The 55,997-nt window shown below is 69.9% G+C and carries 55 protein-coding genes and 1 pseudogene (2 of these 56 cut by a window edge); 24 read left to right on the forward strand and 32 right to left on the reverse strand.

What is annotated here, in order from left to right:
* The 5 genes and pseudogenes from BN1193_RS03240 to BN1193_RS03260 form a co-directional block, all read left to right on the forward strand.
* On the forward strand, positions 1-252 hold the 3' end of the coding sequence (locus BN1193_RS03240; RefSeq protein WP_040164066.1) for an ABC transporter permease. 1,041 nt of this gene lie to the left of the window's left edge; only the last 252 of its 1,293 coding nucleotides appear in the window; its start codon lies beyond the left edge, outside the window; it ends in the stop codon at positions 250-252.
* 82 nt (positions 253-334) lie between these two features.
* Positions 335-1,899: pseudogene (locus BN1193_RS03245) on the forward strand (long-chain-fatty-acid--CoA ligase); the annotation flags it as partial.
* A gap of 106 nt (positions 1,900-2,005) precedes the next feature.
* Positions 2,006-2,938 carry an RNA polymerase subunit sigma-70 gene (locus tag BN1193_RS03250; RefSeq protein WP_230206397.1) on the forward strand — a complete coding sequence of 311 codons (933 nt, stop codon included), beginning with the start codon at positions 2,006-2,008 and terminating at the stop codon, positions 2,936-2,938.
* Between the two features lie 109 nt (positions 2,939-3,047).
* On the forward strand, positions 3,048-3,611 hold the full coding sequence (locus BN1193_RS03255) for a dihydrofolate reductase family protein (protein WP_040164068.1): 564 nt from the start codon (positions 3,048-3,050) through the stop codon (positions 3,609-3,611).
* Positions 3,612-3,836: 225 nt separating this feature from the next.
* Complete coding sequence (locus tag BN1193_RS03260) at positions 3,837-4,118, forward strand: DUF1905 domain-containing protein (protein WP_040164070.1); 282 nt, start codon at positions 3,837-3,839, stop codon at positions 4,116-4,118.
* Here BN1193_RS03260 and BN1193_RS03265 read toward each other — a convergent pair.
* From BN1193_RS03265 to BN1193_RS03280, 4 genes are all read right to left on the reverse strand, one after another.
* Positions 4,102-4,737 (reverse strand): NAD(P)-dependent oxidoreductase, encoded by a 636-nt coding sequence (locus tag BN1193_RS03265; protein WP_052460386.1) that lies wholly within the window; start codon positions 4,735-4,737, stop codon positions 4,102-4,104. The two genes, BN1193_RS03260 and BN1193_RS03265, sit on opposite strands and share 17 nt — an antisense overlap.
* A 79-nt stretch (positions 4,738-4,816) precedes the next feature.
* Complete coding sequence (locus BN1193_RS03270) at positions 4,817-6,217, reverse strand: MFS transporter (protein WP_052460387.1); 1,401 nt, start codon at positions 6,215-6,217, stop codon at positions 4,817-4,819.
* Between the two features lie 114 nt (positions 6,218-6,331).
* Positions 6,332-7,144 carry an IclR family transcriptional regulator gene (locus BN1193_RS03275; protein ID WP_040164073.1) on the reverse strand — a complete coding sequence of 271 codons (813 nt, stop codon included), beginning with the start codon at positions 7,142-7,144 and terminating at the stop codon, positions 6,332-6,334.
* Between the two features lie 123 nt (positions 7,145-7,267).
* Positions 7,268-8,230, reverse strand: coding sequence for a helix-turn-helix transcriptional regulator (locus BN1193_RS03280; RefSeq protein WP_040164074.1), 963 nt, complete (start codon positions 8,228-8,230; stop codon positions 7,268-7,270).
* 98 nt (positions 8,231-8,328) lie between these two features.
* Between BN1193_RS03280 and BN1193_RS03285 the strand changes: the two genes are divergently transcribed.
* Complete coding sequence (locus BN1193_RS03285; protein ID WP_040164075.1) at positions 8,329-8,796, forward strand: VOC family protein; 468 nt, start codon at positions 8,329-8,331, stop codon at positions 8,794-8,796.
* A 67-nt stretch (positions 8,797-8,863) separates the two neighbouring features.
* On the opposite strand, the gene BN1193_RS03290 is transcribed toward BN1193_RS03285, so the two are convergent.
* From BN1193_RS03290 to BN1193_RS03305, 4 genes are all read right to left on the reverse strand, one after another.
* Positions 8,864-9,580, reverse strand: a complete 717-nt coding sequence (locus tag BN1193_RS03290; RefSeq protein ID WP_052460388.1) for a class I SAM-dependent methyltransferase — start codon at positions 9,578-9,580, stop codon at positions 8,864-8,866.
* A 10-nt stretch (positions 9,581-9,590) separates the two neighbouring features.
* Positions 9,591-9,977 carry an MmcQ/YjbR family DNA-binding protein gene (locus tag BN1193_RS03295; RefSeq protein ID WP_040164076.1) on the reverse strand — a complete coding sequence of 129 codons (387 nt, stop codon included), beginning with the start codon at positions 9,975-9,977 and terminating at the stop codon, positions 9,591-9,593.
* Positions 9,977-10,996: an NAD(P)H-dependent flavin oxidoreductase gene (locus tag BN1193_RS03300; RefSeq protein WP_040164078.1), complete on the reverse strand. Its 1,020-nt coding sequence runs from the start codon at positions 10,994-10,996 to the stop codon at positions 9,977-9,979. The genes BN1193_RS03295 and BN1193_RS03300 overlap by 1 nt, the downstream gene beginning before the upstream one ends.
* A 112-nt stretch (positions 10,997-11,108) precedes the next feature.
* On the reverse strand, positions 11,109-11,312 hold the full coding sequence (locus tag BN1193_RS03305; RefSeq protein WP_040164080.1) for a cold-shock protein: 204 nt from the start codon (positions 11,310-11,312) through the stop codon (positions 11,109-11,111).
* Positions 11,313-11,429: 117 nt separating this feature from the next.
* Between BN1193_RS03305 and BN1193_RS03310 the strand changes: the two genes are divergently transcribed.
* Positions 11,430-11,792: a hypothetical protein gene (locus BN1193_RS03310; RefSeq protein ID WP_040164082.1), complete on the forward strand. Its 363-nt coding sequence runs from the start codon at positions 11,430-11,432 to the stop codon at positions 11,790-11,792.
* Positions 11,793-11,915: 123 nt separating this feature from the next.
* Here the strand turns inward: BN1193_RS03310 and BN1193_RS03315 are convergent, their stop codons facing one another.
* The 6 genes from BN1193_RS03315 to aceA all read right to left on the reverse strand — a co-directional run bounded on the left by BN1193_RS03315 (position 11,916) and on the right by aceA (position 17,037).
* Positions 11,916-12,434, reverse strand: coding sequence for a lipocalin family protein (locus tag BN1193_RS03315; protein ID WP_040164083.1), 519 nt, complete (start codon positions 12,432-12,434; stop codon positions 11,916-11,918).
* A gap of 78 nt (positions 12,435-12,512) precedes the next feature.
* Positions 12,513-12,776, reverse strand: coding sequence for a GlsB/YeaQ/YmgE family stress response membrane protein (locus BN1193_RS03320; protein ID WP_040164084.1), 264 nt, complete (start codon positions 12,774-12,776; stop codon positions 12,513-12,515).
* Between the two features lie 86 nt (positions 12,777-12,862).
* Positions 12,863-13,045, reverse strand: a complete 183-nt coding sequence (locus tag BN1193_RS03325) for a CsbD family protein (RefSeq protein WP_040164086.1) — start codon at positions 13,043-13,045, stop codon at positions 12,863-12,865.
* A gap of 168 nt (positions 13,046-13,213) precedes the next feature.
* Positions 13,214-13,882, reverse strand: a complete 669-nt coding sequence (locus BN1193_RS03330) for an NUDIX hydrolase (protein ID WP_040164594.1) — start codon at positions 13,880-13,882, stop codon at positions 13,214-13,216.
* Positions 13,883-13,961: 79 nt separating this feature from the next.
* A complete protein-coding gene (gene aceB, locus BN1193_RS03335) occupies positions 13,962-15,689 on the reverse strand; it encodes a malate synthase A (RefSeq protein WP_094770252.1) in 1,728 nt (575 codons plus the stop codon).
* Between the two features lie 31 nt (positions 15,690-15,720).
* Complete coding sequence (gene aceA, locus BN1193_RS03340; protein WP_040164088.1) at positions 15,721-17,037, reverse strand: isocitrate lyase; 1,317 nt, start codon at positions 17,035-17,037, stop codon at positions 15,721-15,723.
* Between the two features lie 160 nt (positions 17,038-17,197).
* Between aceA and BN1193_RS03345 the strand changes: the two genes are divergently transcribed.
* The 4 genes from BN1193_RS03345 to BN1193_RS03360 all read left to right on the forward strand — a co-directional run bounded on the left by BN1193_RS03345 (position 17,198) and on the right by BN1193_RS03360 (position 21,074).
* Positions 17,198-18,667 carry a helix-turn-helix transcriptional regulator gene (locus tag BN1193_RS03345; protein ID WP_040164090.1) on the forward strand — a complete coding sequence of 490 codons (1,470 nt, stop codon included), beginning with the start codon at positions 17,198-17,200 and terminating at the stop codon, positions 18,665-18,667.
* Positions 18,668-18,769: 102 nt separating this feature from the next.
* Entirely contained in the window at positions 18,770-19,297 is a 528-nt protein-coding gene (locus tag BN1193_RS03350) for a hypothetical protein (protein WP_040164092.1), read from the forward strand.
* On the forward strand, positions 19,294-20,430 hold the full coding sequence (locus tag BN1193_RS03355; protein WP_040164093.1) for a sensor histidine kinase: 1,137 nt from the start codon (positions 19,294-19,296) through the stop codon (positions 20,428-20,430). Before BN1193_RS03350 ends, BN1193_RS03355 begins: the two co-directional genes overlap by 4 nt.
* Positions 20,427-21,074, forward strand: coding sequence for a response regulator transcription factor (locus tag BN1193_RS03360; RefSeq protein ID WP_040164094.1), 648 nt, complete (start codon positions 20,427-20,429; stop codon positions 21,072-21,074). Before BN1193_RS03355 ends, BN1193_RS03360 begins: the two co-directional genes overlap by 4 nt.
* A 328-nt stretch (positions 21,075-21,402) precedes the next feature.
* On the opposite strand, the gene BN1193_RS03365 is transcribed toward BN1193_RS03360, so the two are convergent.
* The 15 genes from BN1193_RS03365 to BN1193_RS03435 form a co-directional block, all read right to left on the reverse strand.
* Positions 21,403-22,893 (reverse strand): HNH endonuclease signature motif containing protein, encoded by a 1,491-nt coding sequence (locus BN1193_RS03365; RefSeq protein WP_094770253.1) that lies wholly within the window; start codon positions 22,891-22,893, stop codon positions 21,403-21,405.
* 279 nt (positions 22,894-23,172) lie between these two features.
* The gene (locus BN1193_RS03370) at positions 23,173-24,060 is read right to left on the reverse strand and encodes an aldo/keto reductase (protein WP_040164096.1); all 888 of its coding nucleotides are present in this window, start codon (positions 24,058-24,060) and stop codon (positions 23,173-23,175) included.
* Entirely contained in the window at positions 24,057-24,725 is a 669-nt protein-coding gene (locus tag BN1193_RS03375; protein WP_040164097.1) for a DNA alkylation repair protein, read from the reverse strand. Before BN1193_RS03375 ends, BN1193_RS03370 begins: the two co-directional genes overlap by 4 nt.
* A 29-nt stretch (positions 24,726-24,754) precedes the next feature.
* Positions 24,755-25,948 (reverse strand): enterochelin esterase domain-containing protein, encoded by a 1,194-nt coding sequence (locus tag BN1193_RS03380; protein ID WP_052460389.1) that lies wholly within the window; start codon positions 25,946-25,948, stop codon positions 24,755-24,757.
* The gene (locus tag BN1193_RS03385) at positions 25,945-26,751 is read right to left on the reverse strand and encodes an ABC transporter ATP-binding protein (RefSeq protein ID WP_040164099.1); all 807 of its coding nucleotides are present in this window, start codon (positions 26,749-26,751) and stop codon (positions 25,945-25,947) included. The genes BN1193_RS03380 and BN1193_RS03385 overlap by 4 nt, the downstream gene beginning before the upstream one ends.
* A 16-nt stretch (positions 26,752-26,767) precedes the next feature.
* Positions 26,768-27,808, reverse strand: coding sequence for a FecCD family ABC transporter permease (locus BN1193_RS03390; RefSeq protein ID WP_040164100.1), 1,041 nt, complete (start codon positions 27,806-27,808; stop codon positions 26,768-26,770).
* On the reverse strand, positions 27,805-28,824 hold the full coding sequence (locus BN1193_RS03395; protein WP_094770254.1) for a FecCD family ABC transporter permease: 1,020 nt from the start codon (positions 28,822-28,824) through the stop codon (positions 27,805-27,807). Before BN1193_RS03395 ends, BN1193_RS03390 begins: the two co-directional genes overlap by 4 nt.
* A 43-nt stretch (positions 28,825-28,867) precedes the next feature.
* Positions 28,868-29,857 (reverse strand): Fe2+-enterobactin ABC transporter substrate-binding protein, encoded by a 990-nt coding sequence (gene fepB / locus BN1193_RS03400; RefSeq protein ID WP_230206398.1) that lies wholly within the window; start codon positions 29,855-29,857, stop codon positions 28,868-28,870.
* A 200-nt stretch (positions 29,858-30,057) separates the two neighbouring features.
* Complete coding sequence (locus tag BN1193_RS03405) at positions 30,058-31,380, reverse strand: FtsX-like permease family protein (RefSeq protein ID WP_040164599.1); 1,323 nt, start codon at positions 31,378-31,380, stop codon at positions 30,058-30,060.
* Complete coding sequence (locus BN1193_RS03410; protein ID WP_052460465.1) at positions 31,377-32,099, reverse strand: ABC transporter ATP-binding protein; 723 nt, start codon at positions 32,097-32,099, stop codon at positions 31,377-31,379. The genes BN1193_RS03405 and BN1193_RS03410 overlap by 4 nt, the downstream gene beginning before the upstream one ends.
* Before the next feature lie 104 nt (positions 32,100-32,203).
* A complete protein-coding gene (locus tag BN1193_RS03415; protein ID WP_052460391.1) occupies positions 32,204-32,977 on the reverse strand; it encodes a DUF998 domain-containing protein in 774 nt (257 codons plus the stop codon).
* 18 nt (positions 32,978-32,995) lie between these two features.
* The gene (locus tag BN1193_RS03420) at positions 32,996-36,388 is read right to left on the reverse strand and encodes an error-prone DNA polymerase (protein WP_040164101.1); all 3,393 of its coding nucleotides are present in this window, start codon (positions 36,386-36,388) and stop codon (positions 32,996-32,998) included.
* The gene (locus tag BN1193_RS03425; RefSeq protein ID WP_040164103.1) at positions 36,388-37,938 is read right to left on the reverse strand and encodes a DNA polymerase Y family protein; all 1,551 of its coding nucleotides are present in this window, start codon (positions 37,936-37,938) and stop codon (positions 36,388-36,390) included. Before BN1193_RS03425 ends, BN1193_RS03420 begins: the two co-directional genes overlap by 1 nt.
* Positions 37,938-38,681 carry a hypothetical protein gene (locus tag BN1193_RS03430; protein WP_094770255.1) on the reverse strand — a complete coding sequence of 248 codons (744 nt, stop codon included), beginning with the start codon at positions 38,679-38,681 and terminating at the stop codon, positions 37,938-37,940. Before BN1193_RS03430 ends, BN1193_RS03425 begins: the two co-directional genes overlap by 1 nt.
* A gap of 85 nt (positions 38,682-38,766) precedes the next feature.
* Complete coding sequence (locus BN1193_RS03435; protein WP_040164104.1) at positions 38,767-39,912, reverse strand: serine hydrolase domain-containing protein; 1,146 nt, start codon at positions 39,910-39,912, stop codon at positions 38,767-38,769.
* Positions 39,913-40,308: 396 nt separating this feature from the next.
* Between BN1193_RS03435 and BN1193_RS03440 the strand changes: the two genes are divergently transcribed.
* The 5 genes from BN1193_RS03440 to BN1193_RS03460 all read left to right on the forward strand — a co-directional run bounded on the left by BN1193_RS03440 (position 40,309) and on the right by BN1193_RS03460 (position 42,923).
* Positions 40,309-40,683, forward strand: coding sequence for a hypothetical protein (locus BN1193_RS03440; RefSeq protein WP_040164106.1), 375 nt, complete (start codon positions 40,309-40,311; stop codon positions 40,681-40,683).
* A gap of 105 nt (positions 40,684-40,788) precedes the next feature.
* Complete coding sequence (locus tag BN1193_RS03445) at positions 40,789-41,364, forward strand: prepilin peptidase (protein ID WP_052460392.1); 576 nt, start codon at positions 40,789-40,791, stop codon at positions 41,362-41,364.
* A 9-nt stretch (positions 41,365-41,373) separates the two neighbouring features.
* A complete protein-coding gene (locus BN1193_RS03450) occupies positions 41,374-42,072 on the forward strand; it encodes an NAD(P)H-hydrate epimerase (protein WP_040164108.1) in 699 nt (232 codons plus the stop codon).
* A gap of 28 nt (positions 42,073-42,100) precedes the next feature.
* Positions 42,101-42,316: a hypothetical protein gene (locus BN1193_RS03455; protein ID WP_040164110.1), complete on the forward strand. Its 216-nt coding sequence runs from the start codon at positions 42,101-42,103 to the stop codon at positions 42,314-42,316.
* Positions 42,309-42,923 carry a CYTH domain-containing protein gene (locus BN1193_RS03460; protein WP_040164112.1) on the forward strand — a complete coding sequence of 205 codons (615 nt, stop codon included), beginning with the start codon at positions 42,309-42,311 and terminating at the stop codon, positions 42,921-42,923. The genes BN1193_RS03455 and BN1193_RS03460 overlap by 8 nt, the downstream gene beginning before the upstream one ends.
* An 83-nt stretch (positions 42,924-43,006) precedes the next feature.
* On the opposite strand, the gene lpdA is transcribed toward BN1193_RS03460, so the two are convergent.
* Positions 43,007-44,404, reverse strand: a complete 1,398-nt coding sequence (gene lpdA / locus BN1193_RS03465; RefSeq protein WP_040164114.1) for a dihydrolipoyl dehydrogenase — start codon at positions 44,402-44,404, stop codon at positions 43,007-43,009.
* 91 nt (positions 44,405-44,495) lie between these two features.
* Here lpdA and BN1193_RS03470 point away from each other — a divergent pair, with 91 nt between their 5' ends.
* The 5 genes from BN1193_RS03470 (at position 44,496) to BN1193_RS03490 (ending at position 47,768) form a co-directional block, all read left to right on the forward strand.
* Entirely contained in the window at positions 44,496-44,987 is a 492-nt protein-coding gene (locus BN1193_RS03470; RefSeq protein ID WP_040164116.1) for an FHA domain-containing protein, read from the forward strand.
* The gene (gene ftsR / locus BN1193_RS03475) at positions 44,984-45,664 is read left to right on the forward strand and encodes a transcriptional regulator FtsR (RefSeq protein ID WP_040164118.1); all 681 of its coding nucleotides are present in this window, start codon (positions 44,984-44,986) and stop codon (positions 45,662-45,664) included. The genes BN1193_RS03470 and ftsR overlap by 4 nt, the downstream gene beginning before the upstream one ends.
* Positions 45,665-45,765: 101 nt before the next feature.
* Positions 45,766-46,308 carry a MerR family transcriptional regulator gene (locus tag BN1193_RS03480; RefSeq protein ID WP_040164120.1) on the forward strand — a complete coding sequence of 181 codons (543 nt, stop codon included), beginning with the start codon at positions 45,766-45,768 and terminating at the stop codon, positions 46,306-46,308.
* Positions 46,309-46,318: 10 nt separating this feature from the next.
* Positions 46,319-46,708 carry a VOC family protein gene (locus BN1193_RS03485; RefSeq protein ID WP_040164122.1) on the forward strand — a complete coding sequence of 130 codons (390 nt, stop codon included), beginning with the start codon at positions 46,319-46,321 and terminating at the stop codon, positions 46,706-46,708.
* 19 nt (positions 46,709-46,727) lie between these two features.
* Complete coding sequence (locus BN1193_RS03490; protein WP_052460393.1) at positions 46,728-47,768, forward strand: hypothetical protein; 1,041 nt, start codon at positions 46,728-46,730, stop codon at positions 47,766-47,768.
* 63 nt (positions 47,769-47,831) lie between these two features.
* Here BN1193_RS03490 and BN1193_RS03495 read toward each other — a convergent pair whose 3' ends face one another.
* Complete coding sequence (locus tag BN1193_RS03495) at positions 47,832-48,656, reverse strand: ParA family protein (protein ID WP_040164609.1); 825 nt, start codon at positions 48,654-48,656, stop codon at positions 47,832-47,834.
* A gap of 72 nt (positions 48,657-48,728) precedes the next feature.
* On the opposite strand from BN1193_RS03495, the gene BN1193_RS03500 reads away from it, so the two are divergent.
* The 3 genes from BN1193_RS03500 to def all read left to right on the forward strand — a co-directional run bounded on the left by BN1193_RS03500 (position 48,729) and on the right by def (position 54,932).
* On the forward strand, positions 48,729-52,136 hold the full coding sequence (locus BN1193_RS03500) for a pyruvate carboxylase (protein WP_040164123.1): 3,408 nt from the start codon (positions 48,729-48,731) through the stop codon (positions 52,134-52,136).
* 80 nt (positions 52,137-52,216) lie between these two features.
* Positions 52,217-54,439 carry a MinD/ParA family ATP-binding protein gene (locus BN1193_RS18120; RefSeq protein ID WP_230206399.1) on the forward strand — a complete coding sequence of 741 codons (2,223 nt, stop codon included), beginning with the start codon at positions 52,217-52,219 and terminating at the stop codon, positions 54,437-54,439.
* A gap of 1 nt (position 54,440) precedes the next feature.
* A complete protein-coding gene (gene def / locus BN1193_RS03510; RefSeq protein ID WP_040164124.1) occupies positions 54,441-54,932 on the forward strand; it encodes a peptide deformylase in 492 nt (163 codons plus the stop codon).
* 56 nt (positions 54,933-54,988) lie between these two features.
* Here the strand turns inward: def and BN1193_RS03515 are convergent, their stop codons facing one another.
* Positions 54,989-55,997 carry the 3' portion of an AMP-dependent synthetase/ligase gene (locus tag BN1193_RS03515; RefSeq protein ID WP_040164126.1) on the reverse strand. 824 nt of this gene lie beyond the right edge of the window, so only the last 1,009 of its 1,833 coding nucleotides appear in the window; the start codon falls outside the window, past its right edge — the gene reads right to left on this strand; its stop codon occupies positions 54,989-54,991.

Consider the following 55,997-nt stretch of genomic DNA (forward strand, 5'->3'; position numbering starts at 1 on the left):
GAGGCGGTCTTCATCGGCTTCCTCGGCAGCGCGATCGGCGCGGCAGCCGCGATTGGCCTCGGCACGCTCGTGAGCACCCGGCTCTCCGCGACGCTACTGTCCGATCTGCCCGGGCTGCACCTGCTCCAGTTCGCAGTGCCCTCGGTGGCGACGATCATCCTCGTCGTCATGGCGATCAGTTTCGTCGCCGGCACCCTTCCCGCACGCCGCGCCGCACGGCTCGACCCCATCGAGGCGCTCCGCTACGAGTGATCACGTCGATGCCGGCCACCAGGCGGCGTTCCCGGGCCGGGGCCCGCGTGGCGATTTCGGTCCGGTCAGGCCCGGGGAGACGGCCCTGGAATTCTTCGGTGCGCGGACGTCGTACGCCCAGCTGGGTGATCAGGTGAGCCACGTCGCCGGAGGGCTCCGCAGAGCCGGGGTACGGGCCGGAGATCGCGTGGCGCTCGTCCTGCCGAACTGTCCGCAACACGTCGTCGCGTTCTACGCCGTCCTTCGGCTCGGCGCGATCGTGGTGGAGCACAATCCGCTCTACACCGAGCATGAGCTGTGCCACCAGTTCGCGGATCACGGCGCGAAAGTGGCCATCGTGTGGGACAAGGTCGCCGACACCGTCGCCGCATTCCCGGACGAGGTGCGCCCCCGCCGGGTCTTCAGCGTGAACATGACGACCGCGATGCCGCGGGGCAAGCAACTGGCGTTGCGCCTGCCGATCGCGAAGGCGAGGCAGGCCCGCGCGAAGCTCACGGCGCGGCCACACCACCGCGGCATCACCCCGTTCACGCCGCTGCTGCGCGGGCGTCCGGTGTCACGGCGGGTGCCGGGACCGGCGCTGGATGACATCGCGCTGCTGCAGTACACCAGCGGCACCACGGGAGATCCCAAGGGGGCGATGCTCAGCCACCGCAATCTGCTCTCCAACGCGATGCAGGGACGCGCGTGGGTTCCCGGATTGCTCGAGGGGAAGGAGACGTCCTATGCGGTCCTGCCCCTGTTCCACGCGTACGGCATGACCCTGTGCCTGACGACGGCCATGAGCCTCGGGGCGAAGGTGGTCCTGTTCCCGACCTTCGAAGTGGGCCTCGTGGCCGACGCGGTGAAGCAGAGTCCGCCGACGTTCCTGCCGGCGGTCCCGCCGATCTACGACCGCTTGACCCTGGCGACCGTCAATGACGGCCTCGATCTGTCAGCCATCCGCTTCTCGATCTCCGGAGCGATGAGCCTTCCGATGGCGACGGTGGAGCGCTGGGAGGAGGCCACCGGTGGTCTCCTGGTGGAGGGTTACGGGATGACCGAGGCGTCTCCGATCGCGCTCGGCAATCCCATGGGCCCGACCCGTCGCCCCGGCACGGTGGGGGTGCCGTTCCCGAGCACGACGATCCGTGTCGTCGATCCCGACGATGTGAGCCGGGACGTGGAGGCGGGGGAGCGCGGTGAACTGCTCGTTCGTGGTCCGCAGGTGTTCTCCGGCTACTGGAACCGGCCGGAGGAGACCGCCGCGGTGCTGCTGCCGGGAGGGTGGCTGAGGACCGGTGACATCGTCACGATCTCGGCGACGGATTCGTCACGGTCGTGGACCGGCGCAAAGAGCTGATCATCACGGGCGGATTCAACGTCTCCCCGACGGAGGTGGAGGAGGTGCTGCGCGGTCATCCCGATGTCGAGGACGCTGCGGTCGTGTCCCTCCCGCGCAGCGACGGCTCGGAGATGGTCGCCGCCGCCGTCGTGATGACGGACGGGGCGACCTTCTCGGCGGAGGCCCTGCGGGACTACTGCCGTACCCGCCTGGCCGCGTACAAGGTTCCGCGTCGCATCGACGTCGTCCCGGAGCTGCCGCGGTCGCTGATCGGCAAGGTGCTGCGCAAAGACTTGCGCGAGCAGCTGCTGAAAAGCGCGTAGCCGCCGATCACGCCGGGTCCACCACCGCGAGCTCGAGCTCCTCGATCGGAGCGTGCGGCTTGTTCTTCCGTGGTCAGAGCGTGGAAGGCGACGTACGCTGGCCTCCGTGGACGCGTCCGACCTCGCCGCCCTCCGGGGCGGCCTGCTCGCATTCTGCTATCAGATGCTGGGCTCACCCTTCGATGCGGAGGACGCCGTTCAGGATGCGCTCGAGCGGGCGTGGCGCGGCCGGGCGTCGTACGACCCCGCCCGGGCTGCGCTGTCGACGTGGGTGTATCGAATCGCGCGCAACGTGTGCGTGGACCGGCTCCGGGACGCTCCGCGACGCCCGCTGCCACGAGACCTCTCCGATCCGGGCATCGAGGTCGGCGCACCGCTCGAGCCGGCTCTCGACGTGCCGTGGATACTGCCTGCGCCGACCAGCTGGTGGGCCGACTCCGAGCCCGAGCGAGCGGTCTCGGAGGCGTCCGGAGTGCGGCTCGCCGTGACGCTCGTGCTGCAGGCCCTCCCGCCGCGGCAGCGCGGGGTTTTCATCCTGCGCGAGGTGCTCGGGCACTCTGCGGCCGAGACCGCGGAGATCCTGGACACGAGCGTGCCGGCCGTGAATTCGGCGCTGCAGCGCGCGAAGGGCGCCGTGGCCGAACGCGCAACACGCCCCGCGCCGCTGCGCCGCGAGACGGTCGAGCGCTACGCGCGGGCCATCGAGCGGGCGGATGTCCGGGCTCTCGCCGCGCTCGTCGCGGACGATGTGCTGTTCGAGATGCCGCCGGTGCCGCGCTGGTCGATCGGACGCGAGACGTATGCGGCGTTCATGGCGGCGCTGTTCGAGCGGCAGGGCAGCGGGTGGCTGACGAGGCCGATCTCCGCAAACGGACAGCACGGCATCCTGCTGCTGAAGGTCGCGGACGGCGGACCGGAGCCGCACACGGTGCAGCTGTTCGCGGCCGACGCGACCGGCGCAGCGATCGGGCACGTGCTGGTCTACCGGGACGAGGCGCTGTTCACGCTTTTCGAGCGTGAGGGCATCGTCCCCACCTGACCACCGGCCATGGATGTTCCCGTGACCGATGAGTTCTGCCCCGTTCGCCCGTAGACCATTGTGAAGCCCCTCCGCGGCACGCGCACCGGGGCACCACAGGGAGCACGACATGGCACGCATCATCGTGGCGCAGTTCATCACCCTCGACGGGGTTGTGGAGGACCCGGACGGCTCGGGCGGCACGCCGTTCGGCGGCTGGTGCTTCCGGCATGGGCCGGAGGCGATCGCGGGGGACAAGTTCCACTACGGCCCGATTCTGGAGACCGGCGTCTTCCTCTTCGGACGGCGTACGTGGGAGGCGTTCGCGGCGATGTGGCCGCCGCGCGATGCGACGGATCCCTTCGCCCGTGCTCTGAACGCGGCGGACAAGGCGGTCGTCACGGGAGGCGACATCGATCTCGAACGCTGGCAGAACTCGCGGCAGGTCGCGGCGGATCCGTTGGGCTGGGCGCGGGAGACCGCGGCCGCGCGCGACGTCATCGTGATCGGCAGCGGTTCCCTCGTCGAGGAGTTCGTCCGCGCCGGAGCGGTGGACGAATACCGCCTGCGGGTCTTCCCGACCGCCACCGGCGCCGGTCGGCGGCTGTTCCCGGACGGCGCAGCCCTCGACCTCGTCAGCGTCGAGCAGGTGGGGCCGACGAGCCTCGTGATCGCAACACCGTCCCGGTCGTGATCGCGCGTTCGCGGCCTCGACGGGGAAGGACGCGCCCTCGTCGACGACCGTGCTCGGGCAGAGGGGGGCACGACCGACGTCGGTGCCTCCCGCCACGGGGATCGGGCCGGTGCGCTGCTTTGGCAGGACGGCGATGCCGTCGTGGCTGCATGAGGCCACAGCGGCGCCACCACGATCCGGAGCCGCCGGGGCGGACCGCAGCTGCCGACTCGGTAGTGTCACAGGATGGGACCGGATACCGAAGCGATCGAGTTCGACGCCACGATCGGCGTCGACGTCAAGGGTGAGATGTGGAACTGCGTCGAGATCCCCGACTCCGCCGTCCGCTTCGGCACGGGCAGGTCCGTGCGCGTGGACGCGCGCATTGACGAGGTCAGCCTGGAGAACGTGAGCGCCATGCCGACCGGCACCGGGGGACACATGGTCTCTCTGAACGCGAAGGTGCGGAAGGCTCTCGGTAAGGGCATCGGTGACGATGTCCACGTCCGCATCACCCGGCGCGCGTAGCCGGCTCCTTCTTGCGGCCGAGGGTGACGGCGTGGCCTTCGTAGGTCGGTTCGGTGGCCGCCTTGAGCAGGAAGTCCGCGACGGACGCGCGGGAGATGGCGTTGGCGCCGACGGTGTTGGGCGCGTCAATAGCCTCGACATAGGGCGCGAGCGGCCCGTCCTTCAGCGCGCCCGGGCGGGCGACCGTGAGCGGAACCCCGGACGTGCGCAGCGCGGCGATCGCGGCACGGTGATCCGCCAGGGTTTTGGCGAGGAGCTTCATCACGATCTTGCCGGACAGCCCCGGCATCTCGCCGTCGACGCCGGCGGACGCGCACCACACGACCCGCTGCACGCCGCTCGCGGGCAACGCGGCGGCGAGGTTCGTGGCCATCCGGCGCAGCGACGTGTCCTTGTCCGGACCGGCGGTGGACCCGAGCGCGGAGATCACGACGTCGTGTCCGGCCAGGGCTCGAACGTCGTCGGCGTCGAACGCATCACCCTGCACGATCTCCACGTCGGGCGTCGTCACCTTCGCGGGAGTGCGGACGAAGGCGGTCACCTCGTGGCCGGCCGCGACGGCCTGCTCGAGGACGTGGGTTCCGACGCCGCCGGTGGCCCCGAACACGATGATCTTCATGTCCCGAGCCTAGAGCGCCCGGCCACCGTCGATCGACGGTGGCCGGGCGCAGATGGTGCCGGTTCGCAGGCCGCGTGACTCAGCGGACTCCGACGGTGGGAAGGGCGGCGTCCGGAACGCGCGATCCGCGGAATCGCTGCGGCTCGCCTTCGAGCGTGTTGCCCTCGCGCATGAGCAGGAGGTTCACGATCGCGGCCACGATGATGCCGACCCAGATGATCGTCAGCGGCAGAGTGCTGCCGTCGGACACGGCCATCAGCCACGTCGCGAAGAACGGGGCCGGGGCCGCGAAGAACAGTGTCGAGCCGGTGAGGCTGAGCGCGGACGCGGTGTAGCGCTGGCGTGTCGGGAACGCCTCGGCGAACAGTGTGCCGGTGCTGGCGTTGCCGAATTGGGCGAGCATCAGGATGAGCGAGACGACGATGAGGATCGCCCAGAAGTTGCCGGTGTCCGCGACGGGGAAGAACACGAACGCGCCGACGAGGCAGCCGATCCCACCGATGAGGAGGATCCGGATGCGGCCGTAGGAATCGGCGAAGCGTCCACCGAGGGCGATCGCACCGACCGAGAGCAGGTTCGAGACCATGATGATCGTGAACGCCTGGTTGTCGGTCAGACCGACGCGCGTGGTGAGGTAGTTGATGCCGAACACGGAGATGACGTAGAAGGTGACCACGATCGGCGCGTACGCGAGGATCATGCGGAGGATCGTGGCCCACTGGTCGCGCAGCACCGTGAGGGTGCGCGCCTGCGCCTCGGCGCCCGCGACGGCGCCGACCTCGGCTTCGGCGTCGAGCTCTTCGGCGAAGATCGGGCTCTCCTCGACCTTGATGCGGATGTAGATGCCGACCATGACCAGCAGCACGCTGAGCAGGAACGGCAGACGCCACCCCCACGAGTAGAACTGGTCATGCGTGAGCACCGCGGTGAGCAGAGCCAGCACGCCGTTGGCGAGCACCTGGCTGGCGGGGGATCCGAGGGACATCAGCGAGGCGTAGAACGCGCGCCGGTCGCCCGGAGCGTGCTCCATGGTCATCAGCTGCGCGCCGGTCGCCTCGCCACCGAGCGCGAAGCCCTGCAGGCAGCGCATCACGACGAGCAGGAGCGGCGCGACGAAGCCGATGTTCGCGTATCCCGGCAGCAGGCCGATCACGATCGAGGACGCGCCCATCATCAGGAAGGTGGTCAGCAGCACCGTCCGGCGGCCGATCCGGTCGCCGAAGTAGCCGAAGATCACCGCGCCGAGGGGGCGTGCGAAAATGCCGACGCCGAACGTCGCGAACGACAGCAGCGTGGCGACGGCCGGGTCCTGGTCGCTGAAGAAGATGATCGGGAAGACGGTGGCCGACATCGCGCCGTACACGGCGAAATCGAACCACTCCAGGACGGACCCGGCGGCGCCGCTGCCGAGGGCGCGTTTCGCGGCCGGAGTCGCCGGCGTACGCCGGGAGAACGGTCCGGGAGGGATGGTGATCGACATGGGCTCACTCCTTCGTGATGGCCGCGCGCTGCTGTGCGGACAGCTCAAGCTACGGTCGTCACGGGCCGCCGCCGCGGGTTTTTCCGGAGGAGGGAAACGTTCGTCCCCCGGCGCTCAGCCGCGTGCGGTTCCGGTCGCGGCGTCGAACTCGTGCCGCGCCAGCTCGGCGTCCATCTCGCCGCGGGTCTCCCGGATGAGCTCCAGGAAGCGTTCGTCGTCGAACAGAGCCGCGCGGGTGGTCGGGAAGGACACGGTGAAGGCGGCGACCGCGCGGCCGCGCACGTCGTGCAGCGCGCAGCCGACGGCGCAGACGCCCGCCTCGGTGGCTTCCCGGTTCTCCGAGTGGCCGCGCGCCCTGATCTGCTCCAGCTCCCGCAGCAGGGCGGTGAAGCGGGTCGTGTCCAGGTGGTCGCCGGCGATCGCGGCCGCGCGGCTGCGGTACAGCCGTTCCAGTTCGGACCGCTCCAGCTCCGCCAGGATCGCCTTGCCGCCGGACGCCTGATGCGCCTCCAGCACCGCGCCGGTGCGATCCGAGACCCGCAGCAGGTTGGCCGATTCCTCGCTCGCCAGGAACCGCACGTTGCCGCCGACGCGGACCATCAGGTTCACGGTCTCACCGACGCGGCCGGACAGCAGCTCCATGTGCGGCACGAGCAGGTCGCGCAGGGCGCGCGCCCACGGCAACTGCGACGGTGCGGCGCCGAGCGCGGGTCCGGGAGCATAACCGCGGTCGTCGTCCTGAACCGCGAACCCGCGGTAGACCAGCATCGACAGCAACCGGTGCGCCGTTGAAGCCGCCACCCCGAGCTCGCGAGCGGCATCGGACACCCGTAGCCCGCCCGTGTCGCGGAGCAGCTGGATCAGCCGCAGGGCATGATCGACGGACGTCATCACATAGGCGGGCCGGTGAATGGTCGGGCGGGCCATGCTCATTCCCGGATGCCGGAGGAGGGACGGGACGTCGGTGGGTGCACACGCTGAGCCTACGGCGTGGGCACCCCCGTGACGGACCTCAGCAGGGGCCGCCGACCGACGAAAGAACGCCTGGAATCACCGTGCGCCGTCCGCCGCCGCCACGGAGGCCGCGAGCCGGGCCGTGACCCCGGGAACCGCCGCGACGAATTCCGGGGGACCGAGGACGGTGAACGCGGAATCGAATCGCAGGATCCAGGACAGCAGAGCGGACCAGGACCAGGACCCGATGCGAATCCGGCATGACGTGTCGGACACCCGTTCCATCTCGCCGTCGCCGAGCCACGGCGCGACCTCTGCCACCGGCAGGTCCAGGAGGAATTCACCGGAACAGGGCCACCCGTCGCCGGTGTCGGACCCGGTGAACCGTGCCGCGAGGAAGGTGCGCGCGTCGCCGGTCGGAATCGCGCGCGGAGTGAACGGCGCGCCACCGGGGAACTTCATGACCATCCGGTCGAGGCGGAAGATCCGCCAGTCCGCCGCGTCGAGGTCCCAACCGACGACGTACCACCGGCCGGTCCGCGCGACGATCGCATGGGGCTCCACACGCCGGGGTGGGCGATCGCGTGCCTCGCCGTAGTCGAACCGCACCGTGCGCCGGTCACGGGCCGCGACGCTGACCGCTTCGAGGGTGTGCGGATCAACGCGCGGGGACGACCCGACGTCGGTGAATCGCACCGCATCGAGCCGGTGTCGCAGGCGGGAGGGCATCACCTGACGCACGGTGGTCACCGCGCGTGCCGCGGCTTCGTCGAGATCGACGCCGGTGGACGGCATGCTCTGCAGCGCGACGGCGATCGCGAGGGCCTGCTCGTCGTCGAACAGCAGGGGTGGCAACTCGCTCCCCGCCGCCAGCCGATAACCGCCGTCCGGTCCCTTCATCGCCGTGATCGCGTAGCCGAGTCCGCGCAGGCGATCGATGTCCCGGCGCACCGTTCGCGTGGTCACGTGCAGTCGTTCCGCGAGCTCCCCGCCGGACCACTCCCGCCGGGACTGCAGCAACGACAGCAGCGTGAGCATCCGGGAGGACGATCCTGACATGGATCCACCTTCGCAGAAATAGAGGACCGAAACCGTCCTCTTCGGGCGGCATTCTCGTATCTGCGGCCGAAGCCGCAGCCCGGAACGAAGGAGAAGTCATGAGCATCATCACCACCACCCACCTGAACCTCCCCGGTACCGCCCGAGCGGCCCTGGAGTTCTACCGATCCGTCTTCGGCGGGACGGTCACGCTCACCTCCTACGGCGACGTCGGCATGCCGCAGGACGCACCGGGCGCCGACCGGATCGTCTTCGGGCAGGTCGACAACGCGGACGGGTTCCGCGTCATGGCCTACGACGTCCCCGGTCAGGACGCGACGGACGCGGCGGCGACCGCGGGCCACACGCGCCGGGAGAACGGCGCCACCATCACGGACCGGACGTTCTTCCAGTCCCTGCGGGGCACCTCCTTGGACGAGGTGATGCCGATCTGGAACGAGCTCGGTGCGGGAGGGACCATCATCGAACCCCTCGCGGCGTCGCCGTGGAGTCCCGGTTTCGGGATGCTGACGGACCGCTTCGGTGTCACCTGGGTGATCGACGTGCAGGCGCCGGTGACGGCCTGACATCGCCCCCGGCGACGCGCGGAGAACCTCGAGTCGCCGGGGCTTCGTGGGGCCGCACTCGCACGTCTCAACGTCGACGGGGCATCGTCGGTCGCAGGATCAATCCGATCAGGAACCCGTCCGGGCTCTCCACGACGTGTTCGATCTCGCCGAAGGCGTCCAACTCGTCTCGGAGCGACTCGCGCGTGAACCAGTGGACGTACCCGCGACCGTCGGCGAACGTGTCGAGCGGTTCGAGTCCGGGAAAATCGCGTGCGGCCGCACGATGCGCCGGGTCAGCGCTCAGCTCTGCGGCGGCGTCGTCGGGCGACGGCACGACGTGGCTGATCAGAAGGAGCCGTCCGTCCGGATGCAGCGCTCGAGCGATCCGACGAAGGAGCTCTTGGCGCAGATCGCGGCCAGGGATATAGCAGTAGTGCTTCACCGACAGCACCAGATCGAACGAATGATCCGGCGCGGGAAGGTCGACGCCGACCGTCAGCGCGAACGTCGCGGCATCCGCGCCGGCGTGAGCGGCGGACGCCCGCGCCGCTTCGATCAGCGGGGTGCTGACATCGGTGCCGATGACGCGATGCCCGCGCAACGCCAGGGCGATCGAGAGCCGTCCGGCACCGCACCCGAGATCCAGAATCGTCCGGGGTCGGTCGCTGAGGTGAGACAGCAGCTCCGTCTCCAGCGGAGTGAGGCCATCGGCCGACTGGTGCGCGTACAGCGTCACCTGCTCGGGGTCCTCGAACCACTCCCGTGTCCGGCTCAGGAGCGCATCCTCCTCGCTCGATTCCACGGACCCCAGGCTAGCCGGACGGCAGGTCAGCGAGGCCGAACGTCTCCGGGTCGACGGGCCGGATCGCGCGGGGGAGTCCGGCGACGACGAGGCGGTAGGACTCGGTGACCAGCTCGACGACGAGATCGCGCTCCAGGGCACCGGGATTCAGGGTGATCCAGTGCCGCTTGTTCATGTGATACCCGGGCGTGATCTCGGGAAACGTGGCGCGCAGGGCCTCGCTCTCCGTGGGCCGGCATTTCAGCACCACGATTCCGGACCCGTGCCGCACGACGTGGAACATGAACAGCTTGTCCCGGACGGCGAACACGTCCGTCTCGGGCCCGAACGGGTGTCGCAACTCGCTACCGGGCAGCTCCTCGGCGCGAGCGGCGGTCCAGGCGTGCAGATCGCTCATCACAGCCCGGCCACGAGGGCGGCGAACACCGCGGACGCCGGACCGTCGGTCGCGCGCCGGAATCCCGTTCCGGCCCAAAGATGCACACGCTGCGGATCGTTCGCCGCGGCCGCGGCCTGCCGAATCGGACGAGTGAGGTGATGCAGCGCCGGATACGCGAACGGGGCCGAGGCGTCGTACCGATCGATGAAGTCGTTGCGCAGCGCCCGCGCCGGTCGCCCCGTGAACGCGTGCGTCTGCACGGTCTCCGTGAACGACGGATCGGCGAGGGCGGCGCGATGGGTGGCGCTCGTTCCGGCCTCATCCGTACGCAGCAACAGGGTGCCGACCGCCACGGCCTCCGCGCCGATGGCGAGAAGTTCGGCCACGGCGGCGGACCCGTCGACGCCGCCGGCGGCGATCAGCGGCAGGGGCACGGCGGCGCGCACGGAACGCACCACATCACTGGTCCGCGCCGGACGAATTGTGCGGGTGGGCGTGAACGTCCCGCTGTGACCGCCGGCTTCGGGGCCCTGCACGATCAGGCCGTCCACTCCGGCTTCGTGCGCGGCGCGTGCTTCATCCACCGTCGTGACGGTGGCCAGGACCCGCGAACCCGCACGGCGCAGCGCCGCGATCTCGGCGGTACTCGGCAGACCGAACGTGAACGACACCACCGGCACCGGATCCCGACGCAGCAGGTCGATCTTGGCGGCCCAGTGGTCGTCGTCTGTGCGCGGGACGGGGTCCAGAGTCAGCCCGAAGCGCTCGGCCTCCGGACGAAGGCGATCCACGAAGGTCCGGAACGCGGCGTCCTCGGGTGGGGTCGCCGTGGCGGCGAAGACGTTCACCCCGAACGGTGCGCCGTGCGCCCGCGTCAACCGGATGTCGTCGGCGAGCGCGTCCGGGGTCCGATAACCGGCGGGAAGGAAGGGGAACGCGCCGGCGGTGATGGTCGCGCGCACGAGGGCGGGGGAGGTGGGACCACCCGCCATCGGTGCCGCGACGATCGGTGACGGTGAGTCCAGCAACGGTGTCATCCGGTCCCTCCTGGTCGCAGGTTCGCGTCCCCAGGCTAACGCGGCATGCGCGGCCGGTGAAAACGCCGACGGCCCCCGCATCGAGGATGCGGGGGCCGTCAGTTAGGGGGTGTCAGATCACGCGGATGTTCGCGGCCTGCATGCCCTTCTGGCCCTGCTCGGCGTCGAACTCGACGCGCTGGTTCTCCTCGAGCGAGCGGTAGCCGCCGCTCTGGATGGCGGAGAAGTGGGCGAACAGGTCGGCGCCGCCGTCATCCGGGGAGATGAAGCCGAAGCCCTTGTCGGAGTTGAACCATTTGACGGTGCCGGTGGCCATAACGTCATTCCTCTTGTTTCGTGGGCCACGAATGTGGCCGCTGTGTCGGCGAACGCGCCGCCGTCGGTGAGGCGTCACGCGGGGTGCGCGAGCGCCACGTTCAGTGCTTGATGGGTCGTGCTCGGCCAGAAGGCGGCGGGCGTCATCAAGGGAGTCCGCGACGAACAGCGCCGTCGCGAATCGGTCATGGAGAGTGAAACCGTCGTCATCGACGGTCACGTAACCGGCGAATTCGCCGTTCCGAGTGGCCGTGTGGACGTCATGGTCCGCCTGATTCCAGACGAGCTCGACCGACGCCCGCGGGAGGGGTGTGGAGGTGGTGATGTGTTGCCGATCCTGTGGGGCGGTGCGATCCGTGATCGCGAGATCCGCCGGGTGAAATCTCACGGCTGCGGCGTCTGTGCCGACGGCCTTCCGGAGAGGCCGGTCGTGCCAGCCGTTCGCGCATTCGTTCGCGCGATGATCAATGGTACCGCATAAGAAGCGATTTTCCCTGAACAGCGCTCAGAACGGCCTCCGCACATCCACGTCGACCCGGCCGGAGCCGTCGTGCCGATCAGCGCCGCGGAGTCATCGCAGCGGCGCTGATCGCCCGACCCGGGATCATTTCTTCAGGAGGTCGTCCGTCACGCGGGCGCCGGTCTGCACCGGTGTGATCCAGTTGGCGAGATCGAAGCGCTGACGCGTCGCCTCGGCGAGGTACTCCGCCTTCAGTCCGTCATCGATCTCCGGCTCCCGGTGCAGGAGCCAGAGGTTCTTGCGGTCGGGCGAACCGACCAGGGCGGTGGTGTAATCCGGTTCGATCTTCAGGACCCAGTAGTCACCCTCGGTGAAGGGGACCCAGCGCAGGAACTCGGGCAGGAACGACACCCGCAGCTTGCCGGTGACGCCGTCCACCGGGCGCGCGTGCCCGATCGACTGCGTGGGCTTCTTGTCGTCACCAAAGCAACGGTTGTCCACGGTGATGGTGCCGTCATCGGCCGGTGTGTACTCGGCGGTGATGTTCGTCGCCTTCGCGTCCTCCCACTTCATGGGGAGGCGACCGAGCTCGTACCAGAGTCCGCTGTAGCGAGCCAGATCGATGGCATCGACGGCCGTGACGGCGGGGAGATCTTCAGACATGTCTTTTCTTTTCTTATCGACGGGGGGAAGGGTGACGGCGGGTGCCCCGGCTTCCGGGACACCCGCCGTCGGGGCGTGTCAGGCCTTCTTGCGTCCGACGACCAACCCGTAGATCAGCAGCACGATGATCGAGCCGACGATCGCCACGATCCAGGTCTGCAGGCTGAAGAAATTCTCGAGCCCCTTGCCGAACAACAGGCCTCCGAGCCAGCCGCCCAGCAGGGCGCCGACAACACCGAGCAGAAGCGTGACGAACCAGCCGCCGCCCTGTTTGCCGGGGATGATCAGCTTGGCGATGGCGCCGGCGATCAGGCCGAGGAGGAGGAATCCGAAGAAGCCCATAGCGAGTCCGTTCTGTCAAAGGGTCCGGTCAACGGGTGTGGACCGGCGGGCCGGCGGGTCGCCAGCGGCGGCGACCCGCTTGCCGCTCAGTTCTTGATGTCGTTGATGGTGTCCTTGACGCCGTCCTTGACCTTGTCCGCCTTGGCGGTGGCCTGGTCGACGATTCCCTGGGCTTCCATCTTCTCGTTGTTCAGAGCGTCGCCCAGGCCTTCCTTCGCCTTGCCGACGGCTTCCTTCGCGTTGTTCGCGATGTCATCTCCGATACCCATGACGGGCCTCCTTCGGTTGATGGATGTGGTCCCCACGACCACAGTGCCGACGTTAGGGGCTTCTCACAGACCACGGCAAGGGGGGTAGACGCCCTCTGTGTCAAGTGATAGCCGTACGAGCCGTCACGAAATGACGTAGCGCCGTGAGCCGCCCCGCGGGCAGTCGCGTCAGAGCTGGACGGCGTTGTCGACATCCCACGGGATCGTCCATCCGGCGGCGTCGAACAGTCCGTTGAGGATGAGGGCGGTGAAGCCCCAGATGAACAGGTCATCGATCTGCCATCCTGGTCCGCGGAACTCGCCGACCGGGCGCCGCAGCACCGTGGTGAACCGCGTCGCGGGGTCCAGCAGACGTCGGACCGGAACGCGGTGGACGGAGGCCGTCTCGGCCTGGTCCACGGCCACCAGCGTCACATCGCGCGTGCGCCACGCGAGCACCGGCGTGACACGGTTCGCGGACGCGGCCAGGGGGAGATCCTGCAGCGTCGCGGCGATGTCGACGGCGTCGCTGTCCAGGGCGATCTCCTCCCGCGCCTCACGCAGGGCGGTGGCGACGAGGTCCACGTCCTCGGGGTCCCGGCGACCGCCGGGGAACGCGACCTCCCCGGGGTGCGCGCGCAGCGCACTGGCCCGTACCTCCAGGACGACGTCCAGATCGCTCGGCGCCAATCCGCGTGAGGAGCCGACATGCGTGTCGTCGACGGCGCCGAACAGGACCAGGACGGCCGAGACGCGATCGGCGCTCGTGTCCGGGCGGAGGGGGTACCCGTGGGTGTCGAGCCCGCCGGAGGCCGCGGCCACCAGCTCCGCGAACGCGTCCTGCTGCCGTTGTGTCATCACCACCAGCCTAGGGCGGGAATCGGTGACGGCTCCCGGACGCGACCGTGTCCCGCCTCCGGAGGATTCGAGACGAATCTCAACCGGAGACGGGACACGGGTCCCACGAGGGGGAGGGGGACTCAGCCGGCGGCGAGGGCGGGCTCGCGGGTCGCCGCCGGCTGAGTCCCCCTCCGGGCTCGCGGGTCGGCGCCGGGGCGTCGGTGAGGAACCGGTCGTACGCGTGCACGGTCAGGAACAGCGGGAACTCGTCGCCCAGCACCAGCTCGCGCAGGATCCGCTCGGCGTCATCGAAGCGGTCCTCCGGGAAGCGCTCAAGCTCGCGAACGGTCTTCTCGATGACGTACTCCACGCGCTCGCGGACCACCGGCATGCCGTCGTCCGTGACCGCGCCCTGGTGGATCCACTGCCACAGCTGACCGCGGCTGATCTCCGCCGTGGCGGCGTCCTCCATCAGGTTGTCGATGGCCGCCGCACCCACGCCGCGCAGCCAGCTCTCGATGTAGCGCAGGGCCACGGAGACGTTCGCGCGGATGCCGGCGCACGTGACGGTGCCGCCCTCGATGCGCAGATCCAGCAGCTGCTCCGGCTCCACGTGGACGTCCGAGCGCAGGTTGTCGACCTGGTTCGTGCGCCCCTGCAGGACCGCGTCGAACTCGGCGCGGGCGGCGGGGATGAGGTCCGGGTGCGCCACCCAGGTGCCGTCGAAGCCGTCGCCGGCCTCGCGACGCTTGTCCGCGGCGACCTTCTCGAACGCTGCAGCGGTGACCTCCGGGTCACGCCGGTTCGGGATGAACGCGCTCATGCCACCGATGGCGTACGCACCGCGCTTGTGGCACGTGCTGACCAGCAGCTCGGTGTAGGCGCGCATGAACGGCACCGTCATCGTGATCTGCGCGCGGTCCGGCAGCAGGAAGGACCGGCCGCGGTCGTGGAAGTTCTTGATCACGCTGAACAGGTAGTCCCAGCGACCGGCGTTCAGACCCGCGCAATGGTCGCGCAGTTCGTAGAGGATCTCTTCCATCTCGAACGCCGCCGTGATCGTCTCGATCAGCACCGTGGCACGGATCGTGCCGTGCGGGATGTCGATCCAGTTCTCGCTGAACGTGAACACGTCGTCCCACAGGCGAGCACCCTGGTGGCTCTCCAGCTTCGGCAGGTAGAAGTACGGCCCGCGTCCGGTGGCGATGAGCTCCTTCGCGTTGTGGAAGAAGTACAGACCGAAATCCACCAGCGCACCCGAGACCGGCGCGGTGAGCCCGGCGGTGTTCGTGTAGCGGAAGTGCTTCTCCGTGAGGAACCATCCGCGCGGACGGAACACGATCGTCGGCGTCTGCTCGCCGAGGCGGTACTCCTTGCCCTCATCGGAGGTGAAATCGATCTGCCGACGAATCGCGTCGTACAGGTTGATCTGTCCGCCGATGATGTTGGCCCACGTGGGGCTGGTCGCATCCTCGTGGTCGGCCAACCAGACCTGCGCGCCGGAGTTCATCGCGTTGATCGTCATCTTGCGGTCGGTCGGACCGGTGATCTCGACGCGACGGTCCTCCAGGCCGGGGCCCGGGCCCGCGACACGCCACGTCGGTTCCTCGCGGATCGCGGCGGTGGCGGCGGCGAATGTCGGGGTGTAGCCGGCGTTGATCGCCTTCTGGCCCTCGTAGCGCTCGCGGAGCCGGTCCTGTCGGCGGGCGCCGAAGCTGTCGTGCAGGGCGGTGAGGAAGCGCAGGGCCTCCGGGGTCAGGATCTCCTCGAAGCGGGGCTCGATCTCGCCCAGCACCTCGAATCGAGGGTTCGTGTTCTCCGTCATGATGATGCCTTCTCGAAATCTGTGTCGCGGATCAGTGGAACTGCTCGGACTCGGTCGAGCCGACGAGTGCCAGCGTGGCGCTGCTGGGGTTCAGCGCCGTGGCGATGCGGTCGAAGTAGCCGGTACCCACTTCGGCCTGGTGCTTGGTGGCGGTGTAGCCGCGCGATTCGGCCGCGAACTCGGCCTCCTGCAGCTCGACGTACGCCGACATCTGTCGCGCCTGGTATCCCTGCGCCAGCTCGAACATGCTGTAGTTCAGCGAGTGGAAGCCGGCCAGGGTGATGAACTGGAACGCGTAGCCCATGGCGGCGAGCTCACGCTGGAACTTGGCGATGGTCTCGTCGTCGAGGTGACGCTTCCAGTTGAAGCTGGGGGAGCAGTTGTACGCCAGCTTCTGGTTCGGGAACTCAGCGTGGATCGCCTCGGCGAAGCGGCGGGCCAGCTCCAGGTCCGGCTCGCTGGATTCCACCCAGATGAGGTCGGCGTACGGCGCGTAGGCGAGACCGCGGGCGATGACCGGCTCGATGCCGTTGCGGACCTCGTAGAAGCCCTCCGCGGTGCGCTCACCGGTGAGGAACTCGCGGTCGCGCTCGTCCACGTCGCTGGTCAGCAGGGTTGCGGCGAGGGCGTCGGTGCGGGCGATGACCACGGACGGGACGTCGGCCACGTCGGCCGCGAGGCGAGCGGCGTTCAGCGTCCGGACGTGCTGCGAGGTGGGGATCAGGACCTTGCCGCCCATGTGGCCGCATTTCTTCTCGCTGGCCAGCTGGTCTTCCCAGTGCACACCCGCTGCACCGGCGTTGATCATGCCGCTCATCAGCTCGTACGCGTTCAGGGGTCCGCCGAAGCCGGCCTCGGCGTCCGCGACGATCGGCAGCTGCCAGTCGCGGCTCGTGGTGCCGGTCTCGGCGAACTCGATCTGACCGGCGCGCAGGAGCGCGTTGTTGATGCGACGGACGACGGCGGGGACCGAGTTGGCCGGGTACAGGCTCTGGTCCGGGTAGGTCTGGCCGGAGAGGTTGGCGTCGGCGGCGACCTGCCAGCCGGACAGGTAGACGGCCTCGAGGCCGGCGCGAGCCTGCTGGACGGCCTGGTTGCCGGTCAGGGCACCGAGCGCGTAGACCCAGCTGCTCGGGTCCTCGTGGTTGCGCTGAATGAGCTCCCAGAGCTTCTCCGCGCCACGACGGGCGAGCGTCGCCTCCTCGCGGACCGGACCGCGCAGTGCGATGACGTCCTCGGCCGTGTAGTCGCGGCGGACGTCGGCCCAGCGCGGGTCGGTCAGCCACTCCTTGTCGAGCTCGACGGCGGTCTGGGTCTGCGTTCCGGGGCGGGTGGCGTTCTCGGTCATGATTGCTCCTTTGCTGGGCTGAAAGCCGTGCTGTGCGGCTCTCCGTTCGGGGCCTTGAGTCGAGCTTGCGGGGTGTGCCAGACGGTTTTCGGCCAAATCGGAGGAGAAATATTGCGAGATTTCTGAGTTTCGGAACGCTGCGGCGTGGGAGGCTGTCTCCATGACGATGACGAGCGCGCGCGCCGGGGACGATGAAGATGTGCTCGATTCGCTGACCATCGGCCGCCGTGTGCGGCAGCTTCGCCTGGACGCCGGCATGACCGTCGAAGGACTCGGCGAGGCCATCGGCCGCGCCGCGTCGCAGATCTCGGTCATCGAGAACGGCAAGCGCGAGCTGCGCCTGGCGGAGCTGCAGAAGCTCGCCCGTGCGCTCGGCACCTCGCTGGACGCGATGCTGGCGCCGGAGCCGCTGTCGCGGCGACATGAACTCGAGATCGCGCTCGAGCGGGCCCAGCGTGGTCCGCTGTTCCGTTCCCTGGGCCTGGAGGCGCTGCCGATCCGCAAGACGCTCGGCGACCAGGCGATCGAGACGATCCTGCGTCTGCACGGTGAGCTGGAGAAGCTGCACGAGCAGCGCGCGGCGACGCCGGAGGAGGCGCGTCGGGCCAACACCGAACTGCGTGCCGAGCAGCGCAAGCGTGACAACCACTATCCGGAGCTGGAGGAGGCGGCGGCGAAATTGCTGTCCGCGATCGGACACCGCGGGGGACCGCTGTCGCAGCGCGCCACGAGCGAACTGGCCGCGCACCTCGGCTTCACGCTGCACTACGTCGGCGACCTGCCGGTCAGCACGCGAAGCATCACCGATCATCGCAACGGCCGCATCTACCTGCCCGTCCGGCAGACGGGGACGGATCCGCGCTCCGCTCTGCTGCAGGCGCTCGCGGCGCACGTCCTCGGGCAGCCGGAGCCGTCCGACTACGGTGACCTGCTGCGGCAGCGCGTCGAGACGAACTACCTCGCCGGTGCCCTGATGGTGCCGGAGGAGAGCGCGGTGGCGTACCTGTCCGAGTTGAAGGCCGCGCGCGAACTGTCCGTCGAGGACCTCCGGGACCACTTCGCGGTCAGCTACGAGACGGCCGCGCACCGCTTCACGAACCTCGCCACGAAGCATCTGGACATTCCGGTGCACTTCACGAAGGTGCATTCCAGCGGCGTGATCTCGAAGGCGTACGAGAACGACGACGTGCAGTTCCCGACCGATCCGCTCGGGTCCGTCGAGGGCCAGCGGGTGTGCCGCTGGTGGAGTGCCCGCCAGGTGTTCGAGGTCGAGGACCGCCTCAGCGCGTACCACCAGTACACCGACAAGCCGGTCGGGACCTACTGGTGCACGTCCGCGATCGTGAGCGCGTCGAACGGCGATTTCTCGGTCAGCGTCGGCACGCGCTTCAACGATGCGAAGTGGTTCCGCGGTCGCGACACCTCACGCCGACTCACCTCGACGTGTCCCGACCCGGCCTGCTGCCGCGAGCCCGCCGAGGACACCGCCGCGTACTGGCAGGGCCGGGCGTGGCCGAGCGCCCGCCTCAATTCGTCGCTGCTCGCGGCGATGCCGGACGGCTCCACCACCGGCGTGGACAAGGTCGACGTCTACGAATTCCTCGACCGCCACTCGGCCACGACCCTCTGACCCCCGCGGCACCCACACTGACGGGCATACGGTGGCGGATCTCCACCCGGTCTCCACCCGGAGGTGGTGCTCCGGCGGGCGCTGCGTGGCGAGTCTGGACTCATGAACACCACGCTCGAAGTCACCGTCAACATCATCCTCGTCGTCGGCCTCATCGGCTGGTTCGGCTACCGGCAGTCCACCTGGCGTCCCGTCGATCTCGGCCGCATGTGGCGGGCGCCACTGATCATGGGGGCGCTCGGACTGCTCATCGTCGCCCGGACGCTGACGTCGTTCAGCGGGGTCGATGTGGCCGCTTTCGTCCTCGAGATCGTTCTGGGGGTCGGTGCCGGCGCCTGGATGGGCTACCTCGCGCACTTCCGGCCGCTCGCCACGCCGGTACCGGTCGGGCGATCGGGCGCGGTCGCGACGCTGGAGACTCGCACCGGCTGGCTCGGCCTGGGCATCTGGTGCGCACTGATCGTGGTTCGCATCGTGATCGACATCGTTGCGGCGAACCTCGGTGGTGCGGCCCTCAGCTCGGGCGGGTTCATCCTCATCATGCTCGCGGTCAACCGGGCGACGCGGACCGCGGTGATCCGGAGCCGCCTGCCGCGCGCCGCCGCGCAGAGTCGCATGATGGTCTCGTGACCGAACGCAACCGCTGGCTCAGCCTGTCGATCGCCGCTCTCGCGGCGATCGGCATCGGTGGCACCCTCATCGTGCTGGACGGTGTGACCTGGGTCTCGATCGTCGCCGTTCTCGGGATCGTCGGCTGGATCGCGGCGACGCTGCTCTGGGAGCCGCGGTGGCGTGTGCCGTTCATCGTCGCGGCCGCGGTCGCGGTGGTCGCCGGGTGTCTGACCGCGACGGCGACGGGCGGACTCTCGCTGGTTCCGGTCGTCGTCGGAATCCTGTTGCTGTTCGGACGCGGCGACGTGCGGATGAGTATCGGCGTAGGGGTCACGCTCGCGGGAGTCGCGGCCCTCGCGATCGGCGGCCTCGTCGCGCCGATGCCCGGGTGGGGGCTGGTGGTCATCGCGGGATGGCTGCTCGTCGGAGTCCTGGCTGGAATCAACCGGCGGGCCATGCGTTCCGCGCAGGCCGACGCCGCGGACCGGCGCGAGCAGGAGTCCCGCCTCCGGGAGGAACAGCGCCGGGTGGCGCTCGCGCGGGATCTGCATGACGTGCTGGCTCACTCTCTGGGCGGACTCACCGTCCAACTGGACGCCGTGGACGCGCTGCTCGAGGCCGGCCACATCGATCAGGCGCGGGAACGCGTTCGGAAAGCGCGGGTCCTGGCCGGCCAGGGTCTTGCGGACGCTCGCGGAGCCGTCGCCGCTTTGCGTGCTCCCGCGCCGTCGTCTGACGAGCCCACGGACCCGATGCCCGGCATCGATGATCTCATCGCGGCGCACCGGTCGCTCGGCGAGAGGGTCGACCTGACGGTCACGGGCTCCGCGCGCCCGGTGCCGGCAGCGGTCGCATCCGCGCTCCTGCGTGCGGTCCAGGAGTCACTGAGCAACGCGCGGCGCCACGCGCCGGGGGCGCACACCGGCGTTTCGCTCCACTGGGGCGCGGACGAGATCGGTCTGCGCGTCGCCAATGACCTCACATCCGAGCACGCGGCGCCCGGTGGTGGCTACGGTCTTCGCGGCATGCGGGAACGGTTCGCCGCGCTTCCCTTCGGCGGGGACGTCGATGCGCGGGAGGTGGACGGCTTCTTCGTCGTCACCGCTCGCGCCGGGCTCGAGGCCAACGGGCCGGGGAGGGCGAGCGCATGAGCGACGCGCGGATCCGGGTTCTCATCGCGGACGACCAGGACCTGGTCCGAGACGGGCTCGCGACGATCGTGTCGCTCCTGCCGGACGTCGTCGTGGTCGGTCTCGCGTCCGACGGCGACGAGGCGGTGGCGCTCGCCGTGGCCGAACGGCCGGACGTCGTGCTCATGGACCTCCGCATGCCGAACGTCGATGGCATCGAGGCGACACGGCGCATCGCGGCGGACGTGCCGGAGGCGGCGGTCCTCGTGCTCACGACCTACGCGGACGACGACTCGATCCTCGGCGCGCTGCGGGCGGGAGCGCGCGGGTACCTCACGAAGGACGCCGGACGTGAGCAGATCGCGATGGCGATCCGGTCCGTCGCCGGCGGGCAGACGACGTTCGCGGCCGAGGTCGCGGCGCGCGTTGTGAGCGCGGCAGCGGGAGCGGCGGCGGCCCCGGTCGACGAACTGGCGGCACGATTCCCGGACCTGACCCCGCGCGAGAGGGAGGTGCTCTCCCTGATCTCCGACGGGCTCAACAACGCCGAGATCGCGGCACGCCTCTATGTCGGCGTCTCGACCGTGAAGACACACATCAACGCCCTCTTCGCGAAGCTCGGCGTCCGCGACCGCGCCCAGGCGATCGCCCGCGTCCGCTCCTGACCCGCGCGGTCGTCCTCGGGTCCTGGCCGTCGAGCGGGCGTATGGGCCCAGACGAATGTCATGAGGTTCGTGACGGACGCCGCGTTCCTGACGTGGCTGGGTTCGTTCGCTTTTGATGGGAGCCGCCGAGGCTCCGGCGTTGAGTGCGCGGGTCGCGTCGCGGAGGTGGTGCCGCGGATCGTTCCGGAGGTCGGGTCGCGACGTACATGGCGGACGGTGGACGAGCCCATGGGCCACACCAGCGTGTCTGTACGGCCCGCGGTTGAACGAGCGCAGGAGGAAGCCCGGTGTAGCGCGGCGCGCGGTGGGCGGAGTTCTCCCCGGTGGGTCATGTTCGTGCCGGGATTCGGGACGGGAGCTTCGGGGCCGGCGGCCGTGTGGGGTGCCAGCTGTGGGTTTGGTCGTACCAGTGGGGTGCTCGGACTTCGGGTACCCCGTCGACAATGCGGATGGCCCAGCCGTTGGTGTCGAGGTAGCGGTGGTGGTTCCAGCAGAGGAGGACACCGTTGTCGATGCTGGTGGGCCCACCGTCGTGCCACTCGGTGACATGGTGGAATTCACACCAGCGGGCCGGGGTATGGCATCCGGGGATGATGCAGGTGTGGTCGCGGGCGATGATCGCCCGGCGCTGGGTGGCGTTGAAGATGCGGTCCGCGATCGTCGTCGCCAACACCCGTCCGTTCTTCCCGGTGACCACCCGCTGGATCTGGCCGACGCAGGCCGTGTGGGTGGCGACCGCGACGGAGACGGGAACATTCGTGCCGGTCGCGTCAGCACCGGTCACATGGCCCCATCCGGTGCCGGAGGCGAGGTCGGCCTGTTTCACGTGGACGACCAAGGTCGGGGCGGCGCCGCCGATGATCGACAGGTCAGACGACGCCGCGACCGTGAGGGCCGCGGCGAGGGCGTCGTGGGCGCGTTGCCCGATGGTGCGGTCATCATGCACGACGGGCTCGTCAGTCTCACGGAATCGGACGCCTTTGTCTTTGCCGTGGGGGTTGGTGATGGCGTCGATGACGGTCTGCAACTGTGCGGCGACTTCAGGCAGGAGGTTCCCGCGGATCGGGACGATCCCGTCCCGTGCGATCCCGAAGTACAGGGACCGGAGCCGGCTTGCGCGCTCGTCTTGCGGTTCGGCGCCGTCTTGGTCGAGGGCGGTCGCCCACGCTCCGGCGTGCACACGGAGCGTGTCGCTCATCACGGGGACTGAGCGACGTGCGAGCGTCGGGGGTTCATCTGTGGCGGGAGCGCCCCAGTCCCCAGCACCCGCCGCCTGTTCGGCGAGGACGATGTCATCGTCGTCGGTTCCGGCGACATCGGCGAGGGCCTGGTCGGCGAGCGCGAGGTGGTCGGCCGGGACCCGGTCACGGATCTGATCCAGCGGCACCGTGGCGGCGGCGAGGCCGTCGGCTCCGATCCGTCCGGTCAGGAGTGCGTCGCGGAGTGCGGGGAAGCGAGCGGGCCGGCGGTCCCCGGTCATCGCGAGATCTTCCCGGACGAGTTTCCCGAGCCTTGACCAGTTCTTGATCGTGGCGGGTGCGGCACCGGTGGTGCGTTGCATGAGCTCGTTCACGTTCCGACACCCACACGCCACATCGAACCGTTGCTCACCCGACGGGGAAGCGGACCGTTCCTCCGCTTCCGCGGTCGTGACGATGAGCGCGGCTTGGGTGGTGCGGAGCAGGGCCCCGGCGTCGATCGCGAAGTCCAACAGCTCGGTCCGCGACGCGGTGGTGAGTCGGTTCTCCTGGAGCAGGGCGGTCACGGCGGTGATGGTCTGTGCCATCAGCCCCCGGGCCTGCTCCATCGAGGTTTCCATACCCTGATTCTACCGTTCAGGCGACCTCATGAAGCGGTGTAAAGCCCAGTTCAGTAGTCTTTTACGTAGTCCCAAACAGGGGTCCAGTGCGACCTCCGTAGCCCGATAGTCCACGACCCCCGGGGACCCCACTTCCACCCCCCTCCGGACCCCTTTCAGCGTTCGCCTGACCCCTCGGAAACGCGACCCGGCGACGCAACCCGCGCGCCCTCCCGGTCGTCTTAAGCCGCAGGAGACCCAGCCGTCTCCAGAACGAGAGCGCCCCACGGCCGCGGAAGATCAGCGCCAGTCGCTGCGTGCGCCGAAGTCGGCGGTGTCCGGGTCCGCACCGACCCGGCCGGGACCGGAGAGCCCGTCGATCGCAGCCATCTCCGCGTCGGTGAGGGCGAACCCCGCGACATCCGCGTTCTCCGCGATGCGCTGGGCGGACCGGGACTTCGGTATCACCACGAGGTCGTGCTGCAGGTGCCAGCGGATGACGGCCTGCGCGGGGGTGACACCGTGCGCGTCGGCGATGCCGGTGATCACCGGGTCGGTCAGCACGGTATTGGGGCGGCTCTCCGAACCCCAGCCTGAACCGGAGGTGCCGCCGAGGGGACTCCATGACGTCGTGATGATGCCGTGGGCGTCGTGATACGCCCGCAGCTCCGTCTGCGGGAAGCCGGGATGCAGCTCGATCTGATTCACCGCAGGGACGACGTCGGAATGGCCGGCGAGGAGCTCCAGGTGCCGGGTGCCGAAGTTGCTCACCCCGATGGCACGCGCGCGGCCGGACGCGAGGATCTCCTCGAACGCGGACCACGTGCTCAGCAGGCGCTCGTCGTCCTGCAACGGCCAGTGGATGAGGTACAGATCCACGTGATCGAGGCCCAGCAGCTCCAGACTGCGGTCGATCGCAGCGAGGGTGCGGTCGTGGCCCTGGTCCGGATTGTTGAGTTTGGTCGTCACGAACAGCTCGTCGCGCCCGACGTGGGACGCGGCGATGCCTCGTCCCACGCCGCGTTCATTCGCGTAGCCGGAGGCGGTGTCGATGTGCCGGTAGCCGCCCGCGATCGCATTCTGGACCAGCTCGCCGACCTCGTCGTCGGGAATCTGCCACGTGCCGAAGCCCAGGCGAGGCACGAGTGCGCCGGTGTTGAGGGAGAGGGGTGCGGTGGCGTCGGTCATGAGGTTCCCTCTCGACGGCGGACGATCTCGGTGATCCAGATGGGCGCGAACGGGGACGTGCAGCCGGGGGCGGTGGGGTAGTCCTTGAGGACCTCCAATCGCTCACCGATCGCCAGCGCGCGGGGGCGCAGGTCCGGGTGGAAGATGCCGATCTGGGCGAGCGCGTCGTTCATCGCCCACTGCAGCCGCTCCGGGGCGGACACCATCTCGGCCTCGATGCGATCGAGCAGTCCGGGCAGGTCCAGACCGTCCGGCTTCTTGATGATGCGCTCACTCGTCAGCGCCCAGCCGGCGGCGGCCACGTCCGGGTCCGCGTCGTCGAACCAGCGCACCCGCAGCTCCTCGGCGACCTTCGACTTCTTCACGAGATAGTTCACCAGCCAGTCGAGGATCTTCGGCGCCCGGGCGGACCGGATCATCGCGTCATACTCGTCGGCGGTGAAATCCTTCGGCTTGGCCACCAGCAGCGCCACCAGTCGGGCCGCGGTGTCCTGGGTCTCCCACAACTGCCGGGCGAGCTCCGGATCGGCACCGGCGGACTTGGCCACCGCTCGCAATTTCGTCAGGTTCACGCCGTGATCGTCGCCATGGCGTTCGTTGACGGCTCGCGCCTTCGGGTCCTCCAGCGCGTCCAGCTCCTGGCGCACGTCGGCCACGGTCGTCATGGGTCCTCCTGTCGGCGGTTTCCTCCAGTCTAGGAAGACGGCGGGAAGAGGACGTCGACGCCGTCCGCGAAGAAGCCGCGCCAGCACGCGAGATCGTGGCCGCCCTCATACTCCCGGTACGCGAACCGGTGCGGCGAGCCCGCGAGGAGATCGCGGAGCGCGCGGTGCTGGGGGAGCATCGTCGGTTCGTGGACCCCGACGGTCAGGAACAGCCGGGTCGCGTCCGCCGCGCCGGCGAGCTCGAGCATGTCGTACTGCCAGAGCGAGGCGGACTGACTGAGTGCACCGCCCACGGCATCCGGGCGCTCGAACGCCGTGCGCAGCGCCGTGAGACCGCCGAGGCTCTCGCCGGAGACGATGACGTCCGCGGCATGCGGGCTGACCGCGGTGATGGTCCGCAGCCACGGCAGCAGTTCGTCGGCGATCTCGGCGGTCATCGTGCCGTCGATGCTGAGCTCGCTCATCCGGCGCACGACGCCGCCGGAATCGATCATGGCGATCACCGGGGCGCGCTCGTCCGTGCGGTGATCCACCGCGGCGGCCGCGTACCCGGACGCGTGCCACACCTCGCCGTCCAACGCGATGACCAGCGGACGCGGCTCGTCCTCGGCGGCGCGCGCGGGACGGTGCACCCAGACTCGGCGGCCGCTCGGGGACGTCAGCTCACGCGTTTCGCCGGCGAAGGCGGAGGCCAGATGCGGCTGCGGAGGAGCGTCCGGCAGCTCGGCGACCGAAGCGCCGACGCCGCCGTACGCTTGCAGCGTCGCGGGGTTGCGCGGGTCCACCACGCCGCTCTCACGCATGACGCGCATGGCCCATCGCGGTTCGCGCTCGATCAGGTCAGCCGAGGTGCGGGCGTCCGCGGCGAGGACCGTGTACGAACCGCGCCACGCCGAGTCCAGAACGAAGGTGGCGTGCCACACGTCGGTGCCCGGCACACGCTCCAGCGTCGAGTCCTCGAGCGTGTGGGAGATGCGGTTCAGCGTCACGTGGACCGCGTCAGCTTCGGAGTCGCGGAACAGGAACGTCACGCGGCGGGACCGCGCGCCGTGGGGCTCGATCAGCGGGGTCCGCGCGCCCGGTCCGGCCCAGAACGCGGCGACGACACCATCCCGCGCGGTTGACGCCCGGAGATCGGTGACGAAGGCCGCGACGGCGTCGCTCTCGCCGCGGATCGCCGCAGGTACCTCCGGCGGCGCCGGCTGAGCGTTGGGACGCATCATCCCGCATCCTCGGTCACACTCGTGATCGGAATCACAAGCGGGGTGCCGAACACCGGGTCGGACTGCACGTGCGCGCGCAGGCGGAAGACGTCCTCGAGCAGCTTCTCCGTCAGCACCGTGGCCGGGTCGCCCTCGGCGGCGATCGCGCCGTCCTTCATCACGATGAGGTGGTCGGCGTACCGGGCGGCCTGGTTGAGATCGTGCAGGACGAGCACGACGGTGCGGTCCTCGCTCCGGTTCAGTCCGCGGCAGAGCTCCAGGACGTCGAGCTGGTGCGAGACGTCGAGGTAGGTGGTGGGTTCGTCCAGCAGCATCACCGGGGTGTCCTGGGCGAGCAGCATCGCGATCCAGACGCGCTGGCGCTGGCCGCCGGAGAGCTCCTCCACGCCGCGGTCGGCGAACTCCGCGACACCGGTCGCCGTCATCGCCGCCGACACCGCGCGCTCGTCGTCCGCGGACCACTGCTGCAGCATCCGCTGGTGCGGGAAGCGCCCGCGTCCGACGAGATCCGCCACGGTGATGCCGAACGGCGCGAGCGGCGACTGCGGCAGCAACCCGAGGCGACGCGCGAGGTCCTTCGACCCGAGCGAGCGGATATCCGTTCCCTGCAGCGTCACGGTGCCGGCGGCCGGGGTCAGCAGGCGCGCGAGCGCGCGCAGCAGCGTGGACTTGCCGCACGCGTTCGGCCCGATGATGACGGTGACCTTGCCCGCGGGAATCGCGACGTCGAGGTCCCGGACCACTTCGCGGGCCTCGTAGCGCAGCGTCAGTCCGGTGGCGGCGAGCGCGTCGGTGGTGGTCATGTCGTCCTTTCGCACGTCACACCTGCTTCGCGCGGGTGAGGAGCCAGATGAGGTAGATGCCGCCGATGATGCCGGTCATCCGACCGATCGGCAGGGCTGCGTTGATCGGCAGGGTCTGGGCCACGGTGTCGGCCAGGACCAGGAGCACCGCGCCCATCGCGGCGGCGCTGACCACCGGCACGGCGCGGGACCGGGTGAGGCGCGTCACGAGCTGCGGTGCGGCGAGTGCCACGAACGCGATCGGGCCGGCGGCGCCGGTGGCGAGTCCGGCGAGGGCGACCGCGAGCAGCATCAGACCGACGCGCGTGGGCTCGACCCGGATGCCGAGCTGCTGCGCGAGGTCATCGCCCATCTCCATCAGCGTCGCCCGCCGCGCCAGCAGCGCGACGATCGGAATGAGCACCACGGTGCCGATCAGCACGGGCAATGCGTGCATCCACGTGCGCGCGCAGAGGGACCCGGCCAGCCACAGATTGGCGGAGGTGGCGTCATCGAGATCGCCGGTGACCAGCAGCAGGCTGTTGACCGCACTGAGCACCGCACCCACGCCGATGCCGACGAGGATCAGGCGGAACCCGCCGGTCACCCCGGCCTTGCGGGAGAGCAGGTAGACGACGACGGCGGTGAGCAGCCCGCCGACCACCGCGGCGATGGACACCTGGAGCGCGGACGCCCGGAACACCACGATCTGCACGATCGCGCCGGTGGCCGCACCCGTGGTGAATCCGATCACGTCCGGCGAACCCAGCGCGTTGCGGGACACCGACTGGAAGATCGCGCCGGAGACACCGAGGGCGGCACCGGCGAAGATCGCCGTGACGGTGCGGGGCAGGCGCAGCCCCAGCACGACCCGGTCGGTGCGGACGTCCGGCGCATCGCCGAACAGCGTGGCCAGGACGTCGCCGAACGGGATGGCGAGGGTGCCGACCGTGAGTGAGATGACGCCGAGGACGGCGGTCAGCACCAGCAGCACCGCGGATACGATCGCCAGGCGCGGCTGCACGCGCAGCGAGAGCGATCCGAATCGCAGCACGTGGAAGCGGTCCGGGGCGCTCACAGCTGCGCCATCCGGCGGCGGCGGACGAGGATCACGAAGAAGGGTCCACCCAGGACGGCGACCATGATGCCGACACCGATCTCACCGGTGGCCGGGATCGCGCGGCCGAGGATGTCCGCGACGACCATGAGCGCGGCACCGATCAGCGCGGAGTACGGCAGCACCCAGCGGTGGTCGACGCCGACGAGGAGGCGGGCCAGGTGCGGCGCGGCGAGGCCGAGGAAGGCGATGGGGCCGGCAGCGGCGGTCGCGGCTCCGGCCAGGAGCACCACGACGAGTCCGGCGACCAGCCAGATGCGGGTCGGGTTCGCTCCGAGCGAGCGGCTGAGGTCCTCGCCGAGCATCGCGGAATCCAGCGGTCGGGCCAACAGGGCGGCCAACGCCACGCCGGTCGCCGCGACGATGGCGGTCACGATCAGCACGTCATAGCCGCGGCCGGAGATGGAGCCGACCATCCAGTGGCGGTAGCGGTCGAAGACGCTCTCCTCACCGTTGATCAGCACGAGCTGGGTGAGGGACATCAGCACCACCGTGAGTGCGGCGCCGGCCAGGACCAGCCGGACCGGGTTGGTGCCGCGACGGACACCGCCGAGCAGGTACACGGCGGCGGCGGTGACGGCGGCGCCGAGCATCCCGAGCCACATGTAGCCGGTGACGTCCGTGATGCCGAAGAACGAGATGCCGCAGGCGATCGCGACCGCCGCGCCGGCGTTGACGCCGAGGATGCCCGGCTCGGCGAGCGGGTTGCGGGTGAGGGCCTGCATGATGGCGCCCGCGATGCCGAGGCAGATGCCGACGACCACGGCCAGCAGGGTCCGGGGGATGCGCTGGAGCACGACGAGGAGGTGCTCGGAGTTCGTCTGATCGAACCGGAACAGGGCGTCCACAGCGGTGGCGGGGGAGATGTCGCGGGTGCCGACGACGATGCTCACGAAGAGGCCGATGAGGATGACGGCGCCGATGACGAGCACGCCCAGCCGGCGGCGGCGGGCGAGAGGGGAGGAACGGTGCTGCATGAGAGAGCGGACGGCGTCGGCCGCAGCCGACGCCGTCCGGATATCACTTGGCGAAGTTGGCGACGACGCCGTCGACGATCTCGGTCGCGCTGTACTTGTCCACGCGGAACGAGTTCGCGCCGAGGCCGTAGACCTGGCCGGCCTTGACCGAGGGAATGTTGGCCAGCACCGGATCAGCGGCGAGGGCCTTCGCGCCCTCGTTGTCGACGCTCAGGGCGAAGGTGGTTTCGCCGGTCAGCTGGGTGAGGTTCTCGAAGCTGGCGAACACGAAGTCCTGACGCTGGTTGGCCTGCGTGTGCCACGCGGCGTCGGGCTCCTCGATCGTGAACCCGAGCGACTGCAGGAGCTTGGCGTGGGGGCCCGTGGTCTTGCCGATCGGGTTGTCCTCGCCGGCGCCGTTGTACGAGACGATGTTCGCCGCGCCGGCCGGGACGGTGATCTTGGTGGCGGCGTCAGCGACGTAGGCGTCGAACGCGGAGACGGTCTCCTCCGCCTCCTTCTCCATGCCGAGGGCCTCACCGAGCTGCTCGGCGAGCTGCTCCCAGGTCTGCCCGCCGTAGTCCACGACGATGGTCGGCGCGATCTCCTGCAGCTGCGCGACCTGGTCGGCGACCGAATCGGCACCGGAGGTGGACACGACGATCAGATCGGGGGCGGCGCCGTGCACGGCCTCCAGGTCGACCTCGCCGGCCGGCCAGAGAGTGCTGACGCCCTCCTCCTGTGCGATGTCCGCCCACTGCGCGAAGAACTTGCCGTTGCCGGCCGCGCCGGACGCGGTCACCGGTGCTCCGATGGCCAACAGCGTTCCCGTGACGGTGACCGAGGTCGAGGCGATGCTCTCCGGCTGGGCCGGGATCTCGGTGGTCGTGCCGTCGGCGTTCTCGAACGTGCGGGGCCAGGATTCGGCTGCGGCGTTCTCGGTCGGGGCGGTCTCGGCTTCGGCGGCCGGGGCGCTCGATGAGCAACCGGCGAGGGCCGTGGCGGCCAGCAGCGCGGCGACGCCGGCTCCGATCAGGCGCGAGGAACGGGACATGACGGACATGGGGTCCTTCCGGTGGGGAGTCTTCTCCCGGCGCGGCGGCGTCTGCCGATCACGCGCGTTGGAGTTAGTGAGGTAAGCCTAACCTATCTTTCTCGCTGTCCAACAATTGTCGTCGACGGTGTCGGCGGGCACCCCGCGGGACGTCGAACGCGGCGGGGGTGCACAGGCATCCCCGCCGCGTTCGGTCCGGCTCAGACCATCGCGACCGCGGCACGCTGGAGCGGGCGGGTGGTGCCCACCGCGAGCAGGACGAGTATGACGCCCCCGCCGATCACGATCGCAAGGATCAGCGCGGTCCACGGCGTGAAGATCAGCGACATCCCGACCACCGGGAACAGCAGGATGCCGGCGATGGCGGCGGACCCGAGGCTCACGATCAGCAGCGGGCTGAGCACGGCGCGGCGGCGAACTCGGTCCAGGAGCGTCTCCGGCGTGCCGAGCATGATCAGGGACTTCGACAGCTCCCGTCGATCCAGGACGTCCGCGGCCTGAGCCACGCCGACCCCGCACGCGACGATGAGGAACGACCCCACGACGGTGATCAGCAGGCCCGTGGCGATGTCGCCGATGAGCGTGGCCGCCGCGCCGTCCGCGTTGGCGTCCGGGATGCTCGCGATCAGCGAGAGGCCGCTGCCGACGGCGACGGCCATGAAGCTCGTCATCGCGATACCGGACACCTGGCGCCAGGCGGCCTTGGGATCCTCGGCGACGCGACGCGCCGCGATCAGTCGCAACGGGTTCTTGGCGCGGCGGGCACCGCGCAGCGCGATCCGGTGCAGCACCCAGGGGCCGATGAGATTCAGGATCCCCATGGTTGCGGCGAATCCTCCGATGATGGCGGCGAAGACGAGGAGAACCTCGGACATCCCGGTCGCCAGATTGATCGCGACGAACGCGACGATGACGACGGCGGCGGCGATGAGGACGCGGACGGCCGAGATGCGTGGGGCGTCCTGACGCGTGCGCACGCCCAGCGGCGACACGACCACGGCGCGCAGGCTCAGCAGAGAGCTCAGCACCGCGATCGCGACGATGCCCGCGACGATCAGCACGAAGCCCCACCAGGGCGGGATGACGCCGGCGAGTCCGAGCGCGGTTCCGCGGAAGTGGATCAGGGAGATCAGCGGCAGGATCAGCCGCGAGAGCACCACGCCGCCGAGCGCGCCGCACAGGGCGACGATGGCCGACTCGAGCACCGTCAGGCGGAGGACCGTGTCCGCCGTGGCCCCGAGCAACCTCAGCGTCGCCAGGCGGTCGTCCCGGCGGCGGGCGGACAGTCGGGCGGCCGCGCCGCCGAGGGTCATCATCGGCACGAGGAGCAGGGTGAGGGCGATCGCCGCCATCAGCTGGTAGTTGATCGCGTCCGGGTCGTCCCACCGGAAGAAGGACTGTGCCCCGCCGATCACGACGATCACGAGCGCCGTGACGATCGCGAAGGCGATGGCGGGCAGCGCGAGTGTCGCTCGCGAGCCCGGAGCGTTCCGGAACGACAGCCGCAGCAGTCGGAGGGTCATCGCGCGCCTCCGACCGGGCTGGTCGAGCGTGCGGGGGCCGCCCACTCACCGCTGACGCGGCCGTCCTGCACGCGGATGATGCGTGAACAGCGAGCGGCGACGGTGTTGTCGTGAGTGACGACGACCAGCGTGCGTCCCTGTCCGGTCGTCGCGTCCAGGAGGGCCGACATGACGTCGGCTGACGTGCGCGAATCCAGGGCGCCCGTCGGCTCGTCGGCGAACACGACCGGCGCGCCGGTCACCTGGGCTCGGGCGATGGCCACACGCTGCGCCTGACCGCCGGAGAGCTGGCCGATCCGACGGTCTTCGAGGCCGGCGAGACCGAGCGTGCCGAGCCAGCGCCGGGCGCGTTCCTCCGCCGCTGCGCGCGGGGTGTCGGTGAGCATCAGGGCGAGCGCGACGTTCTCCACGGCGGTGAGTTCGGGCAGCAGCAGTCCTTCCTGGAACACGAAGCCGAAGCTCTCCCGCCGCAAGCGGGATCGTTCGGCGTCCGACTGGGTGGCGACATCGAGCGCACCGGTCGGAGTGCGCAGCATGACGTGCCCGGCATCGGGTGTGATGATGCCGGCGAGCACGTGCAGGAGGGTGGTTTTGCCGGACCCGGAGGCGCCCATGATCGCGAGGGACTCGCCGGCACTGACGCTCAGGTCGATGCCGGCGAGCGCGGTGGTCGGTCCGTAGGTCTTCACGAGTCCGGTGGCTTGGAGAATCGGGGTCATGCATCCAGCCTCGTCATCCGTGGCGCGCATGTCGTCGTGCGCGGGATGCAGATGCGACGCTTGCGATCATCCTCCGGGATGACTGACCCGTCGCCGGGGAGGGGTCAGGGGTGCCGTGAGCGTGGGGGCCTGCGTGTCTCGAGCAGCAGCATCGCCAGGGCGGCCAGCTCCGCGAGAATCAGCGTCCGCTCGATCAGCCCGAGCGGAATCATGGGCCTGCGTGTCTCGAGCAGCAGCATCGCCAGGGCGGCCAGCTCCGCGAGAATCAGCGTCCGCTCGATCAGCCCGAGCGGAATCATGGTCCACCAGGCGAAGCCCACGGCCTCGCCGATGCCGACGAACACGCCGAGTCCGACCACCGCCGCGATGGCGAGCAGGGTGAAGAACACGGCGAGCATCAGCGGCGTGCTCATCCGCCGCGGCGGGCGCGAACGCAGGCGACGGGTGGCGATGATGAGCACGGCGATGGGGAGTGACACGAAGGCCATCACCGCCATCGCCCGGTGGGCCAGGCCCGTCCACGTCGCCCCGGTGGCCCAGTCGGCTTTGGTGAACACGGCGACCCCGATCAGTCCCACGACCCACAGCAGCATCAGGAGCGATGGAACGGAAACCGGGCGGCAGAAGCCGCGACGCACCAGCGCCGCAAGGGCTGCCACGGAACTCGCGGCGAGCAGCAGAACGGCACCGTTGAAGAGCCAGGCGAGGGAGGTGCGTCCGTATTCGCTCACCGTCACGCGGATCGGGTCGATCGCGGCGGTGGGCGGCAGCACGTGCAGCAGCAGAATCGCGCCGGTCGCGGTGAGCAGGCCGATCAGGGCTCCGAGCGCGAGCCGGTCCGACACGCGGTCGCGCGTGTTCGTCGTGCTGTTCGCCATAGCGCCACTGTATGCGGATCATCGGAAGTCGCGGGAGGAGTGGGTGACACCCACACGCAGGTCGGTGAACGCATCGGCGATGAGATTGGTCACGCCTTCGGTGGAGCGTTCCAGGATGCCGCGGGCGATGAGGGCGGGACTCTCACGCACCACCCGGCGATACCGGTTCCAGACGCCCGTCGAGCAGATCACGTTGACCAGGCCGTGCTCATCCTCCAGATTGAGGAACGTGATGCCGGAGGCGGTCGCCGGCCTCTGCCGGTGGGTCACCAGCCCCGCCACCTCCACTCGTCTCCCGGACTCGTGGCTGCGCATCTCGGTGGAGGTGATCACGCCGCGGGCGTCGAGTTGAGCTCGGAAGTGCGTCATCGGATGGTCCTCGGTGGAGACGCCGGTCGCCCACAGATCCGCGGCGAGAGTCTCGTAGCTGGTGGGGTCCGGGAACAGCGGTGGTTGCACCGCCATCACGGTGCCGGCCAGGAACTCCGGCCGATCCTGCGCCGCGGCGCCGGCGGCCCACAGCGCCTCACGGCGGGTCAGTCCCCAGCATTCGAACGCCCCGGCCGTGGCCAGGGCTTCCACCTGAGCTTCGGTGATACCGGTGCGCCGGACCAGATCGTGCAGGTCGCGAAACGCGCCCTCGGCGTCGCGTGCGGCGACGATTCGTCGAGCGGTGCTCGCGCCGAGGCCGGTGACGTTCGCCAGTCCCAGGCGAACCGCCCAGGCACCGTCACGGCGGTGGTCCGCGCAGACGTCCGGAGCGTGGGGGTCGAAGAGCCCCACCGGTGGTTGCACGCGGTGGGTGCAGCCCTCGAGGCCGGTGGGGTCCGGACGATCGCCCACGAGTTCGACGCCGTCCAGGGCGGCGGAGCGGACGATATCCGGTCGCAGCACACGCACCCCGTGCCGACGCGCGTCGGCGACGAGGGTGGCGGGGGAGTAGAACCCCATCGGCTGGGAACGCAGCAGCCCGGCCAGGAACGCGGCGGGGTAGTGCAGCTTGATCCACGAGCTGGCGTAGACGAGCAGACCGAACGAGAGTGAGTGCGACTCAGCGAACCCGAAGTTCGCGAACGCCTGGATGCGCGTGTAGATCGCGTCCGCGGCCTCACCCACCAGACCGTTGCGCGCCATCCCCGCATAGAGCTTCTCCCGCAGACTCTCGATGCGCTCAAGGCCCCGCTTGGACCCCATCGCGCGACGCAGCAGGTCGGCATCCTCGCCGGTGCAGTCGCCGATCGCCATGGCCATCTGCATCAGCTGCTCCTGGAACACCGGAATGCCGAGGGTGCGCTCGAGCACCGGCTTGAGCTTGGGGTGCGGGTAGGTCACCTCTTCGTGCCCCATCTTGCGTCGGACGAACGGATGCACCGCACCGCCCTGGATCGGACCGGGGCGGATCAGTGCGATCTGGATCACGAGGTCGTAGAAGCGGCGCGGCTGCAGCCGCGGCAGCAGCCCCATCTGCGCCCGCGATTCCACCTGGAAGACACCGATCGAGTCCGCCCGGCAGAGCATGTCGAAGACGGCGGCCTCCTCCTTCGGGATCGTGGCCAGCTCCCATTCCTCCCCGGTGCTGTCGCGGATCAGGTCGAAGCAGTGCTGGATCGCCGCCAGCATGCCGAGGCCCAGCAGGTCGAACTTCACCAGCCCCATCCAGGCCGCGTCGTCCTTGTCCCACTGGATGACGGTGCGGTTCTCCATTCGCGCGTGCTCGACCGGCACCACTTCGCCGACCGGACGATCGGTGAGGACCATGCCGCCGGAGTGGATGCCGAGGTGCCGCGGCGCCTTCAGCAGCCGCGTGGCGTAGTCGACCACCTGATCCGGGATGTCGTGGCCGCCCTCGCTGGACAGGTCCGCGCCCCACCGCTCCACCTGCTTGGACCAGGCATCCTGCTGACCGGGGGAGAACCCGAGAGCGCGTGCCATGTCGCGCACCGCGTTCTTCGGCCGGTACTGGATGACGTTGGCGACCTGGGCCGCACGTTCTCTGCCGTACTGCCCGTACACCCACTGGATGATCTCCTCGCGGCGGTCCGAGTCGAAGTCCACGTCGATGTCCGGCTCCTCGTCGCGGAGAGTCGACAGGAATCGTTCGAACGGCAGCTCGTAGGCGATCGCGTCCACGGCGGTGATGTCCAGCAGGTAGCAGATGGCGCTGTTGGCGGCAGAGCCCCGACCCTGGCAGAGGATGCCGCGCCGACGCGCCTCCTGCACGATGCCGTGCACGATCAGGAAGTAGCCCGGGAAGTCCTTCTTCTCGATGACGTCGAGTTCCCGGCCGATGCGTTCCCGGTCGGCGTCCCGCAGATTCGGGTACTTGCGCGGCACGGCCTCCCAGACGAGGTGACGCAGCCAGCTCATCGGCGTGTGCCCGTCCGGGACCGCTTGCTTCGGCAGCGCCGGACGGGCGCGGCGGAGGGGGAAAGCCAGCTCGTCGGCCAGCGTCACGGTGCGGGCGACCGCGCCCGGATAGCGGGCGAAGCGCCGGTGCATCTCCACACCGGAGCGCAGGTGCGCCCCGGTGTGCGCGGGCAGCCAGCCATCGAGTTCATCCATGCTGCGGTTGGCCCGCACCGCGGCGACCGCCTCGGCCAGCCCGGCATCACGCGGTCGGGCATAGTGCGCGTTCGTGCTGGCCAGCGTCGGCAGATTCCAGCGCGCGGCGAGCTCGGTGAGGGCGTCATTGCGCGTGGAATCCCACGGGTCGCCGTGATCGGTCAGTTCGACATGCACGTTCTCGCGTCCGAACAGAGCGATGAGTCGGTCCAGTTCCGTCGCGGCCGCATCAATGCCCTCTTCCGCCAGAGCCCGGCGCACGGGGCCCTTGCGGCACCCCGTGAGGATCGCCCACTCGCCGCCGGACGCGGCACCCAGTTCATCCAGGTCGTACACCGGGCGGCCCTTCTCCGCCCCACGCAGCTGCGCGTGCGTGATCGCGCCGGCGAGGCGGTGGTAGCCCTCCTCGCCGCGGGCGAGGACCAGCAGGTGGGACCCGACGGGATCGGCTTCACCGTTCTGGGGCTTCGGCAGCTCCAGCGACAGCTCGGAGCCGAAGACGGTCGCGAGCCCGGTCGCCTCCGCGGCTTCGGCGAACCGGACGATGCCGTAGAAGCCGTCGTGATCGGTCACCGCCAGGGCGTGCAGCCCGAGGCGGGTGGCCTCCTCCACCAGCTCCTCCGGGGAGGAGGCGCCGTCGAGGAAGGAGAACGACGAGTGCGCGTGCAGCTCGGCGTACGGCAGCACGTCCTCGGGTACGGGGAGTTCCGGGGGCGAGTAGTCGCCGCGCTTGCGGCTCCACGCCGGACTGTCGCCGCCGTCCGCACCCACCGGGGCGGACGGCTCGCGGGTACCGCTCAGAGCCCGTTCGAGGCGATTCCACGAGATCGGCGGATTCTGAAAGCCCATCAGTCGTACCGTCCCTCGGCGTGCCACCCGGACTCGTCCAGCAGCAGCAGCCACGCCGTCTCATCGTCGGCGACCACCTGGAACCGATGCGCGTGCGTGGCCTGCGCGGCGTCCCAGGACCGCTCGTGCAGCGGCCAGGGCCCCGCCCAGGAGGAGATCCGGCGTTCCGCCGATGCGGTGAGCAGGAGGACGGGTTCCGCGCTGATCGCGTCGCGCTCGTCGACCGTGACCGCGGTGCCGTCGACGTCCAGCACGCTGACGCTGACGGGGTGATCGAACACCGTGCTCGGCAGCGGCGCCGGCAGGTGGCCGGGCCACGGACGGTGCGGTTCGCGGGCCAGCACGGTGCGATCGCCCCACGGCACCAGCGTCTGCCGGTCGCCGAGGCGTCGCCCGCCGCCGATCGCCGGAACCAGCACGGCGCGATGACCCAGCATGCCCTGCACCCGGGAGAGCGCGTGATGCAGCCGGGCGTCAGTGCCCTGACCGAACAGCCCGGGCTGGTGGTGGGCGCTGGCGTCCACGGTCTCCGGGATGATGCGCACGGCGGTGATGCCGCCGGAGAGCACGGGGGCGGTGTCCTCCCATACGCTCTGCAGCTGCCAGCGCACCCGGTCCACGAGCGCGGCCGCGTCGAAGCAGGTGGGATGCAGCCAGAGCCGATCGGCCATGCCCCCGCGGTCGTCGTGCAGTTCGATGCGAGCCTCGGTGCACACCAGGGAGACTGCGGCGAGACCGGAGATGACGTCATCGCAGGTCTGCCGGATCGCGAACGCCACCTGGTCCGCCAGTTCCACGGGCGGCTCGAACGCGATCTCGCGGGCGAGCTCGGGTGGCGGGACGCGCGGGGTCACCGGACGGGAGTCGGCCCCCGAAGCCAGAGCGTGCAGGCGGACACCGCGTTCGGAGAGGCGGTCGCGCACCCGCGTGAGTTCGAGCGCGGCGAACTCGCCGAGCGTGTGCACCCCGAGGCGGGAGAGCATGTCCGCCAGCGCCGCATCCTCCAGCGCGATGATCGGCAGCGGGGCGAGGAAGGTGGCGGACTCACCGGCGGGAACGATGCGGATGTCGGAGTCGGCGTGCACCCGGCACGCCTGTTCGGCGGTGAACGGTCCGTCCGCGACCCCGGCGCGAACACCGGAGAGGCCGATGCCGGCGAGGGCGTCGAGGATGACACGGGCGGCGGTGTCCTCGCCGCCGTAGTAGCGCGCCGGTCCGCGCGCCCGGAGGGCGCACAACCCCGGGCGGAGCACCTGCACCCCCGGGGAGATCTCCTCGATGTGGCGCACGGGGGCCAGGAACGCCCGTTCATCGCGGCCGGGATCGTCCGGCACGATCCGCAGCCGCGGACAGGCGCCCTGGGCGTCGCGGCGGCGCTGACCCCGCCGGACTCCCTCGGCGCGCGCGGCGGTGGAGCAGTCCACCACGGTGTTCGCGCGTACGACGGCGACCGGTTCGGCGGGGTCCAGGGGCGTGGGCGAACTCAGCGAGAGGGCGGTGACGGGCCAGTCCGGGAACCACAGCACCAGGGAGCGGACCGGGGCGGGCATCAGGACACCCCCGCGAGCGCGCGCGCGGCACGGCGACGGGACAGTTCATCGGTCGCGGGCGTCGGGACGGGCGTGAGCGTCCGCTGCGGACGGGCCTGCAGCGCGCCGGAAGGGCCGGGCAGCTGCACGCGCACGCGGCGGGCCCCGGGGGAGCGGCGGGCCCGCGCGCTCACCTCGACCGAGCGGGAGCGCAGCACCCCCGCACCGTGCTCGGTGCCGCTCCAGTGCGCGTCGCTGAGCCGCAGGGCGACATCGGCTCCGGCCCAGTCGCCGAGGATCAGCAGCACACCGCCGCGATCGCGCAGGCGTGCGCTCAGTCGTGCCACTTCGGCGTCGTGCGGGCGCGCGGGTGGTCGCACCGCGATCACCGGCACCACCTCAGCCAGCGCCGCCGCGACCGAGACCCAGCGATCGCCCGGATCCGGCACCAGCGCCAGCCGGTCGAGCACGACGCCGTAGCCTGCGGCCGCCTCCGCGCCGAGCGTGGGCAGACCCAGCACGGCGCACCAGGACCCCGCCCGCGAGGGCTCACTCAGCAGCGCCAGCAGCAGGCTGGTGGAGGATTCCACGGCGTACGTCGACCCGGGACGAAGACCGCCGTCCGGAAACAGCGCGGTCAGCTCCGGGGCGACCGGAACGACCGCGGTATCGGCTCGTCGGCGCTGCATCGAGTCGATCTGACCGCGCAGGCGCTGCACCTCATCGGCCAGGGGGCCGAGGTCGGAGCGTCGAGCGAGTGCCATACGAGAATCCTAGAAACTATGTTCGATAACTGCAATGTGCTCGAACAAGATAACTCGTACATCCGACATTCGCGTCGGAGGATTCTCAGGTGCGGTAGACGGCGTCCTCGAAGCTCTCCAGGCCCGACCGCGCGGTGGGGTCGAACCAGGGCATCAGCTGCGCGGTCCACATCGCCGCCACTTCGGAAGCGGGATCGATCCAGTAGTGCACGTTCGCGAGCCCCGCCCACGACAGCGTCCCGGCCCGACGTCCGTGCGGGATGTCGACGTCCTGATGCAGGAACGAGTACGCCCACGAGTGCGGGTGTCCGCGGGTCGGGTCTGCATCCAGAGTCAGGGCCGGGATCGCCGTGCGCAGGGGATGCACCGTCACGCCGGGAGCGCTCCGTCGTGCCCACTCCAGTGTCTCCGCGCGCAGCACCCGGCCGCCCGGCGCGGAGCCGTCACCGAGCCAGACCCGCAGGAAGGCGAGGAAATCAGGCACGGTGGAGAACAGGCCCTGCCCGCCCATGTCCACCTCGGCCTGCTCGGGCGGTTGCGCGCCGGACGCGCGCAGCGTGCCGTCCCGGCGACGCAGATGCGGTGGCACCAGACGCGCTCGCATGTCCGCCGACACGTCGAACGAGGTCGAGGTCATCCCACACGGCTCGAAGATGCGCGTACGCATCACGTCCTCGAGGCGCTGCCCGCGAACCGCTGCGACGATCAGTCCCAACCAGTCCAGGGAGATGCCGTAGGTCCAGGCCTCGCCCGGGTCGTGCAGCAGCGGCGTGTGCAGGACGTCGCGCGGCGCGGTGCGACCGTTCGCGGAACGCCGGCGCGCCAGCAGGGCGAGACGCGGGTCGAACATGTCGTAGCCGAAGCCGGACGTGTGCAGCAGCAGCGACCGCGCGGTGATCGGCGTTCGCGGCGGGCGCGTGGTCACATCGCCGTCCGCGTCGATATCGACGAGCACCGGCACCTCGGCGATCTCCGGCAGGTACTCACTCGCCGGGGCGTCGAGGTCGAGCAGCCCGTCCTCCACGCACTGCAGCGCGGCGGTGGCCGTCACGGCTTTCGACGCCGAATACAGTGCGATCACGTCGTCGGTGCCCACCGGTTCGTCTTCACCCAGTCGACGCACCCCGGCGGCTCCGAGCCAGGTCGTCGCGGTCCGGTCCGTCACTCCTGCGATGACGCCCGGGATGCCGTCCGCGACCGCCGTGCGGATCGCCGTCTCCAGTCCCTGCATGAAGCGAGCCTAGGTGGTCCGAGCGACAGTGTGTCGCGAGGCCACGGCCCTGGCGCCACTCTCGCTCGGGATGGGAGGGGCCCTGTTTCGTCGACACCTGGTGGGTTGGTTCACGCCGATCCTCTGACCGGCGCGTCGCGCTTGCAAATGTATGAGAGCGCACTCATGATGGTGACATCGTTCGCGCTCGCGCTGCGAGACCCGACCTCGGTCGGGAGCGAGACCGGCGAACCGGACAGCCCCCTGTCCGGCATGACCCGGGCGGGTTTCGTCCCCTCGACCCGCCCGGGTCCTTCCCCTCCGGCGTGCAGGTCCACATCCAGCGTCGGATAAGATCCCTCTCATGCGCGCGATGAAAGCGATCGTTCCCCTGGTGCTCGTGTTCACCCTCGCGGGGTGCGCCGTCGCGTCCCACGAATCGGCGGCCGGTCCGTCCACGGCGACCGCTCCGCCGCAGGTCACGGCGACGCCGACGGCCGCGGCGACGCCGATTCCCGCCACCAGCACGCCTGCGCCGGCCCCGCCCACCTGGCGGCCCCCGATCCCGCTCCCACCGTGGACACCGCGCTGGCCTACCAGGTGATCCGTCAGGTCGCGGCACAGCACGGCGTGGACCTCTCCGACGAGCAGATCTCGGAGGCGGTGGCGGACGGGTGCACGCAGATCGCTGAGGGCGCCACCGTGGACCAGCTGAATCCCTTCCCGGGTGAGATTCCCGACGAGCTGCTCGGCATGGCGCAGGGCGCGGTGGCCGCGCTGTGCACGCAGTGATCGCCGTTCTCGTTCCTCTGGACCGCTGAGGTGTAGCCGAGGCGCTCGCGGTACGGCTGTCCACAACCTCCGCGCGTGCACGGACCGCGGCCTAGCATCGCCGACATGTCCGAGCGCCCCCTGCCGCTTCCGTTCCACCATGCGCCCCTGGCGCTGATCGGTGCGTTGCTGGGTGCGGTCCTCGCGATGCTCGTCGGAGAACGGGCCGACATCGCTCCGCCGGGGGTGGTCGGTACTGTTCTGGCCGGCGTCGGGGCCGTCCTGGCCGTGCTGACGGAGATCGACCTGGCCGAGCATCGGCTGCCGAACGCCCTCGTGCTGCCGACACTGGCCGGATTCCTCCTGGTCGCGGCCGCCGGTGCTGTCCTGGTTCGGGACGGCGCGGGGCTCGTGCGCGCGCTCGTCGGGGGCTTGGTGGCGTTCGGAGTGTTCGCGGTGACGGCCCTGCTGGCTCCCGACGCCGTCGGCGGTGGCGACATCAAGCTCGTCGCGCTGACCGGTGCCGTCACCGCCTGGCTGGGGTGGGAGCCGTACGTGCTCGCCCTCGCGTCGACCTTCCTGACCGCCGGCGGGGGAGCGGCGCTGCTCCTCGCGGCGCGGCGGGCATCCCGATCGACCAGGCTCGCCTTCGGGCCGTTCCTCGCGCTCGGGGTGGTCCTCGGCCCGTTCCTGGCCGCGTAGTCTCACGACATGAACCCCCTCCCGCTTCTGACCGCCGAGGCCGTTCGCGATGCCGAAGCGCCGTTGCTGCGAGCGGGCGTACCGCTGATGGCACGGGCCGCGGGAGCCCTGGCCGATGTCGTCCGTGAGGCGGCATCGCACCGTGCGGGGGCTGTGCTCGTCCTCGCCGGGGCGGGAGACAACGGCGGTGACGCGCTGTATGCCGCCGCGCAGCTGGAACGCGCGCTGCTGATCCTGCGGACAGCCGATCGCGTCCATGAGGACGCACTGGCTGCGGCGCTCGCGGTCGGCGCGGAAGTCGTGACGCCCTCGGACCCTCGGCTGGATTCGGTCGCCGTCGTGCTGGACGGCATTCTCGGCACCGGCGTGCGACATCCCCGGTTGCGCCCTGCGGCCGCCGCCGTGGTCGAGGCGGGTGCGGCACGTGCGCGGGCCGGGGCACTGATGGTCGCGGTCGATCTGCCCAGTGGCCTCGATCCCGACGACGGGACCGTGGCGTCCGCGGTCCTGCGTGCGGACCTCACCGTCACGTTCGGGGCGGTCAAGTGCGGCCTCACGCGCGGCCGTGGCCCGGAGGTCACCGGTGAACTCCTGCTGGCGGACATCGGTCTGGAGATCCCGGAGTCGGCGGCGGTCGGTTGGACGGAGGCCGTGGCTCGATGCGTCGACGCGCGCTCGCGTGAATATCCCCGGCTCGCAGGGGGTTGAAGCGGCCTCGTGCCGGTACGCTCAGATCATGGCTATCGCACGTTTGACCGGCGGCCCGCTCGATGGGCAGAACCTCCCGCTCGAGGATGATGCTCAGGATGAGCTGATCCTCCCGTACACCGAGGGGCAGATCGTCTACCGGCGCGTGGGTGCGCTGGAGAACACGGGATCGGATGACGGCGCGACGACGGCCGAATTCCAATACACCGAGGCGACGGAGCCGATCGACCCTGCGGATGACTGACGCGGACGAACCCGCACGCAGCATCGAGATCGAGGTCACGTTCGACGCCGACGCGACCACGCCGTTTCCGGACTGGGCTCAGCTGCCCGGGGTGGTGCGGGTGAGCGGTCCGGACGTGCGTCCCCTCGACGCGCTCTACCTGGACTCCGCGGACGGCGCCCTGGCTCGCGCCGGGGTGGCCATCCGTCGTCGTACCGGTGGTCCGGACGAGGGGTGGCATCTCAAGGGGCGCCTGATCGAGGGTGCTCGCACCGAGTTGCACTGGCCGATCGCCGGGGATGAGGTACCCGCCGGGGTCCTCGCCGCGGCCCGGGAATGGACCGACGCTCCTCTGGCCCCCCTCGCGCGCATCCGCAACGAACGCCACGCGTTCGAGCTGCTCGATGCGGACGGCGGCGTGATCGCCGAGGTCGTCGACGACCACGTCCAGGCCACGGACCTCCGTCAGGACATCACGCGCACCTGGCGTGAGTGGGAGGTCGAACTCGGCGCCGCCGCGCCCGCAGACCGGGATGCGTTCTTCGCCGCCGCCGCGGACCTCGCTCGCGCCGCCGGTGCGCGCCCGGCCTCATCCGCGTCCAAGCTCGCCCGCGCCCTCGGGCACTGACGACGTCGCCGCAGCGAGCGGCGGGAGAGCGTCGAGACGACGAACGCCGCCCCGCGATGCGGGACGGCGTTCGTGACGGTCTTTCAGAAGTTGATCATGTGCCCCGTGAGGCCGTGGAAGGTCTCCTGCAGAGCCTCGGACAGCGTCGGGTGCGTGTGCACGTTGCGGGCCAGCTCCCACGCGGTGAGGTCCCACTTCTGCGCCAGCGTCAGTTCGGGCAGGAGCTCCGAGACGTCCGGACCGATCATGTGGGCGCCGAGGATCTCGAGGTGCTCGGCGTCCGCGATGACCTTGACGAAGCCGACCGGCTCGCCCAGACCGTGCGCCTTGCCGTTGGCCATGAACGGGAACGTCGAGACCTTGATCTCGTGGCCCTCGTCCTTGGCCTGCTGCTCGGTGAGGCCGAACGACGCGACCTGCGGGGAGCAGAACGTGGCGCGCGGCATGAAGCGGTAGTCGCCGAGCGTCTGCGTCTCGGCGTTGCCGATGGTCTCCGCGGCCACGACGGCCTGAGCCTCGGCGACGTGCGCGAGCTGCAGCTTCGCGGTGACATCACCGATCGCGTAGATGTGCGGCACGTTCGTGCGCATGTGGTCGTCGATGTCGATCGCGCCGCGGTCGGTGAGCGCGACGCCGGTGGCCTCCAGACCGAAGCCCTCGACGTTCGGCGCGAAGCCGACCGACATGAGCACCTTGTCGGCGACGATCTGGTCGGCCTTGCCATCCTTGGCGGTGTAGCTGACCGTGACCCGGCCACCCTCGTCGACGACGGAGTCGACGCGCGTGGAGGTGAGGATGTCGACGCCGTAGTTGCGGTACTGCTTCTGGATCTCCTTGGAGACGTCCGCGTCCTCGTTCGGCAGGGCGCGGTCCAGGAACTCGATGATGGTGACCTTGACGCCGTAATTGGTCAGCACGTACGCGAACTCCATGCCGATGGCACCGGCGCCGACGATGACGATCGAACCGGGCAGTTCGCGGCCGAGGATCTGCTCCTCGTACGTCACGACGTTCTCGCTGAGCGAGACGCCGGGCAGCAGGCGGACCTTCGAGCCGGTCGCGATGATCGCGTTGTCGAAGGTGACGGTCTCGCTGGAGCCGTCCGACTTCGCGACCTGGATCGTGTTCGCGTCGGTGAACGTGCCACGGCCGTCGAACTCCGTGACCTTGTTCTTCTTCATCAGGTAGTGGATGCCCTTGACGCGGCCGTCCGCGACCTCACGGCTGCGGTCCCAGGCGACGCCGTAGTCCATCGAGGTCTCACCCGAGATGCCGAACATCTTCGCCTTGTGCTTGAGCGTGTGCGCCAGCTCGGCGTTCTTGATCAGAGCCTTGGAAGGGATGCAGCCCACGTTGAGGCAGACACCGCCCCAGTACTTCTCTTCGATGATGGCGGTGGAGAGTCCGAGCTGGGCGCTGCGCACGGCCGCGACGTACCCGCCGGGACCCGCGCCGAGGATGACGACGTCGAAATGAGGCATGACTGAAAGCCTACCGCTCCGCGCATCGCGCGCGGACTGTGCACCGACTGTCGTCGGCGGGTGCCGATCGGCTAGGCTGGGGCGGAGGAGGATGAGCGTGTCTGAAGCAGGTAACGGGCTGAACCAGGTTCGTCGTGACGGCGACCACCTCGATCGCGGGACGGATACGACCCAGACGTTCGGGGGTCACGATTCCGATCTGTCCTTCGTGCCGTTCGGTGCGGAGCTGACCGAGACGGAGATCGCGGCGATCGAGGCGTTGCCCTCGGGTTCCGCTCTCTTCCTCGTGCGCTCCGGTCCGACTGCGGGCGCGCGCTATCTCGTGGACACGGACGTGACCACGATCGGCCGCCACCCCGAGGCTGACATCTTCTTCGACGACGTCACGGTTTCGCGCCGTCACGCCGAGATCACCCGCTCCGGCAGCGCGTTCGACATCATCGACCAGCGTTCGCTGAACGGCACGTATCTCGATGGCGAACGCGTCGATCGCGGCGTGCTGCGCAACGGCTCCGAGGTTCGCATCGGCAAGTTCCGGTTGAACTTCTTCGTTTCGCCTGCCGACATTCAGGCAGAGGGATGATGGCGGCCGCCGCCCGCGATCGTGCGGCGGCGGGCCTGCTGAGCATCGGTCAGGTGCTGGCGCGGCTCTCGCCCGAGTTTCCCGCTCTGACGAGCTCCAAGTTGCGCTTCCTGGAGGTGCAGGGCATCGTCACGCCGGCGCGCACCCCGTCCGGCTACCGCAAGTTCTCGCCGGCCGACCTCGAGCGGTTGACGCTGGCGCTGACCCTGCAGCGTGATCACTACCTGCCGCTGCAGGTCATTCGGGAGTACCTGGACGATCGGGACGCCGGACGCGAGCCCGCGGTACCGGCTCCGCCCTCGATCCACGTCGCGTCGCGCCGTTACGACCGCGCGGATCTGCTCCACGCCGCGGGAGCCGCGCCGCAGCTGCTCAACGACGCGATCTCCACGGGCCTCATCGCCGCGTCGGACACCTACGGGGAGTCCACCCTGGCATTGCTGCGCGGCTTGGTGGGGCTGGACCGGCACGGCATCGAACCGCGCCACGTCCGCAGCCTGAAGCAGGCCGCCGAGCGCGACGCGGCGCTGATCGAGTCGTCGATGTCCACGCTGCTGCGGCGGACGGACGCGACCTCGCGAGCCCGCGCGGACGAGCTCGTGCCGGAACTGGCCGCGCGCATGGACGACGTACGGAAGATCTTCCTGACGAGCGCGGTGGAGCGCATGCTGTCATGATGACGACACGCCGAATTCGATTCGCGGATGTCGTTGGTCGGCGAGAGGGACTGCTCTAACTTTGGAGTGGTAGTTGAGAGTTTTTCTGAGGAGGTGCGGGCATGGAGCTCGACGAGGGCGATGGCACGGACCTCACAGCGGACCTGCTCTTCACGGATGGCATGCCGGAACTCGGTAACGAGGTCGGCTACCGCGGTGCTCAGGCGGCTCGCGCCGCCGGCATCACCTACCGCCAGCTGGACTACTGGGCCCGCACCGAGCTCGTGGAGCCGACCGTGCGTGGCGCGTCCGGGTCCGGCTCGCAGCGGCTCTACGGTTTCCGCGACATCCTCGTTCTCAAGCTCGTCAAGCGTCTGCTGGACACCGGCATCTCCCTGCAGCAGATCCGCATCGCCGTCGAGCAGCTGCGCGCCGCGGGCATCCGCGACCTCGCCGGCACGACCCTGATGTCCGACGGCGCGTCGGTCTACCTCTGCACCTCCAGCGACGAGGTTATCGACCTGGTGAGCCGTGGTCAGGGCGTCTTCGGCATCGCCGTCGGCAAGGTCCTGCGCGAGGTGGAATCGACGCTCGTGCAGTTCGATCCCACGGCGCCGGACCCCGTCGACGAACTCGCGGCTCGCCGCGCGAAGCGCACCGCCTGACGCACGCGTCGTGCCGCTGCACCACGTCGAGATCTGGATCGCCGAATCCGGCGATCGGCTCGATGACTGGCGCTGGTTGCTGACCGCGCTCGGTTACACCCGCACGGCGACCTGGCCGGACGGGGAGACCTGGAGCGACGGTGGCGCGTACCTCACGCTGACCGGTTCGCCGAACCTCACCGACGACCCGCACGACCGCCGACGTCCGGGGGTGAATCATCTGGCGTTCACGGTTCCGGACCGCGGTGCCGCGGACGCGATCATGGCGGCCGGGTCCGCTCATGGCTGGACCCCGCTGTACCACGAGCGCTTCCCGCACGCCGGGGGACCGGACCACTACGCCGGCTGGCTGGAGAACGCCACCGGGTTCAAGATCGAGGTCGTCGCCGCTGACGACTGATCGAGGCGAAGGGAGAGCCATGGTCACCGCGGAGCAGCTGCTGGCCGGGCCGCGCGGCCGCTGGCTGTGCCACGACGTCGCCACGGACGATGAAGCGGTCCACGGGGCGTGGTTCTGGGCATCGACGATCATCGACCCGGTGTACGGCACACCCGCGATGGCGGTCATCCGATTTTCGGACGACGATGACGAGGTCGGGCAGGATCCGGTCGTCACCCCGGAGGAGGTGGCTGCGCTGATCACCGAGCGCGCATCTCACCCGACACCGCAAACGATCGCTCGCGCCTTCACGCAGTCGGTGGAGTGCGCGCGCTACTGGCAGGAGCCGATGGGCAGGCAAGTTCTGGGCGCCGTTCCCGTGGTTCGCGCGGCCCTCGCGGAGACGGCACGTCGGGTTGCCGTTCTCGCCCCCGGGTGTTGGGACGAGCCGGCCGCCGCAGAGCAGTGGGTCGTCACCTGGGGTGACGATCTGGCGGCCCCGGACCTCGCCGTGGCCGCAGCGAATCATCGGGGGCGGCACGACGCCGTGGAGAACGAGGAGCGAGCACAGCGGGACCGGCCCGTCGACCCGGCCGCGATGTTCAGTGGAGCGTGGTGGTCCGTGCCCTGGGGTGTGCCGCACACCGTGGCCCGACTTCCGGAGGCGCTGTCCCTCGTCGAGGACGGTGCGGGGTGGCACCGGGCGCATCTGCACCCGATCACGGCGACCGGACGCGTGTTCGAGATCCGCTCCGCCGCGGATTGGGCGGCGCTGTGCCGCGAGTACCCGTTGGATGTCACCGCCTCGAAGCGGCACGACTGGTTTCGGACCACCGGCCGCGCCGGAGCCTGGGTCGTGCCGGACTGGGAGCGCGTCGGCGAGCACTGGGACGGAGTTCATCTGACGGCGGCCGCCTATCTCGCCGCCGCCGGCACCGTGATCGATGTATCGGATGACACCGCCAGCGTCATCGCGGGTTGGGACCCGGACGCCACCTTCTGGCTCACCGATGTCTTGCGTCCGGCCGGGGCGCCGCGTGCAGCCACGCTCGATGACGACGGCGTCTGGCACCTGGTCTGACAGCGAACCGGACATGCGAAACGGGCCCCCGGAAGTGCTTCCGGAGGCCCGTGTGACGCGGTGTTACGCCTTTTCCGCGGCGACGGCGGTCTCGCCGGGGGCGGGGATGCGTCCGGAGCGCATGATGCGGTCCAGGAGAGCATCGAAGTCGGCGGCGAGCTCCTGCGCGGAGTCGCCGGGCCAGATGTGCAGGGGCTTCGCGGCGCCCTGAGCCTGCTGCAGGGAGGTGCGCTCCGGCAGCTGCGGCGAGAGCACGAGCGGGCCGAACATGTCGCGCAGTTCCTTGATCCGGAACTGGTGCTCGATGGACTGCGGACGCACGCGGTTCACGACGATGCCGAGCGGCTGCAAACGGGGGGAGAGGCCGCGGCGGATCTCTTCGATCGCGCGCAGGGCGCGGTCCGCGGCGGCGACGGAGAACAATCCCGGCTCGGTGACGACGATCACGCGGTCCGACGCCGCCCACGCCGTGCGGGTCAGGGCGTTCAGCGACGGCGCGCAGTCGATCAGCACGAGGTCGTAGTCGGCCTCGATGGTGGCCAGGGCCTCCTCGAGCTTCCACACGTCGCGCACGGACGGGTGCGGTCCGTCGAAGTTGATCGCGGAGGGGCTGCCGATGAGCACATCGATCGTCCCCGGATGCACCTTCGCCCAGCCGGAGGAGGTGATCGCCTGGCGGACCACGCGCTCCTTCGGGTTCGCCAGGACATCGGCGATGTTGAGGCGACCGGCGACCTGGATGTCCATACCCGTCGAGACGTCTGACTGGGGGTCCAGGTCGACGACGAGGGTGCGGATTCCGCGCGCGAATGCGGCGGAGGCGAGACCGAGAGTGACCGTGGTCTTGCCGACTCCGCCTTTCAAAGAGCTGACGCTGAGTACGTGCACAATCATCCACGTTACCGTCCCCTAGGCTGTGAGAGCCATCCACCCCCATTTCTCATGGAAGTCAGAGGCCCCATGTTCACGAAGATCTTGGTCGCGAATCGTGGAGAGATCGCGATTCGCGCGTTTCGAGCCGCCTACGAGGTCGGTGCCCGGACGGTGGCAGTGTTCCCGTACGAGGACCGGTACAGCCTGCATCGTCTGAAGGCGGACGAGTCCTACCAGATCGGCGAGGAGGGGCACCCGGTTCAGGCGTACCTCGACGTTGACGAGATCATCCGCGTCGCTCTCGACGCCGGCGCTGACGCGATCTACCCGGGCTACGGGTTCCTCTCCGAGAACCCGGACCTCGCGGCCAAGGCCGCCGAGAACGGCATCACCTTCATCGGTCCGCCCTCGCACGTGCTGGAGATGGCCGGGAACAAGGTCACCGCGAAGGAGCACGCGATCGCCGCGGGCGTCCCGGTGCTCCGTTCCACCCCCGCCTCGGATGACATCGACGCGCTGGTCGCGCAGGCCGACGAGATCGGCTTCCCGCTGTTCGCGAAGGCCGTCGCCGGTGGCGGCGGTCGTGGCATGCGTCGCGTCGAGTCGAAGGACGAGCTCGCTCCGGCCCTGGCCGAGGCGATGCGTGAGGCCGGCTCCGCCTTCGGCGACCCGCGGATGTTCCTCGAGCAGGCGGTGCTGCGTCCGCGTCACGTCGAGGTGCAGGTCCTTGCTGACACACACGGCCACACCGTGCACCTGTTCGAGCGCGACTGCTCCGTCCAGCGCCGCCACCAGAAGGTCATCGAGATCGCGCCGGCGCCGAACCTGGCCCAGGACATCAAGGACGACCTGCACCGCTACGCGATCGCCTTCGCCGAGTCGATCGGCTACCAGAACGCCGGCACCGTCGAGTTCCTGCTGGAGACCGCAGGACCCCGCACGGGCGAGGTCGTCTTCATCGAGATGAACCCGCGCATCCAGGTCGAGCACACCGTGACCGAGGAGGTCACCGACGTCGACCTGGTGCAGGCGCAGATGCGCATCGCCGCCGGTGCGACGCTGGCCGAGCTGAACCTCGAGCAGGACGACATCCACCTGCGCGGTGCCGCGCTGCAGTGCCGCATCACCACGGAGGACCCGTCACAGGGCTTCCGCCCGGACACGGGCAAGATCACCACGTACCGCTCGCCCGGTGGCGCCGGCATCCGCCTCGACGGTGGAACCACCGCGGCCGGGTCGCAGATCAGCCCCTACTTCGACTCGATGCTCTCCAAGCTCACCTGCCGGGGCCGCGACTTCGAGGCGGCCGTCTCGCGCGCCCGCCGTGCTCTGGCCGAGTTCCGGATCCGCGGCGTGTCCACGAACATCCCGTTCCTGCAGCGCGTCCTCGATGACCCGGACTTCGTGGCCGGCAACCTGTCGACCTCGTTCATCGACGAGCGCCCGGAGCTGGTGCAGGGGCGTGAGTCGAAGGACCGCGGCACCAAGATGCTCAACTGGCTCGTCGACACCACGGTGAACAAGCCCAACGGCGAGAACCCGGTGCACCTGGACCCGGTCAGCAAGCTGCCCACGATCGACCTGACGGCTCCCGCCCCGAACGGCTCGCGCCAGCAGCTGCTCGAGCTCGGCCCGGCGGGTTTCGCCAAGGCGCTGCGCGAGCAGACCGCCCTGGCCGTCACCGACACCACCTTCCGTGACGCCCACCAGTCGCTGCTGGCGACGCGCGTGCGCAGCAAGGACCTGCTCGCGGTCGCGCCCTACGAGGCGCGCCTGCTGCCCCAGCTGCTGTCGGTCGAGGCCTGGGGCGGTGCGACGTACGACGTCGCGCTGCGCTTCCTGGGTGAGGACCCGTGGGAGCGCCTGGACAAGCTGCGCGAGGCGCTGCCGAACGTCGCGATCCAGATGCTGCTGCGCGGACGCAACACCGTCGGGTACACGCCGTACCCGACCGAGGTCACGGACGCCTTCGTGAAGGAGGCCGCGGCCAGCGGTGTGGACATCTTCCGCATCTTCGACGCCCTGAACGACGTCGAGCAGATGCGTCCGGCGATCGAGTCGGTCGTCGCCACCGGCACCGCGGTCGCGGAGGCGGCGCTGTGCTACACGGGCGACCTGCTCAGCCCGGACGAGGACCTGTACACGCTGGATTACTACCTCAACCTCGCCGACAAGATGGTCGCTGCCGGCGCCCACATCATCGGCATCAAGGACATGGCCGGCCTGCTGCGGCCGGCGGCGGCGCGCAAGCTCGTCGCTGCCCTGCGCGAGCGGTTCGACGTTCCGGTCCACGTCCACACGCATGACACCGCGGGCGGCCAGCTCGCGACGCTGCTCGCGGCCTCGGAAGCCGGCGCGGACGCGGTGGACGTCGCCTCGGCGCCCATGTCCGGCACCACGAGCCAGCCCTCGATGTCGGCACTGGTCGCCGCGCTCGCGCACACCGAGCGGGACACCGGGCTGGACCTGCAGTCGGTTTCGGATCTCGAGCCCTACTGGGAGGCCGTGCGCAACGTGTACGCACCGTTCGAGTCGGGACTGCCCGGCCCGACCGGTCGCGTGTACCACCACGAGATCCCGGGCGGACAGCTGTCCAACCTGCGCCAGCAGGCCATCGCGCTGGGCCTGGCGGACGATTTCGAGCTCATCGAGGACATGTACGCCGAGGCGAACCGCATCCTCGGCCGCGTGCCGAAGGTCACGCCGTCGTCCAAGGTCGTCGGTGACCTCGCGCTGCACCTCGCCGCAGTGAAGGCCGATCCCGCGGACTTCGAGGCGAACCCGGAGAAGTACGACGTCCCGGACTCGGTCGTCGGCTTCATGGCGGGCGAACTCGGCGACCTGCCCGGCGGTTGGCCGGAGCCGTTCCGCTCGAAGGTCCTCGCCGGTCGCGAGGTCAAGATCGGCGTCACGCCGATCACCGACGAGCAGGAGGCCGCGCTGGCCGGCAGCTCCGCGGAGCGTCGCAGCATGCTGAACACCCTGCTGTTCCCGGCGCCGACCCGCATCTTCACGGAGGGTCGCGAGGCCTACGGCGACCTGTCCGCGCTGGACACCACCGACTACCTCTACGGCCTGGAGCCGGGTGTCGAGCACAAGGTCGAGCTGGGCCGTGGCGTGCAGCTGTTCTTCGGCCTCGAGGCGATCGGTGAAGCCGACGCCAAGGGCATGCGGACGGTCATGACGACGATGAACGGTCAGCTTCGTCCGGTGTTCGTCCGGGATCGCAGCATCGCCGTGGAGGACCGCGATTCGGAGAAGGCCGACACCTCCAAGCCGGGTCAGGTGGCGGCGCCCTTCTCCGGCGTCGTGACGCTCAAGGTGCAGGTGGGAGATAAGGTGGAGGCTGGTGCACCCGTCGCCTCGATCGAGGCGATGAAGATGGAAGCGGGTATCACGAGTCCCGTTTCGGGTGTCGTGGAGCGGCTCGCCATCACCGGTGCGCAGCAGGTGGAAGCCGGTGATCTGCTGGTCGTCGTGCGGCCCACCTCATAATCTAGGCTCGCGGGACCGCCCCGCGCCCCACGCTTGGAGTGTGAAAAGCAGTGACGTCTGACCTCAATCCGCAGGCGCCGATGGACGAACCCGAAAACGGCGTTCTCGCCGACACCGGGATGATCGACACGTCCGGACTCGGCTTCCTCGGGACGAACACGGCGCACGTGAACGTCGTGCTCCCCGAGGAGACCGAGGACATCGACGACGACGTCGTGGATGATGACGACGTCTCACTGCTCTTCGACTCGATCCTCTCCGGCGACGTCGCCGACCGTGACACGGCCGGGGACGTCGCCGGCGAGGACACCGAGCACGTCGAGACCGTCGAGGCCGAACTGGTCTCGGAGGACGAGGACGGGGAAGAGGCAGAGCCCGAAGACGTCGACCGAGCGGACGCGGACGGCGCTGACCACGAGGGTGAGAACCCGGCGGTCACGGACGAATCCGAGGAATCGGTCGCCGCGGCGGACGAGTCCGTCGCCGTGGCGGACGCTGACGACGCCGCTGCACGTGCCGAGGACGAGCCCGTCGTGTCGGATGATTCCGCCGTTGCGCAGCCCGACGCCGTGGACGAGGACGCAGACGACACGGACGACGCCGCGAACGCCGACGCCGACGAGAAGCATCCTGACGAGTCCGACGTGCAGGAGCCGGCCATCGCCGCCGCGCCCGTTTCGCAGTCCTCTCGGCCGTCCAAGAAGAAGCGCAAGCAGGCAGAACGCCGTGCCGCACGCGAAGCCGAGCGCGCAGCTGAGGTGGAAAGCGCGGCTGCGGCGGAGGCCGAGGCTGCTGCCGAGGCTGAGGCCGCTGCAGAGGCCGAGCGTGCCGCGGAGGCCGAGCGCGCTGCCGAGGCTGAGGCTGCTGCGGAGGCGGAGCGTGCCGCGGAGGCGGAGCGTGCCGCGGAAGCCGAACGTGCCGCGGAAGCGGAGCGTGCTGCGGAAGCCGAGCGTGCCGCGGAAGCTGAGCGTGCCGCTGAGGCTGAGGCTGCTGCGGAGGCCGAGCGTGCTGCCGAGGCCGAGGCTGCTGCGGAGGCGGAGCGTGCCGCGGAAGCCGAGCGTGCGGCGGATGAGGCCGAGGTCGCGCCAGCCCTTGTGAAGTCCCCGCGCCCGGCCGCGTCGTCGGCCCACGCCACGGAGGACGTCGCGAACGACGACGCCGTGAGTCAGACTGAGACCGAGCAGTTGCCGAGGGGGCAGCGTGCCGTCGAGGAGGACGACGTGGCGGAGACTGAGAACAAGCCGGTGCGCCTGCGTCGGGATGCGCACGAGAACGAGCGCGTGGCCACCCGTGCCACGGGCGAGGTTCCGCTGCAGTCCAAGCGTCTGGACCAGCTCGGCGGCGATGCCAGCCGGGAAAGCGCCGACCTGCTCACCGCCGATCGCCTCCTTGACCCGCACCAGCTCGTCAAGCCGGAGCCGGAGGGCGCCTGGAGCCACTTCCTGTACACCGTCTCCGGCCGCCGCATCAACATCGGCGACGGCAAGCGCGCGCGTGAGCGCAAGGCGCTGACCGCACGCATCGCCGCGCCGTTGACCGGCGGCTCCCGCTTCGTACCCGTCCTCTCCCGGAAGGGCGGCGTCGGCAAGACGACGGTCACCACCCTGGTCGGCATGGCTCTCGCGGACGCCCGTGATGACCGCATCGTCGCCGTGGACGCCAACCCCGACCGGGGCACCCTGGCCGAGCGGATCAGCCGCACGACGCCGAAGACGGTCCGCGATCTGGTGCGCGCTCGCGACCAGATCAACGGCTACAACGACCTGTCCGGCATCGTCGCGCGCGACGAGACGCGCCTGGACGTCCTCGCCAGCGACGCCGACCCCCGGGTCTCCGAGGCGTTCAGCGACGAGGATTACCGTGATGTCGCGGAGGTCGCGAGCCGGTACTACTCGGTCGTGCTGACCGATACCGGAACCGGTATCGTCCACTCCGTCATGGGTGCGACCCTCGACCTGGCCGATCAGCTCGTCATCGTCGCCGGATTGAGCGTCGATGAGGCGCGGTTGGCGTCCGAGACGCTGACCTGGTTGGAGACGAACGGGTTCTCCCAGCTCGCCCGGGAGGCCGTCGTCGTGCTCAACCAGACGTCCTCGGGCGCGCCCGTCGTGCGGATGACCGAGGTCGAGAACCACTTCCGCAGCCGCGTGCGCGCGGTCGTCCGGATTCCGTACGACCCGCAGATCGCCTCCGGCAGCGCGATCCACTTCCGTGACCTGCAGCCTGAGACGCGGATCGCGGCTCGGGAACTGGCCGCGCTCGTGATCGCCGCGCTGCGCGGGGCATCCTCGTCGGCGGCCTGAGGTGGCCATCCGCACCATCCGGGTGTTCGGCGACCCGGTGCTCCGCGCCGTGAGCGCTCCGGTCGGAGAAGTCGATGAGGGCGTCCGCGCCCTGGTCGCCGACCTCATCGACACCGTTCGCGAACCGGGCCGGGCCGGCGTCGCGGCCCCGCAGATCGGCGTGAACCTGCGGGCGTTCAGCTACAACGTCGACGGCTCCGTCGGCTACATCCTCAACCCGGTCGTGGTCGAGGTGCGCGGCGAGCCGGTGCCCACCGGCGAGGGGTGTCTGTCCGTCCCGGGTCTGTGGCACGACGCGCTGCGTCACCCCTACGCCCGCGTGGAGGGCGTCGACCTGGACGGCGAGAAGGTCGTGCTCGAGGGGACCGGACTCATGGCCCAGGCATTGCAGCACGAGACCGACCACCTGGACGGCATGCTCTACCTGCAGCGACTCACGCCCGAGGAGCGGAAGGTCGCGATGCGGGAGATCCGCGAGAGCGACTGGTTCTGACGCACCACGCAGAACGGCCCGGACGAGACGTCCGGGCCGTTCTGCGTCGTACGGCGTCAGCCGGTGACGGACACGTTCGTCGTCGCCGGGGCCGGAGCCGCGTACAGCTCGGCGATCTCGCTGGCGAAATCCTTCACGATCACGTGCCGCTTGATCGACATTTTCGGCGTGAGGTGTCCGGACTCCTCCGTGAACTCGGTCGGCAGGATCACGAACTTCCGGATCGACTCGGCACGCGACACGGTCTTGTTGGCGCGGTCGATCGCGGTCTGCACCTCGGCGCGGACCTTCTCGTTCTTCGCGGCGTCGGCGAGGGACATGTCCTTCGGCAGACCGTTGTTGGCGAGCCAGGTCGGCAGCATCTCGGTGTCGAGGGTCACGAGTGCGGCGATGAACGGCTTCTGGTCGCCGACGACGACGACCTGGCCCACGATCGGGTTCGCCCGGATCGGATCCTCGAGCTGGGCCGGGGCGACGTTCTTACCACCGGCCGTGACCAGGATCTCCTTCTTGCGACCGGTGATCGTGAGGAATCCGTCCTGATCGAACGAGCCGATGTCGCCCGTGCGGAACCAACCGTCCAGGAACGCCTCGGCGGTGGCCTCCGGGTTCTGCCAGTACTCCTTGAAGACGTTGACGCCACGCACCTGGATCTCGTCGTCCTCGCCGAGGCGGATCGCGACGCCCGGCAGCGCCGGACCGACCGTGCCGATCTTGATCTTGCGGGCGAGGTTCACCGTGGCCGGCGCGGTGGTCTCGGTCAGGCCGTAGCCCTCCAGGATCGCGATGCCGAGGCTGTCGAAGAAGTGTCCGAGGCGCGCACCCAGGGGAGCGGAGCCGGAGACGGCGTAGCGCACGTTGCCGCCCATGGCCTCGCGGAGCTTGCCGTAGACGAGCTTGTCGAACACGGCGAATTTCACCTTCAGCCCGAACGGGATCTTCTCGCCGTCCTGCCGCCGCTTGGAATGCTCGATCGCGGCAGCCGCGGCGGCGCGGAAGATCTTGCCCTTGCCGCCGGCCTCGGCCTTCTGCTCCGCCGAGTTGTAGACCTTCTCGAACACGCGC

Source organism: Microbacterium gorillae, assembly GCF_000826185.2.
In the GTDB taxonomy this organism is placed as follows: Bacteria; Actinomycetota; Actinomycetes; order Actinomycetales; family Microbacteriaceae; genus Microbacterium; species Microbacterium gorillae.

Excerpts from the sequence above, each read along its gene's own strand:
- BN1193_RS18120 (WP_230206399.1), top strand. The coding sequence starts at position 52,217 with ATGGACGAACCCGAAAACGGCGTTCTCGCCGACACCGGGATGATCGAC.
- aceB (WP_094770252.1), bottom strand. The coding sequence starts at position 15,689 with ATGACGGAGAACACGAACCCTCGATTCGAGGTGCTGGGCGAGATCGAG.
- BN1193_RS03370 (WP_040164096.1), bottom strand. The coding sequence starts at position 24,060 with ATGACCGACGCCACCGCACCCCTCTCCCTCAACACCGGCGCACTCGTG.
- BN1193_RS03305 (WP_040164080.1), bottom strand. The coding sequence starts at position 11,312 with ATGGCCACCGGCACCGTCAAATGGTTCAACTCCGACAAGGGCTTCGGC.
- ftsR (WP_040164118.1), top strand. The coding sequence starts at position 44,984 with ATGATGGCGGCCGCCGCCCGCGATCGTGCGGCGGCGGGCCTGCTGAGC.
- BN1193_RS03415 (WP_052460391.1), bottom strand. The coding sequence starts at position 32,977 with ATGGCGAACAGCACGACGAACACGCGCGACCGCGTGTCGGACCGGCTC.
- BN1193_RS03470 (WP_040164116.1), top strand. The coding sequence starts at position 44,496 with ATGAGCGTGTCTGAAGCAGGTAACGGGCTGAACCAGGTTCGTCGTGAC.
- BN1193_RS03255 (WP_040164068.1), top strand. The coding sequence starts at position 3,048 with ATGGCACGCATCATCGTGGCGCAGTTCATCACCCTCGACGGGGTTGTG.
- BN1193_RS03500 (WP_040164123.1), top strand. The coding sequence starts at position 48,729 with ATGTTCACGAAGATCTTGGTCGCGAATCGTGGAGAGATCGCGATTCGC.
- fepB (WP_230206398.1), bottom strand. The coding sequence starts at position 29,857 with ATGTCCCGTTCCTCGCGCCTGATCGGAGCCGGCGTCGCCGCGCTGCTG.
- BN1193_RS03405 (WP_040164599.1), bottom strand. The coding sequence starts at position 31,380 with ATGACCCTCCGACTGCTGCGGCTGTCGTTCCGGAACGCTCCGGGCTCG.
- BN1193_RS03360 (WP_040164094.1), top strand. The coding sequence starts at position 20,427 with ATGAGCGACGCGCGGATCCGGGTTCTCATCGCGGACGACCAGGACCTG.
- BN1193_RS03450 (WP_040164108.1), top strand. The coding sequence starts at position 41,374 with ATGAACCCCCTCCCGCTTCTGACCGCCGAGGCCGTTCGCGATGCCGAA.
- BN1193_RS03380 (WP_052460389.1), bottom strand. The coding sequence starts at position 25,948 with ATGATGCGTCCCAACGCTCAGCCGGCGCCGCCGGAGGTACCTGCGGCG.
- BN1193_RS03285 (WP_040164075.1), top strand. The coding sequence starts at position 8,329 with ATGAGCATCATCACCACCACCCACCTGAACCTCCCCGGTACCGCCCGA.
- BN1193_RS03385 (WP_040164099.1), bottom strand. The coding sequence starts at position 26,751 with ATGACCACCACCGACGCGCTCGCCGCCACCGGACTGACGCTGCGCTAC.
- BN1193_RS03375 (WP_040164097.1), bottom strand. The coding sequence starts at position 24,725 with ATGACGACCGTGGCCGACGTGCGCCAGGAGCTGGACGCGCTGGAGGAC.
- BN1193_RS03275 (WP_040164073.1), bottom strand. The coding sequence starts at position 7,144 with ATGGCCCGCCCGACCATTCACCGGCCCGCCTATGTGATGACGTCCGTC.
- BN1193_RS03460 (WP_040164112.1), top strand. The coding sequence starts at position 42,309 with ATGACTGACGCGGACGAACCCGCACGCAGCATCGAGATCGAGGTCACG.
- BN1193_RS03345 (WP_040164090.1), top strand. The coding sequence starts at position 17,198 with ATGACGATGACGAGCGCGCGCGCCGGGGACGATGAAGATGTGCTCGAT.
- BN1193_RS03325 (WP_040164086.1), bottom strand. The coding sequence starts at position 13,045 with ATGGGTATCGGAGATGACATCGCGAACAACGCGAAGGAAGCCGTCGGC.
- BN1193_RS03365 (WP_094770253.1), bottom strand. The coding sequence starts at position 22,893 with ATGGAAACCTCGATGGAGCAGGCCCGGGGGCTGATGGCACAGACCATC.
- BN1193_RS03280 (WP_040164074.1), bottom strand. The coding sequence starts at position 8,230 with ATGTCAGGATCGTCCTCCCGGATGCTCACGCTGCTGTCGTTGCTGCAG.
- BN1193_RS03300 (WP_040164078.1), bottom strand. The coding sequence starts at position 10,996 with ATGACACCGTTGCTGGACTCACCGTCACCGATCGTCGCGGCACCGATG.
- BN1193_RS03480 (WP_040164120.1), top strand. The coding sequence starts at position 45,766 with ATGGAGCTCGACGAGGGCGATGGCACGGACCTCACAGCGGACCTGCTC.
- BN1193_RS03490 (WP_052460393.1), top strand. The coding sequence starts at position 46,728 with ATGGTCACCGCGGAGCAGCTGCTGGCCGGGCCGCGCGGCCGCTGGCTG.
- BN1193_RS03455 (WP_040164110.1), top strand. The coding sequence starts at position 42,101 with ATGGCTATCGCACGTTTGACCGGCGGCCCGCTCGATGGGCAGAACCTC.
- BN1193_RS03420 (WP_040164101.1), bottom strand. The coding sequence starts at position 36,388 with ATGGGCTTTCAGAATCCGCCGATCTCGTGGAATCGCCTCGAACGGGCT.
- lpdA (WP_040164114.1), bottom strand. The coding sequence starts at position 44,404 with ATGCCTCATTTCGACGTCGTCATCCTCGGCGCGGGTCCCGGCGGGTAC.
- BN1193_RS03295 (WP_040164076.1), bottom strand. The coding sequence starts at position 9,977 with ATGAGCGATCTGCACGCCTGGACCGCCGCTCGCGCCGAGGAGCTGCCC.
- BN1193_RS03395 (WP_094770254.1), bottom strand. The coding sequence starts at position 28,824 with ATGCAGCACCGTTCCTCCCCTCTCGCCCGCCGCCGCCGGCTGGGCGTG.
- BN1193_RS03410 (WP_052460465.1), bottom strand. The coding sequence starts at position 32,099 with ATGACCCCGATTCTCCAAGCCACCGGACTCGTGAAGACCTACGGACCG.
- BN1193_RS03315 (WP_040164083.1), bottom strand. The coding sequence starts at position 12,434 with ATGTCTGAAGATCTCCCCGCCGTCACGGCCGTCGATGCCATCGATCTG.
- aceA (WP_040164088.1), bottom strand. The coding sequence starts at position 17,037 with ATGACCGAGAACGCCACCCGCCCCGGAACGCAGACCCAGACCGCCGTC.
- BN1193_RS03445 (WP_052460392.1), top strand. The coding sequence starts at position 40,789 with ATGTCCGAGCGCCCCCTGCCGCTTCCGTTCCACCATGCGCCCCTGGCG.
- BN1193_RS03350 (WP_040164092.1), top strand. The coding sequence starts at position 18,770 with ATGAACACCACGCTCGAAGTCACCGTCAACATCATCCTCGTCGTCGGC.
- BN1193_RS03270 (WP_052460387.1), bottom strand. The coding sequence starts at position 6,217 with ATGTCGATCACCATCCCTCCCGGACCGTTCTCCCGGCGTACGCCGGCG.
- BN1193_RS03260 (WP_040164070.1), top strand. The coding sequence starts at position 3,837 with ATGGGACCGGATACCGAAGCGATCGAGTTCGACGCCACGATCGGCGTC.
- BN1193_RS03330 (WP_040164594.1), bottom strand. The coding sequence starts at position 13,882 with ATGACACAACGGCAGCAGGACGCGTTCGCGGAGCTGGTGGCCGCGGCC.
- BN1193_RS03320 (WP_040164084.1), bottom strand. The coding sequence starts at position 12,776 with ATGGGCTTCTTCGGATTCCTCCTCCTCGGCCTGATCGCCGGCGCCATC.
- BN1193_RS03265 (WP_052460386.1), bottom strand. The coding sequence starts at position 4,737 with ATGAAGATCATCGTGTTCGGGGCCACCGGCGGCGTCGGAACCCACGTC.
- BN1193_RS03430 (WP_094770255.1), bottom strand. The coding sequence starts at position 38,681 with ATGGCACTCGCTCGACGCTCCGACCTCGGCCCCCTGGCCGATGAGGTG.
- BN1193_RS03425 (WP_040164103.1), bottom strand. The coding sequence starts at position 37,938 with ATGCCCGCCCCGGTCCGCTCCCTGGTGCTGTGGTTCCCGGACTGGCCC.
- BN1193_RS03435 (WP_040164104.1), bottom strand. The coding sequence starts at position 39,912 with ATGCAGGGACTGGAGACGGCGATCCGCACGGCGGTCGCGGACGGCATC.